The organism is Nocardia sp. CA-129566 (genome assembly GCF_050956075.1).
GTDB lineage: Bacteria > Actinomycetota > Actinomycetes > Mycobacteriales > Mycobacteriaceae > Nocardia.
This window is the reverse complement of the sequence record NZ_CP192085.1, coordinates 5222180-5279850: the sequence shown is the minus strand read 5'-3', so window position 1 is coordinate 5279850 and position 57671 is coordinate 5222180. Positions and strand designations below refer to the sequence as shown.

The 57671-nt window shown below is 66.8% G+C and carries 47 protein-coding genes and 2 pseudogenes (2 of these 49 running past the window's edge); 34 read left to right on the top strand and 15 right to left on the bottom strand.

The window, feature by feature from the left end; translation table 11 throughout:
• Together ACQP0C_RS22775 and ACQP0C_RS22770 are read right to left on the bottom strand one after the other, a co-directional pair.
• Positions 1–590 carry the 5' portion of a TIGR03557 family F420-dependent LLM class oxidoreductase gene (locus tag ACQP0C_RS22775; protein ID WP_433722873.1) on the bottom strand. It extends 403 nt beyond the left edge of the window, so 590 of the gene's 993 nt are visible here — the first part of the coding sequence; its start codon is at positions 588–590; its stop codon lies beyond the left edge, outside the window.
• Positions 591–791: 201 nt separating this feature from the next.
• Complete coding sequence (locus ACQP0C_RS22770) at positions 792–1919, bottom strand: carboxylate-amine ligase (RefSeq protein WP_433722871.1); 1128 nt, start codon at positions 1917–1919, stop codon at positions 792–794.
• 165 nt (positions 1920–2084) lie between these two features.
• Here ACQP0C_RS22770 and ACQP0C_RS22765 point away from each other — a divergent pair, with 165 nt between their 5' ends.
• The gene (locus ACQP0C_RS22765) at positions 2085–3707 is read left to right on the top strand and encodes a CHAD domain-containing protein (RefSeq protein ID WP_433722869.1); all 1623 of its coding nucleotides are present in this window, start codon (positions 2085–2087) and stop codon (positions 3705–3707) included.
• Between the two features lie 107 nt (positions 3708–3814).
• Positions 3815–4255, top strand: coding sequence for a hypothetical protein (locus ACQP0C_RS22760; RefSeq protein ID WP_433722867.1), 441 nt, complete (start codon positions 3815–3817; stop codon positions 4253–4255).
• Between the two features lie 163 nt (positions 4256–4418).
• Here ACQP0C_RS22760 and ACQP0C_RS22755 read toward each other — a convergent pair whose 3' ends face one another.
• On the bottom strand, positions 4419–4718 hold the full coding sequence (locus tag ACQP0C_RS22755; protein WP_433722865.1) for a catalase-related domain-containing protein: 300 nt from the start codon (positions 4716–4718) through the stop codon (positions 4419–4421).
• A gap of 36 nt (positions 4719–4754) precedes the next feature.
• Between ACQP0C_RS22755 and ACQP0C_RS22750 the strand changes: the two genes are divergently transcribed.
• The gene (locus ACQP0C_RS22750; protein WP_433722863.1) at positions 4755–5588 is read left to right on the top strand and encodes an RNA polymerase sigma factor SigF; all 834 of its coding nucleotides are present in this window, start codon (positions 4755–4757) and stop codon (positions 5586–5588) included.
• Positions 5589–6036: 448 nt separating this feature from the next.
• Entirely contained in the window at positions 6037–6237 is a 201-nt protein-coding gene (locus ACQP0C_RS22745) for a hypothetical protein (RefSeq protein ID WP_433722861.1), read from the top strand.
• Positions 6238–6377: 140 nt separating this feature from the next.
• On the opposite strand, the gene ACQP0C_RS22740 is transcribed toward ACQP0C_RS22745, so the two are convergent.
• Entirely contained in the window at positions 6378–6527 is a 150-nt protein-coding gene (locus tag ACQP0C_RS22740) for a hypothetical protein (protein ID WP_433722859.1), read from the bottom strand.
• Positions 6528–7517: 990 nt separating this feature from the next.
• Between ACQP0C_RS22740 and ACQP0C_RS22735 the strand changes: the two genes are divergently transcribed.
• From ACQP0C_RS22735 to ACQP0C_RS22690, 10 genes are all read left to right on the top strand, one after another.
• Positions 7518–8162 (top strand): hypothetical protein, encoded by a 645-nt coding sequence (locus ACQP0C_RS22735; RefSeq protein ID WP_433722858.1) that lies wholly within the window; start codon positions 7518–7520, stop codon positions 8160–8162.
• A 155-nt stretch (positions 8163–8317) separates the two neighbouring features.
• A complete protein-coding gene (locus ACQP0C_RS22730) occupies positions 8318–9340 on the top strand; it encodes an SRPBCC family protein (protein ID WP_433722856.1) in 1023 nt (340 codons plus the stop codon).
• A complete protein-coding gene (gene gvpJ / locus ACQP0C_RS22725; RefSeq protein ID WP_433722854.1) occupies positions 9337–9750 on the top strand; it encodes a gas vesicle protein GvpJ in 414 nt (137 codons plus the stop codon). The genes ACQP0C_RS22730 and gvpJ overlap by 4 nt, the downstream gene beginning before the upstream one ends.
• Positions 9750–10505, top strand: a complete 756-nt coding sequence (locus ACQP0C_RS22720) for a GvpL/GvpF family gas vesicle protein (protein ID WP_433722852.1) — start codon at positions 9750–9752, stop codon at positions 10503–10505. The genes gvpJ and ACQP0C_RS22720 overlap by 1 nt, the downstream gene beginning before the upstream one ends.
• A gap of 3 nt (positions 10506–10508) precedes the next feature.
• Complete coding sequence (locus ACQP0C_RS22715) at positions 10509–10766, top strand: gas vesicle protein GvpG (protein ID WP_433722850.1); 258 nt, start codon at positions 10509–10511, stop codon at positions 10764–10766.
• 5 nt (positions 10767–10771) lie between these two features.
• Positions 10772–11107, top strand: a complete 336-nt coding sequence (locus tag ACQP0C_RS22710; protein WP_433722848.1) for a gas vesicle protein — start codon at positions 10772–10774, stop codon at positions 11105–11107.
• Complete coding sequence (locus ACQP0C_RS22705; protein ID WP_406238639.1) at positions 11104–11490, top strand: gas vesicle protein; 387 nt, start codon at positions 11104–11106, stop codon at positions 11488–11490. The genes ACQP0C_RS22710 and ACQP0C_RS22705 overlap by 4 nt, the downstream gene beginning before the upstream one ends.
• Entirely contained in the window at positions 11487–12281 is a 795-nt protein-coding gene (locus tag ACQP0C_RS22700; RefSeq protein ID WP_433722846.1) for a GvpL/GvpF family gas vesicle protein, read from the top strand. Before ACQP0C_RS22705 ends, ACQP0C_RS22700 begins: the two co-directional genes overlap by 4 nt.
• A complete protein-coding gene (locus tag ACQP0C_RS22695) occupies positions 12278–12505 on the top strand; it encodes a gas vesicle protein (protein ID WP_433722844.1) in 228 nt (75 codons plus the stop codon). The genes ACQP0C_RS22700 and ACQP0C_RS22695 overlap by 4 nt, the downstream gene beginning before the upstream one ends.
• Entirely contained in the window at positions 12498–12815 is a 318-nt protein-coding gene (locus ACQP0C_RS22690) for a gas vesicle protein K (RefSeq protein WP_433722842.1), read from the top strand. The genes ACQP0C_RS22695 and ACQP0C_RS22690 overlap by 8 nt, the downstream gene beginning before the upstream one ends.
• Positions 12816–12996: 181 nt before the next feature.
• Here ACQP0C_RS22690 and ACQP0C_RS22685 read toward each other — a convergent pair whose 3' ends face one another.
• The 5 genes from ACQP0C_RS22685 to ACQP0C_RS22665 all read right to left on the bottom strand — a co-directional run bounded on the left by ACQP0C_RS22685 (position 12997) and on the right by ACQP0C_RS22665 (position 15891).
• Positions 12997–13818: a DUF1206 domain-containing protein gene (locus ACQP0C_RS22685; protein ID WP_433722840.1), complete on the bottom strand. Its 822-nt coding sequence runs from the start codon at positions 13816–13818 to the stop codon at positions 12997–12999.
• A gap of 195 nt (positions 13819–14013) precedes the next feature.
• On the bottom strand, positions 14014–14187 hold the full coding sequence (locus ACQP0C_RS22680) for a CsbD family protein (protein ID WP_433722838.1): 174 nt from the start codon (positions 14185–14187) through the stop codon (positions 14014–14016).
• A gap of 111 nt (positions 14188–14298) precedes the next feature.
• Positions 14299–14523 carry a hypothetical protein gene (locus tag ACQP0C_RS22675; protein ID WP_433722836.1) on the bottom strand — a complete coding sequence of 75 codons (225 nt, stop codon included), beginning with the start codon at positions 14521–14523 and terminating at the stop codon, positions 14299–14301.
• A 278-nt stretch (positions 14524–14801) separates the two neighbouring features.
• Positions 14802–14957 carry a DUF6131 family protein gene (locus ACQP0C_RS22670; RefSeq protein WP_433677880.1) on the bottom strand — a complete coding sequence of 52 codons (156 nt, stop codon included), beginning with the start codon at positions 14955–14957 and terminating at the stop codon, positions 14802–14804.
• A 280-nt stretch (positions 14958–15237) separates the two neighbouring features.
• Positions 15238–15891: a HemK2/MTQ2 family protein methyltransferase gene (locus ACQP0C_RS22665; RefSeq protein WP_433722834.1), complete on the bottom strand. Its 654-nt coding sequence runs from the start codon at positions 15889–15891 to the stop codon at positions 15238–15240.
• Between the two features lie 258 nt (positions 15892–16149).
• On the opposite strand from ACQP0C_RS22665, the gene ACQP0C_RS22660 reads away from it, so the two are divergent.
• Positions 16150–16404, top strand: coding sequence for a CDGSH iron-sulfur domain-containing protein (locus ACQP0C_RS22660; protein WP_433722832.1), 255 nt, complete (start codon positions 16150–16152; stop codon positions 16402–16404).
• Here the strand turns inward: ACQP0C_RS22660 and ACQP0C_RS22655 are convergent.
• On the bottom strand, positions 16374–17393 hold the full coding sequence (locus ACQP0C_RS22655) for an iron-containing redox enzyme family protein (protein ID WP_433722830.1): 1020 nt from the start codon (positions 17391–17393) through the stop codon (positions 16374–16376). The two genes, ACQP0C_RS22660 and ACQP0C_RS22655, sit on opposite strands and share 31 nt — an antisense overlap.
• Before the next feature lie 302 nt (positions 17394–17695).
• Between ACQP0C_RS22655 and ACQP0C_RS22650 the strand changes: the two genes are divergently transcribed.
• The 5 genes and pseudogenes from ACQP0C_RS22650 to ACQP0C_RS22630 all read left to right on the top strand — a co-directional run bounded on the left by ACQP0C_RS22650 (position 17696) and on the right by ACQP0C_RS22630 (position 21588).
• The gene (locus ACQP0C_RS22650; RefSeq protein WP_433722828.1) at positions 17696–18904 is read left to right on the top strand and encodes an AI-2E family transporter; all 1209 of its coding nucleotides are present in this window, start codon (positions 17696–17698) and stop codon (positions 18902–18904) included.
• 44 nt (positions 18905–18948) lie between these two features.
• Complete coding sequence (locus ACQP0C_RS22645; protein WP_433722827.1) at positions 18949–20412, top strand: aminotransferase class I/II-fold pyridoxal phosphate-dependent enzyme; 1464 nt, start codon at positions 18949–18951, stop codon at positions 20410–20412.
• Positions 20413–20450: 38 nt separating this feature from the next.
• Positions 20451–20571, top strand: a pseudogene (locus tag ACQP0C_RS22640) (SDR family oxidoreductase); the annotation flags it as partial.
• 39 nt (positions 20572–20610) lie between these two features.
• Positions 20611–20907: a thiamine pyrophosphate-binding protein gene (locus ACQP0C_RS22635; RefSeq protein ID WP_433734625.1), complete on the top strand. Its 297-nt coding sequence runs from the start codon at positions 20611–20613 to the stop codon at positions 20905–20907.
• Positions 20908–21021: 114 nt separating this feature from the next.
• Positions 21022–21588 carry a hemerythrin domain-containing protein gene (locus tag ACQP0C_RS22630; RefSeq protein ID WP_433722825.1) on the top strand — a complete coding sequence of 189 codons (567 nt, stop codon included), beginning with the start codon at positions 21022–21024 and terminating at the stop codon, positions 21586–21588.
• Positions 21589–21741: 153 nt separating this feature from the next.
• Here the strand turns inward: ACQP0C_RS22630 and ACQP0C_RS22625 are convergent, their stop codons facing one another.
• Positions 21742–22476 carry an alpha/beta hydrolase family protein gene (locus ACQP0C_RS22625; protein WP_433734624.1) on the bottom strand — a complete coding sequence of 245 codons (735 nt, stop codon included), beginning with the start codon at positions 22474–22476 and terminating at the stop codon, positions 21742–21744.
• A 13-nt stretch (positions 22477–22489) separates the two neighbouring features.
• Here ACQP0C_RS22625 and ACQP0C_RS22620 point away from each other — a divergent pair, with 13 nt between their 5' ends.
• Together ACQP0C_RS22620 and ACQP0C_RS22615 are read left to right on the top strand one after the other, a co-directional pair.
• On the top strand, positions 22490–22996 hold the full coding sequence (locus ACQP0C_RS22620; RefSeq protein WP_433722823.1) for a TetR/AcrR family transcriptional regulator: 507 nt from the start codon (positions 22490–22492) through the stop codon (positions 22994–22996).
• A 1017-nt stretch (positions 22997–24013) separates the two neighbouring features.
• Positions 24014–25984: a serine/threonine-protein kinase gene (locus tag ACQP0C_RS22615; RefSeq protein ID WP_433722821.1), complete on the top strand. Its 1971-nt coding sequence runs from the start codon at positions 24014–24016 to the stop codon at positions 25982–25984.
• An 829-nt stretch (positions 25985–26813) separates the two neighbouring features.
• Here ACQP0C_RS22615 and ACQP0C_RS22610 read toward each other — a convergent pair.
• A complete protein-coding gene (locus ACQP0C_RS22610) occupies positions 26814–27605 on the bottom strand; it encodes a GTP-binding protein (RefSeq protein WP_433722819.1) in 792 nt (263 codons plus the stop codon).
• A 130-nt stretch (positions 27606–27735) separates the two neighbouring features.
• Between ACQP0C_RS22610 and ACQP0C_RS22605 the strand changes: the two genes are divergently transcribed.
• Together ACQP0C_RS22605 and ACQP0C_RS22600 are read left to right on the top strand one after the other, a co-directional pair.
• Positions 27736–28182 carry a Zn-ribbon domain-containing OB-fold protein gene (locus tag ACQP0C_RS22605; RefSeq protein WP_433722818.1) on the top strand — a complete coding sequence of 149 codons (447 nt, stop codon included), beginning with the start codon at positions 27736–27738 and terminating at the stop codon, positions 28180–28182.
• Positions 28175–29377: a lipid-transfer protein gene (locus tag ACQP0C_RS22600; protein WP_433722816.1), complete on the top strand. Its 1203-nt coding sequence runs from the start codon at positions 28175–28177 to the stop codon at positions 29375–29377. The genes ACQP0C_RS22605 and ACQP0C_RS22600 overlap by 8 nt, the downstream gene beginning before the upstream one ends.
• A gap of 148 nt (positions 29378–29525) precedes the next feature.
• Here ACQP0C_RS22600 and ACQP0C_RS22595 read toward each other — a convergent pair.
• From ACQP0C_RS22595 to ACQP0C_RS22585, 3 genes and pseudogenes are all read right to left on the bottom strand, one after another.
• Positions 29526–30986, bottom strand: a pseudogene (locus ACQP0C_RS22595) (FAD-dependent oxidoreductase); the annotation flags it as partial.
• A 56-nt stretch (positions 30987–31042) separates the two neighbouring features.
• A complete protein-coding gene (locus tag ACQP0C_RS22590; RefSeq protein ID WP_433722814.1) occupies positions 31043–32506 on the bottom strand; it encodes a purine-cytosine permease family protein in 1464 nt (487 codons plus the stop codon).
• Between the two features lie 225 nt (positions 32507–32731).
• The gene (locus ACQP0C_RS22585) at positions 32732–33163 is read right to left on the bottom strand and encodes a MarR family winged helix-turn-helix transcriptional regulator (protein WP_433722812.1); all 432 of its coding nucleotides are present in this window, start codon (positions 33161–33163) and stop codon (positions 32732–32734) included.
• 133 nt (positions 33164–33296) lie between these two features.
• On the opposite strand from ACQP0C_RS22585, the gene ACQP0C_RS22580 reads away from it, so the two are divergent.
• The 10 genes from ACQP0C_RS22580 to ACQP0C_RS22535 all read left to right on the top strand — a co-directional run.
• A complete protein-coding gene (locus ACQP0C_RS22580; RefSeq protein ID WP_433722810.1) occupies positions 33297–34370 on the top strand; it encodes an alkene reductase in 1074 nt (357 codons plus the stop codon).
• Between the two features lie 134 nt (positions 34371–34504).
• Positions 34505–35428, top strand: a complete 924-nt coding sequence (locus ACQP0C_RS22575; protein ID WP_433722808.1) for a zinc-binding dehydrogenase — start codon at positions 34505–34507, stop codon at positions 35426–35428.
• Between the two features lie 158 nt (positions 35429–35586).
• Positions 35587–36903: an FAD-dependent oxidoreductase gene (locus ACQP0C_RS22570; RefSeq protein ID WP_433722806.1), complete on the top strand. Its 1317-nt coding sequence runs from the start codon at positions 35587–35589 to the stop codon at positions 36901–36903.
• 4 nt (positions 36904–36907) lie between these two features.
• On the top strand, positions 36908–37771 hold the full coding sequence (locus ACQP0C_RS22565) for an alpha/beta fold hydrolase (RefSeq protein ID WP_433722804.1): 864 nt from the start codon (positions 36908–36910) through the stop codon (positions 37769–37771).
• Positions 37768–39303, top strand: coding sequence for an aspartate aminotransferase family protein (locus tag ACQP0C_RS22560; protein WP_433722802.1), 1536 nt, complete (start codon positions 37768–37770; stop codon positions 39301–39303). The genes ACQP0C_RS22565 and ACQP0C_RS22560 overlap by 4 nt, the downstream gene beginning before the upstream one ends.
• Before the next feature lie 31 nt (positions 39304–39334).
• The gene (locus ACQP0C_RS22555; RefSeq protein WP_433722800.1) at positions 39335–40849 is read left to right on the top strand and encodes an FAD-binding oxidoreductase; all 1515 of its coding nucleotides are present in this window, start codon (positions 39335–39337) and stop codon (positions 40847–40849) included.
• Positions 40850–40879: 30 nt separating this feature from the next.
• On the top strand, positions 40880–41407 hold the full coding sequence (locus ACQP0C_RS22550) for an ester cyclase (RefSeq protein WP_433722798.1): 528 nt from the start codon (positions 40880–40882) through the stop codon (positions 41405–41407).
• A 24-nt stretch (positions 41408–41431) separates the two neighbouring features.
• Complete coding sequence (locus ACQP0C_RS22545) at positions 41432–42262, top strand: thioesterase II family protein (protein WP_433722796.1); 831 nt, start codon at positions 41432–41434, stop codon at positions 42260–42262.
• Positions 42263–42375: 113 nt separating this feature from the next.
• On the top strand, positions 42376–55530 hold the full coding sequence (locus tag ACQP0C_RS22540) for an SDR family NAD(P)-dependent oxidoreductase (protein ID WP_433722795.1): 13155 nt from the start codon (positions 42376–42378) through the stop codon (positions 55528–55530).
• 51 nt (positions 55531–55581) lie between these two features.
• Positions 55582–57671, top strand: partial view of an SDR family NAD(P)-dependent oxidoreductase gene (locus tag ACQP0C_RS22535; RefSeq protein ID WP_433722793.1) — the 5' end (the start) only. Its footprint extends 6919 nt past the window's final position; the window shows 2090 of its 9009 coding nt (coding positions 1–2090); its start codon is at positions 55582–55584; its stop codon lies beyond the right edge, outside the window.

Here is a 57671-nt window from a genome sequence, read left to right as displayed (position 1 = left end):
AGCTCGGCCTCGGGGGTGGTGCTGATCATCTCGTCGGCCAGCGGTGCGAATCGTCGCACCGAGCGCGGTCCGGATACCGCGACCGCGATCGGCACCGGCTGTTGCGGAAGATCCCAGATCCTGGCGGCATCGATGCGGTACCAGTGGCCCTGCCGATTGACTGTGCCGCCCGCGTGTAGGTCGCGAATGATGCCGATGGCCTCCGCGAGCCGGTCCTGTCGCTCATCCAGCCCGGGCCAGCCCGCGCCGATGACGTGTTCGTTGAGGCTCTCGCCGCTCCCGAGACCGAGAGTGAACCTTCCCTCCGAGAGGATCTGCAGGGTCGCCGCCTGCTGGGCCACGATCGCCGGGTGGTATCGCATGGTCGGGCACGTCACGTAGGTCATCAGGGGAATCCGCCGGGTCGCCTGTGCGACGGCCCCGAGCACCGTCCACGCATGCGGCGCGTGGCCCTGTTCCTCGAGCCAGGGCGAATAATGGTCGCTGCTGACCAGGAAGTCGAAGCCCGCATGCTCGGCGGCGACGGCGTAGCGAATGAGCTCGCGCGGCCCACTCTGCTCGGTCATCAGCGTGTATCCGAATCGGGTCACTGTCGCTCCTTGTTGCTCGAGTGGTGGGATATTCGGTGGCTACCCGCGCACGGCCTAGTTATGGGTGACACTCCCGACACAGTCGAACGAGATCGAAATCCGACCCCAATACCCTTGATGCGAGCCCAATGATGAGGACCGCGATTCCGATGGTCCAGAGGATCGGGATGCTGAACAATTCCGCGAACGTATTTCGGAAATTCAGCTGCTCGAGGGGAATTCGTACGCGGATGGAGAGTTCATCAACCGGAACGATCCGAGGAGTTCTTTCAGTCCGAGCCTTGCCGCTATTCGCTGTCGTGCGGCACCGGTTCCGCGCTGTTCCAGTGCGGTCAGCAATTGTTTGGCGACAGCGGTGTCGCCGGCTTCATCGAGTTCGTCGGCGATCCACTCGATCAGATTGCCCAGCATTCTCACGGCGGGCACCTGTACTTCCTCGACCGGATCGACCGCGGGTCCAGTGAGGCCATGTCGGGCCGCCGACCACACCGCGGCCGCCCCGACCTGTTCGTCGATGCGCGGGCCCTCGATTCCGGCTTCCAGTTTGCGGATGGCCGTTTGCACCAGCCCACGGGTCAGTACGGCCTGGAGGACGGCATCGTCAACCGTTGCGGCAGTGTCGGCGGCGCGAACTTCTACAGTGGGGTACACGTCCGAGGGGCGAGCCAGCCAGAACGACATGTGCCCGTCGATGAGGACGCCGGATTCGACGAGTGTCGCCACTCTGTCCTCGTAATCGTCGGCCGAACGCGCAAAGGGCGGCAGCCCCGAACCCGGGAACCGAGACAGCTCGGCGATCCGCCATGAGCTGTAGCCGGAGTCGTGACCGTCGTGGAAGGGCGAATTCGCGCCGACCGCTATCAAGGTCGGCAACCATGGGCGGAGATGATTCACCACGGCGACGGCTTGGTCGGCCCCGTCGACACCGATATGCACATGCGCGCCGCAGGCGGTATAGGTTTGCGCCATTTTTCGATATCTGCTGTGTATACGCGCATATCGGCTGTCCTCGGTGCCGCCACAATACGGAGTACCGCAGACAGGCGCGTACCCGATCGGGAGAACGAACAGTTTGCAGTCGCGCCCGGCGGTCGCGAGCATTCCGCGCGCAGCGCGCAAATCTGACCGCAAGGTTTCCATCGCCGTATGGACGAGGCTGACCGACTCGATCTGAACTCGTTGCAACTCCGGTTTGAATCTGATCGATTCATCGGGCCCCAGATTCGTGCGCATCCATGTGATGACGGCATCCACCGCCGGTACCGGCACTCCACCGACGTCGAGTAGGAGAAATTCTTCCTCGAAACCGACTGTGCGCCGCTGCCGCATCGGATCTACTTTCGTCGCCCACGCTCCTGCTCGCCAACATACCCACGAAATGTCATGGCAAACAGTCAGCAGACACAAGAGCGGTCCCCGCGAAGCCGTCGAGGGCGTCTTGGAGGATGCCAAAAGGAAAGACCAAGGAAGCCACGGGCGCCATCACCGGCGACGATGATCTGCGGGGCGGCATGTAAGGAAGCCGAAGCCGAGAAAGAACGGGGCAAAGCAGCCGCGCGCGAGGTGTACGCGCAGAACACCCGCATCGCTGACCGACGGGCCTGGGGAGCGCGGCGCGATCAACCGCAATCGGGATCGACTTCGCTGTTTAACGTGGCGTTTGCTGGGAACGCGGTAACGGTGAAGGACGTACTCGAACGGGAAAGCAAATGGGCGGTCGACCGGGACTTCACCCTGCCGAGGCTCGACGATCTTGTCACGAACAGCCGCGTCGAGGAGATGCCGGTCGAGCTGACCAGCATCTATTTCGACACCGCCGAGCGGGACCTGCTCGCTCACGACCTGACGTTGCGTCGCCGTGAGGGAGACGACGAATCCGGCTGGCAGTTGAAGATCCCCCACTCACGGGGTCGCGTGGAAGTAACCGCGGGGCTGTCGGACGAGCTGCCGCACGAACTCACCGAGATCGTCAACGGCGCTGCGCTGGGGAGGCCGTTGACTGTGGTCGCCAGGGTTCATACATTGCGCCGCCGTCACCGCATCCTCGGTTCGGGCGGCGAACTGATCGTCGAGATCGATGACGACACGGTGGACTCGACCGCGGCCGACCGGCCTGCGGAACTGCTCGCCTGGCGTGAGATCGAGATCGAACTCGGCCCACACACCGACAAGGTCCCGACGATATTGCGCGACCGGCTCGCCGAAGCGGGTGCGCGCGAGTCGAGCTATCCCTCCAAACTGTCCCATGTGTTGTCCGAGCGATTCGGACCGGCCGACGCCGGCTCCCGGGCCGAACGTGCCTTGCACGACTACCTGACCACACAGATCGACCTGATCTTCGTGGGTGATGTCGGGTTACGCCGGGGCGAGGAACCGATCCACGACACCCGCGTCGCGACGCGACGACTCCGCTCCACGTTGCGCGTGTTCGATAAGCTGATGGACCACTCCGCCATCGGCGAGATCGACAACGAGCTGAAGTGGTACGCAGCGCTTCTCGGCGACATACGCGATTGCCACGTCCAACGCCGTCGCCTCGACGATGAACTCAATGCCCTGCCGCCCGAACTCGTCCTGGGTCCTGTCGCTGCGCGGATCGACGCGACGCTGCTGGCTCGGCAGTTGCCGAGCCGCACTGCTCTCGCCGAGGCCATGAACTCGCCCCGCTACCTGCGGCTGCTCGCGACTCTGCAGACATGGAAATCCCAGCCGCCGTTCGAGCGACGGATCCGTCGGCGCCAACTGGTGAAGCGGGCCCGCAGAGCCGCGGGCAAAGCAGACCGCCGGTTGGTAACCGCGTTGCGCAACCACCGACACGAATCGATGCACCGCGCACGCAAAGCCGCCAAACGCGCACGCTACGCCGCCGAACTGTACAAGCCCGTTCGAAAGGCCGCGGGTGCAAGGTCGAACATCAAGTACTACAAGAAGATTCAGCGCCTGCTCGGCGACTACAACGACAGCGTCGTTTCGACCGAATTCCTGTGGCGAATCGCGACAGCGGCAGGCACGGCAGGCGATGAGAACGGTTTCACCTACGGCCTCTTGTACGCGAACGAGGTGCACGCCACCAAGGCCGCGGGCCAGAGTGTCGCGGCCGTTGTCGCCGGTGAATAGGTAGGACTTACGGGGGATCAGCCTGGGCCTGTGATCGGTCATTTTCCCAGTTCGGGCGTGGTCGAGTGGCGCTAGGGTAAGAGGGGGTGAGTGCGAGGAGTCGGAAGATGAGCACCACCGTTGTGATCGTGATCATTGTCATCGTCGTTCTGGTCGTTTTGCTCGCGGCTATCGCTTGGATGTTGATGCGTAAGCGGCGCGAACACTATCGGGCCGAGGCTGCGCGTATTCGTGAACGTGCGGCGGAACGGGAACTCGAGGTCGGTCAGCGGGAGGCGCGGGCGGACGAGACCGCCGCCAGGAGTCGGGCGGCGAAGGCGGAGGGCGAGGTCAAGGCGGCGCAGGCTGAGCAGCTTGCCAAGCAGGCCCACGTGCATCGCAGTGAGGCGGCGGATTCGCGAACCGAGTTGGACAAGGAGTGGGAGCGCGCGGATAAGGTCGATCCGGATAAGGTCGATCTGGATTCGAAGTCAGGTGAGACCTCAAAATCAGATGAGACACAGCGGGGGACTGATCCTGAGCAGGCGCCGCACAGCCCGAGAGGTTGATCCTGACGGTTCTCCCGCTGTTCGGGGCTCGGGAACATCGCCGCCACCGACGCGGCCCCGGCCGCTATGTTCAGTGGCCGGGTCGGCGCCAGGGGGCGTGCCTAATGTCCTTGTGGCGCTGTGATATTAGGCTCGGCGTCGGTTCATCTGGCGGCCGCGTCGGTCAGGTTTTGTGCTGCGCTGATGAGCGGACGGGGTTGTGCTGCTGAGCGGCCTTGGGGTCGTGTTCATGCTGTTCGGCTTGTACTTCGGCTTCGACGCGGTCGGCGAGAATGTTTGCGATGTTGCGCCGGTATTCGAAGGCCCGATCGAGTACCGGCGCGCTGACGCCGTTGCGGAGATGGCCGACGATGTTGTCCACCAAGCGATCTCGGGCCGCGTTGTCCAGGAGAACGAGTACCTGCGGTTCGAGCGGCTGGCGCCCTTTGGTCACGTTTCGATCACGTACGTCGGGGTAGCCCATTGACATCGAACTTCATATGAAGTGAGGGAGACCCGGATGAGCGGAACGACGGTTCGAAACGAAGGATCCCGAGACACCACCGGTGCCGGAGACAGTTACGACGACATTGAGCCATGGTTCGAGAAGTTGGCTGCCCTGGAATCGGGGGACTCCCATCGGCAGGTCGTGCGTGAGGAAATCGTGCGGCGGTGTCTACCCTTGGCCGACCACATCGCGCGTAAGTTCGCCGGCCGCGGTACGGAATTCGACGACTTACAGCAGATCGCTCGGGTAGGGCTGGTGCAGGCGGTGGACCGCTTCGACGTCACTCGCGGCTGCTCGTTCCTGTCGTTCGCGGTGCCGACCGTTATGGGCGAGGTGCGGCGCTACTTTCGCGACCACACCTGGGCGCTGCGAGTTCCGCGTCGGGTCAAGGAACTGCAGGCGCTGATTCGTCCGACCGTGGAGACGCTGGCGCAGCGGCTCGGGCGAATGCCGACCGCGAGGGAGATCGCCGCCGAACTCGACCTCGAACTCGGTGAGGTCACGCAGGCGCTGATCGCGGCCGACGCCTACCAGACCAACTCGCTCGACATCGGTGTCGGCTCCGACGACGAAGGCACTCGACGATCGGTCGTCGACACGCTCGGTGCCGTGGAGCCGTGCTACCGATTGTTGGAGGACGCGATGTCGGTGCGTCCGCTGATCGCCGCACTTCCCGAGGCCCAGCGTCGGATACTGATCATGCGTTTCTTCGAATCCAAGACCCAATCCCAGATCGCCGAGCGACTGGGCATTTCTCAGATGCAGGTCTCACGTCTTCTCACCAGAACTCTGAACAAGCTGCGGGAGCAAGTGATCGGCGCGGATAACCGCCGTGAAGTCGCGTGACAAGCCGTGCCGCCGACGGGCGCTCGGCCCTCCTCGATCTGGGGGGCTGGCCAACCCGGCTCAGGTAGCTATCGGCCGCACGGACGCGTGATCGGCCGTCTCCGAGTTGCCTCCGAAACACCGCTCGCCCAGGATCATTGGCGAATACCGCCGTCGCGCTGGGGCAGGGCACGGCTGCGATATCGCCCTGTTTCGAACAGCACTGCGTGGGAAGTCACTTATTGACCGCGCCGAAACGGCGTTGGGCACCTCTGTTCAGGTAATTAATCGGTCGATATCGGCTGTCCCGCCGATTATCCGTTGTGGCGACCTGGATGAAGGAGGAAACGGAAATGCGATTTGTGCTCGGCAATTGGATCCAGAAGAACTCGATCCGCGAGAAGCGAGTGCCGGACACCGCTCCAGCGAATCGCGGCGGCGTGCAACGAGTGTCCGGAGGAGGTGGGTGATGCGTTTAGTGTCATTGCTGGTACTCGTGTGGTTGATCATCGGGGCGATCGCGGCGGGGCAACGTGGATACTTCACCGACCGGGAGCAGAACTGCGCAAGTGTGGGAACCATCGCGGTCACGGTGATTGCCGGGCCCTTGAACTATGCGGGCGTCAACCCCAAGGTCACCAACTGCAAAGTTCCGCAACCCAGCCGGTAAGTCGAGGCGCCGACGGACATGGTTCCCGCGCCTCATTCGCCAACCCCCGGGAACTCATCCGATGAAGGAAGACACCGATCGAGGTCGAACTGAGGACCGGGCTGTCCCGAGGGTGCTGATCGCTTGATTGCCAAAGGGATTCAGGCGGTTGCGTCGAGCGCTCGGAAGCCTGTTGTGGGGCTCTCGTAGACCCAGTCGTCGAGCGACCCGTATATCGCGCCCGGTGGCAACTCGGTCACCTCACCGGCGGCTGCTGCTACTGGCAGCAGGTCCAGGGCCAGCTCGGGCAAACGTCCGCGCGGTAGAACTTCGCACTGTCACCAGGACGGTGGGGGTTTGCAACGTGAGCGTGGCAGAAGTTGGCTACTGACACAGGACCCGCGGCAAGGCTGCGATGTTCTCGTGTCCGTGCGCGGCTCTGCTATGAATCGACGGCGGCGGGTGTTGTGAAACGTTGTTGCGATAGCCGTGCATTCGCTACGATTCTGATCGTTCCGGTGACTCGGAAGGCCCACCGACGGCGCCAGCGTCAAGCCGTCGTTCGAGGACAGCGGACAGGGGGTTCCGGGCTGGAGGCCGACTCCCTGCGCCAACACCATCAGCCTGGCAAGGGAGCCAGAATGAAGCGAACCGACGCAACAACCCCCGCATTCGAACTGCTCTCGGAAGTCCACGCGGCAGGTTTCGTCTCCGTGGACCACTTCATCGCAACGCTACGAGTTGATCCCCTCGCCGATACCACACAGCTGCCGCCCCTTGCTCCGGCCCTACCTTCTCGCCCCGGACGGCATCGTAAGTAAGGCAGCCGACTGTCTCGCCGTCGTATAGTCCCGTAACCGACGCCCGCAAGCGGGCAGGCGGCCGCAGCGCGAAAAGTTGCGGCGCTTGTCGACCGCCTCGGAGTTCGCGATCGCTGAGGCGGAAGCGCCGTACCTTCTGACACGGGGGTTGTCCAACCGGTTGTTGTGACGGACGCGATCTGCTCACTGGTGGTTGCGCCGGGACGTGCTGTCCCGATGGTCGCACCTGTCCCGGTCGTCGACCTAATTCGCGAACTTTCCAAATTCATTCGGCGTCGAATGGCCCGTGACTTGTTGGTCGCTGGAAGGCGGCCCGGATACCGGACATTCACGGATGTTCGCAGGCAGAACCACCGACCAACCAAAATAACCAGGCATACGCTGTGTACGGCCATTGCAACGTGGTATACCCCGCTCATAGGGATGTCGTCACTCGATGCCGCACCAATGCTGTGGCAGTCGAGCCAGCAAGGAGTGAGCATGAAAGGTGGAGCAAGAATTGCGATAGGGATGGGCATCGGGTACCTGCTGGGCCGCACGCGCAAGATGCGCTTTGCGTTGACGCTCGCGGGTGCGGCAATGGCCAGGCGGTCCACGGGAGCCCCCGCGGAGCTGCTGGAGTTCGGGACTTCGCTACTCAAATCGTCGCCGGAGCTGACCCGGCTGACCGACACTGTTCGTGGCGAGTTGCTGGGCGCAGTCCGGTCGGCCGCGGTCACCGCTGCGAGCAGCAGCATCGACGCGCTCAACGACCGGTTGCAGCAGGGCGCGACGCTCGTGACGGATGAGGACCGAGCCGAGTCGCGGGAAACGGATTCCGACGAAGACGAGTATGACGAGGAACCGACCCGCGATGACGAGCAAGCCTCCGTCGACGAGGACGAGGATATCGAGGACGAAGCCGATTCCGGTCGAGGCCGCGGCAAGGACGCCGACGAGGAAGACACCAGGCAGCCTGCCACGCGGACGCGGGCACGCCGGTCGGGGACCGTCGGCGGGCGGAAAACCGGCTCCCGGACCGCGGTCCGTAAGTCCGGGTCCGCGGAGCGCAAGCCGCCTTCGTCCGCCCGACGCCGTAGTCGTTCCGACGCCGACGAAGCGCCCGTGCGACGCACCAGGAGGTGAGGTCGATGGCGAAGACATTGCGCGACACGACGGCCGGAGTCGGCAAGGCGGCCACCGATACTGTCGGCCGAGCCACCGAAGCCGCGACCCGGGCTGGGTCGACGGCCCGGAAAACAGCACAATCCACCGCCCCGACGGGCCTCCTGCAGGAATCTGTGCAGAATCTCATCGGAACACTGACCGAACGCGCGGCGTCCGGGCTGACGGATCGACTATCGAAGACCGCTGGCCGGTTGAACGAGTATGGCGAAGGTAGCGGCGGGAATTTGCTGGCGGCGCTGACCGGTGTGGAGAAGCTGTCCGAAGGTGCCTCGCCGTTCCGAGCGGCCCTGAGCGGAGGTTTGAGCCAGTTGCGGCACTCGGTCGGCGAGACGTTCGAGAACGTCAAGGAGTCATTGACCGGCGGCAAGGGCAAAGGCGGTGGCAAGAAGCTGAAGCTGACCAATATCGTCGAGCACATCGACGTGGGGGTTCCGGTCGATCTGGCCTACGACCAGTGGACCCAGTTCGCGGACTTTCCGAAGTTCACGAAGAAGGTCGAGCAGGTCGAGCAGGTCGCCGACGAGAAGCTCAGCTGGACCGGCAAAGTGTTCTGGTCGCGCCGGACCTGGGAATCCACGATCCTCGAGCAGGTGCCGTTCGAGCGGATCATCTGGCGTTCCAAGGGCGCCAAAGGCTACATCGACGGTGCGGTCACCTTCCACGAGATCACGCCGGGGCTCACCCGCATTCTCGTGGTGCTCGAGTATCACCCCCAGGGACTGTTCGAAAAGACCGCCAATTTGTGGCGCGCGGCAGGTCGCCGGTGCCGCCTGGAACTCAAACACTTCCAGCGGCAGGTCATGATCGAGGCTGTGCTGCACAGCGACGACATCGTGGGCTGGCACGGCGAGATCCACGACAGCGAGGTCGTCAAAGACGACGAGACCGCACGGCGCGAGGAAGAAGAGAACGAGGAAGAAGAGAACACCGAAGAAGACCGGATGGACGACGAAACCTCCGCAGACGAAGAGCAGGACGAGGCCGACGAAGACGAGGCCGACGAGGAGGAGGCCGACGAGCAAGAGGGGGACCGGCGAGACCAGGGCGAGGCAGCAGAAACAGAGCCGCCGCGCCGCCGAACCGCCGCCCGCAAGAGTCCAGTGACCCGCCGGTCGAAGCAAGGAGCAAGCAGATGACTATTGAACCCGCAGGAGGCGCAGGCGGTGGCGGAACCGGCACGTTGGCTCGGCCGAACTCGTCCAGCCTGGCTGATGTCGTAGATACCATTCTCGATAAAGGCCTGGTCATCGACGCTTTCGCCCGAGTGTCACTGGTCGGTATCGAACTGGTGACCATCGACGCGCGCGTCGTGGTGGCCAGTGTCGACACGTATCTGCGTTTCGCCGAAGCGGTCAACCGGCTCGAGATCTCGAGCAGCGAACCGAAGGGCCTGACCGATATCGTCGGCGACGTCACCGAAGGCGCGGCGAAGCACAAGACGAAAGGCGCACTCGAGGCGGCTGGCGAGAAGGTCACTGACTTCCTCGGCGACGTGCAGGAGAAACGTCAGAAAGTGCACCGGCCATCCAGGCGCGAGGAGGAGTGATGGCTCCCGAATCAACAGCCGTCTATGTCTATGGCATCGTGCCCGCCGACGTCGAGCCCGAATCACACGCCACCGGTGTCGGCGATTGTGAAGTCGCGGTGGTGCGGCACGGTGAGATCGCCGCGCTGGTCAGCCCGCTCGAGTCCGACCGGCCACTGGGCACACCGGAGGACCTCACCGCCCATGAGAAGCTGCTGGACGGGTCGGCCGCCGTCAGCCCGGTGTTACCACTGCGGTTCGGTGCGGTCATGACCGACACGGATGCGGTGGAGAACGAACTGCTTGAGGCGAACGAGGAAGAATTCCGCGCGGCTCTGGTGGAACTCGAGGGCCGGGTTCAATTCGTGATCAGAGGCCGCTACGTCGAAGACGCGATTTTGCGGGAACTGCTCGACGAGAATGCCGAAGCCGCCCGACTGAGAGACGAAATCCGCGACAAACCGGAGGACGCCACCCGCAATGAGCGAATCGCACTGGGCGAGCTGATCAATCAGGCGATCGAGGCCAAGCGCACCGAGGACACCAGCAAGGTGGTTTCCGAACTCGAGAAACTCGAAGCAATGGTCAACCAGCGCCAACCCAGCCACGAAGAGGACGCCGTCCACATCGCGGTACTGGTCGAATCGGCCCGGCAAGCCGAGCTGGAGGGCATGTTGCGCCAGCTCATCTCGGACTGGGACGGCCGGGTGGAGCTGAACCTGCTCGGACCGATGGCGGCCTACGACTTCGTCACGAAGCGAGCCCCCGAGGGGTGAGGCATGGGTCTGTTCTCATCGATATTCTCATTCCCCCTCGCGCCGGTCCGCGGCGTGATCTGGGTGGGCGAAGTGATCCAGGACCAGGTCGAACAGCAGCTCAATGATCCCGCCGCGCTGCGGCGCGAGCTCGAGGAGATCGATCGCGCCGCGGAGGCCGGTCGCTTGTCCGACGAAGAGCGGAAGCAGGCACAGCAGTCCGTCCTGGATCGTATGACCGGCTCTGTGGACAGTGCGACCGCTAACGACCGGAAGGAGTGACTCGCGTGGCCCGCAAGCCCGCTTCCGACGATTCTGAGGATGTCCACTCGGCATCGAACGAACAGCCTCCCCTGACCGCGGCGCAAGCCGCGGCAGTGGCGATCGAACACCTCATGGAACTCACTTCGAAACACATACAGGGCGTCACCTCCATGGAACCGACCGAGGATGGGTGGCTGGTGGAGATCGAGGTACTCGAGGACCACCGCATCCCATCGTCGGCGGACATCCTGGCGCTCTACGAGGCGGAGATCGATCTCGACGGAAATCTGCTGGCCTATCGCAGAATCAAGCGTTATAGCCGCGGTAGCACCGACATCGGTGGAAGGGAGCCGCGATGACGGTGGTCGGCGGCGGATCGTCGGTCCCGCAGCCCTACGGGGGCGGGCATCAGTCCACGAACCTCGCCGATATCCTGGAGCGGGTCCTCGACAAGGGCCTGGTGATCGCGGGCGACATCCAGGTGAACCTGCTCGACATCGAACTGCTCACGATCAAACTGCGGTTGGTGATCGCGTCCTTGGAGACGGCCAAGGCGGTCGGCATCGACTGGTGGGAGACCGACCCCTGGCTCAACAGCAAGGCCCGCACGCTGGAACGGCAGGATCGGGATCTGGAACTCGAAAACCGGGAACTCCGGGACCGGATTGCCCAACTGGAGGCGACGAACGAACGCCGTCAACTCATCGAGCGCGGCCGCGAGCCGAAGGAAGAACGATCGTGACCGGTGGTGTCGGGATCTGGCTGTACGCGGTGTCGTCCAGCTGCGGCGACGCGGCGGAACTGAGCGAAGTGACCGGAGTCGCGGGCGAGCCGGTGCGGATGGTGGTCTCGGCCGATCTGACGGCAGTCGTCGGCTCGGTGCCACTAGAGGTTTTCGGGGAACAACCACTACGCGGGCACTTGGAGGATCTCGACTGGTTGGAGGCGACAGCCCGCATGCACGACGCCGTTGTGTCGGCCGTGGTGCGTCGAGGTCCGGCCGTCCCGCTACGACTGGCCACGGTCTTCAGCGACGACAACCGGGTGCGCGAACTGCTCGACGAGCGGCGAGCCGACTTCGGTGCCGCCCTGGCCCTGGTGAGTGGGCGCACCGAGTGGGGCGTAAAAGGCTACGGCGATCGCGCTGCCCTGACCGCTGCCGTGGCCACGGCCCGAGCCGCGAACTCGGGCAGCGCGACGGGGGCAGGGACCGCGTATCTGGCCCGGCGGCGCGCGCAACTGTCCGCGCAGGAGAGCGTGGAACGCGACGCGGCAGAGCGCGCCGAGAAAATCCACACGCGTTTGGTTCACCACGCCGCGGCGGGACGACGTCAGGCGCTGACCGATCCAGCGGTGAGTGGTCGCCGGGACTGGATGGTGCTCAACGGGACCTACCTTGTGGACAACGATCGCACCGACGACTTCACCGCGACCGTGACGATGCTCGACGCCGAATTCCCCGGCATCCGACTCGAACTCACCGGCCCGTGGCCGCCGTATTCGTTCGCAGGCGTGGAACGAGAGCCGGGATGAGCCAGGTCGTGCGCAATGTCGACGACGAGCGCCGTGTCGCGCTGGTCGACCTGCTGGATCGGGTGCTGGCCGGCGGGGTGGTGATTTCCGGCGATATCAAACTCGCCATCGCCGACGTCGACCTGGTGCAGGTCTCGTTGCGCGCCCTCATCTCCTCGATCAGCACTCTGTCAGCGCCGAGCGGGTCCGCGCGCACTGGTCTGGAACTGCCCGGCGATGACTGAATTCGGCGGCATCCCACCGCGTATCGACACCGAACCGGAATCCGTCGAGCGCGGGCTGGTCACCCTCGTCCTCACCCTGGTGGAGCTACTGCGGCAACTGATGGAGCGGCAAGCCCTACGCCGCGTCGACGCAGGCGACCTCACCGACACCCAGATCGAACGCATCGGCACCACCCTGATGCTGCTCGAACAACGCATGGACGAATTACGCGACCACTTCGGCCTCACCCCCGAGGACCTCAACATCGACCTCGGCCCCCTCGGCACCCTTCTCCCGCGGGACTTGACCGACCGGGGACCCAGCCCGTAAGTCAGAGGCGCGAAGCCACTCCCGTTTCGCGGTTGCTCGACCGTTGCGGCTCCGTGCGCCGCGGTTGATAGCGGCTACCAGAAAGACTTCCGGCGCCGAACCGGGGTTGGTAGCGGGCCGCATATTCGCGAATGCGGGCCGTGGAGGACCGGGGGTAGATCTCGACGCAACGTTTACCCAACTACATCTTGGTGTACCGGGCCATAGCGAAGCTGTAGAGGCCGTAGGCGATGATGCCCAGGCCGGACGCTATCAGGAGGGCCGCTCCGTAAGGTTGGGCTCCCACGGTTTTGAAGGCGCCGTCGAGTCCGGCGGCTTTGTCCGGCTCGGATCGACTCACGGCGAGGATCACCAGCAACCCGACCGCGGCGATGGCCAGCCCTTTCGCGATGTATCCGACCGTGCCCAACCTTCGTACGAGATCGCTGGTCGTACCCTCGAGGTCGTCGAGGAAGTTCTGGCTCACGCCTTTGTAGACGTGGTAGCCGCCGATCGCGATAATGATCAGCCCGCCTGCGGTGAGGGCGATCGTGCCGGCGGTGGTGTGCATCATGCGTGCGGTGATCCCCATGCTCTCGCCGCTGCTGGACCGGCCGCGGCCGCGGGCGAATCCGAACGCGGAGAGGGCGAAGGCGAAATAGACCACTGCCAGCCCAGCTGCCTTGACACGATTGATCGCTTCGGATTTCTTACTGTCGGCATCGGGTCTGGACGAGCTGCCGAGTGCCGCCTCGACGAGCCGCCACAGCGCCATCAACAGGAACGCGACGATGCACCCCCAGAGGGCGACGACGCCACCCGGCTTGGCGGCCAGTTCCGTCATGGCCCCGGATTGGTCGGCGGTGTCGGCGGTGCCGCCGAGGGCGATCCGGATGGCGATGTAGCCGATGATCAGGTGCACGATGCCGCTCATGACGAAGCCCGCGCGAGCTGATCGTTCGAAGACACTGTTCTGGGCTACCCGGCCCGCGGCCGAGGCCGGGTTGTCGTACGACGCCGACATCGAGGACGGCTTGTCGGCTCGATGAGGGCGCGGACCATTCGGCATGGAGTTCATGCGGGTCGGGATCGGAGTTCAGCCGGCGCGCGCCGTAGGCGCGTTGCGGGCCGGCGTGCTGGTGGATGCGGGAGCGATTCTGCGAGCGGGTGGTCTCGCTGGACCACCCGCCCGCAGTCGACGCTGCTGACGAGCGTCGAGTCAGTCGCGAAAGGCGTCCTTGACCTTCTCGCCTGCACCCTTGAGGTTGGACTTGGTCTGGTCGGACTTGCCCTCGGTCTGTTTACCCTTGTCGCCGGTGGCCTCGCCGAACTTTTCCTTGGCCTTACCGGCGAGCTCCTCTGCCTTGTTCTTTGCCTTATCTACGGTGCCCATGATCGCGGCCCCTTTGTTCGAAGGTGCCGGCCTGCTGGCTCCAGCCGGTCTTCTGACGGATAACCCGCATTCGGACAGCTAAACAACTGCGGCCACCGACGACCGAGTAGTTCACCGATCAGCGCCAGGGGGCCGGACTTGTCTGTGGCCGCCCGGATCGCTGAGGTCGCGACCTTCGTGCGCCTTGATCCGGCGATGTTCGGCGAGCACGATCAGTGTGCCGATGGCGAGGAGTAGCGTGCTGGCGATTGCGCCGAATATTGCCCAGCCCTCGAAACCGTATCCGGTGGCGGTCAGGGTGAGCGCGACTCCGACGATCCCGAGCAATAACAGCACGAGGCCAGTAAAGTTTCGGGAGTCCTCGATCGACTCGCCCGCGTGGCTTCTGGTGGTTCTTGCAGAGTCCGGGAATTGGTGACGGGGAGTTTCCATGCTCCGGTTTTGCCCCGCGTCCGTGCAGCGAAACATGTGTAGCCGATATCGGAATCGCCTGCGTTATTCGGTCTGAAACCCGGGTAGACAACAACGAGACGCCGGGCGGGACTCGAGCAACGACACAGAAGGGTGGATGTTGTCTCGACCGATTTCTGATCGTGGCTGAGTCAGAATGCTCGTCAGTAGTAATGGCGTCGGCCGCCGACGGCGCGGCCTGTCGACCCCAACAGCAGTAATACGAGCCCGATGACGAGAACCACGATACCGATCGTCCATAGGATCGGGATACTGAATATGAACCCAACTATAAGAAGGATGACTCCGAGAACGATCATGGCCAGCTACCTGGTTTCGCTACTGTGCTCGAAGGGCCGCGAGAACCCTCCGGTGCTCTTATAGATCGATCGGGGGCGCAATGCCAGCACCGCTCAGTGCGCCTCCGACCACGGCCATGGGAAGAACAAAGCAACGATGATCAACCCGATGTCCTGCGTATTCCAGTAGACGCCTCAGGATCAGGGATGTACACCCCTGTTTATCGAGTCGCGGCTCGGCAGTGTTGCGGCATTGCGTTCGTGTTCGTATGCGACAGATAGAGATCGGTGGGCTATTCGCTCAGCAGTCGGTGTGGTCGGCGCGGATCACGAGCAGTTCTTCTTCGCATTGACCGGGAGAAATCAAGCCGCCGCGCTCGAGCCATTCGGTATGTCGCCGCAGTACCGGCCCGAATGGAATCATCTGTCTGGCGACTACGGCGGTCGTCAATCCGCTGTCGCGTAATCGATCCACGGTCATCTTCCCATTCGCCAGCGCGGAGTGGACGATCAGTGCGATCCCGCCGGGGGCCAACACATCCGGCAGCATCGAACATAGCTTGTCCAGTAGGCCGCGGCCGTCCGGCCCGCCGTTCCACGCTCGGGACCCGGCGAACCATACGGGTTCGGCGCAGGGCACGTACGGCGGATTTGCCAGCACAACATCGAACCTGCGACCAGGAAGAACCTCTGCGAAATCGCCATGAATCAGCTCGATGGGCAGGCCGCGCAGCCGACTATTGAGCCACGCTGAACATATCGCCGACCGTGATACATCAACCGCGGTCACTGCTGTTGCGCCAGCCCGAACCGCGGCGATCGCCACCGCTCCCGTTCCGGTGCATATATCGAGCACGCGCGACCATCGTGGAAGCCCCGCTTCGGCCAATGCCCGAACCAACAGCCAGGTATCGCCTTGTGGTCGGTACACACCAGGACATCGCAGCAAGGGCATTGTCGCATCGCGATCACGCGATTCTCCGCAACTCGAACCGCTAACGGTCTGACCAGCTGTGAGCTGTGGCTGCTGACCGGTCACGTTATCCGTGGTTGCCATGACAGATCCTCGGAATGGAATCATCGGCCCGGGCAGGTAGTCCGGAGTTGATTTGTTGTATTCCCGCTGTTCGATCACCAAAACCGAGAGCCGGTCATCCGCACGCCGGACCGACTCGTCGGCGAGCGCCGAGAAACGTCGAATTCGGTCATCGGGATGTGTTTCGTCGCCCTACAACGAGGTATTCGAAGGTCGATGACTCAGAATGATCCTTCTCATCGCGAGCGGCGGCGGATCACCTTTGTTCCGGGTGGCCCCGCGCTGGTGGAAGGTCCTGTCGAAATGGTGACCGAGAACGGCACGGTCGTGACGTCCGACCGGTTCGTGGTTGCGATGTGTATGTGCCGTCGCAGCAAGGCATTTCCGTTCTGCGACACCAGTCACCGCAAACACGCTCGCCCGGACTCCTGACCGGTTTCCCGTAGCGAACTGTGACCCTCTGCCCAGCAGCGTTCGATGACGTGCTCGGCGAAGCGGTCTTCCAGAAGATTAGTTGCCTGGATTCCGAATACCACCGAGGCGGTGAGGTCCGGCTGGCGGCTCAGTAGATCGCCGATGACATCGCGGCGCAGGACTTGTTCGTGCACCGCGTCGGCCTCGATATGTTCCAGGTAGAACCGCAGACAGGCCGGATCGGCCTGCAGCCGCCGCAAGGCGTCCACCATGCGTTGAGCGCCGGGCGGTGAGGCGATCTCGACCGTGGCGAAATGTCCCACCGACGCCCCACGCAACTGTCGATGCAAGCCGAACAGCGACATCATGTTCACCACGGCGAGCATCGGTGCCGGGACAAAGTCGAGGTAATGCAGGTACGCCGGGTTCAGTCCGGCCCCGGCGAGCAGATCGACGTACAACTGCGCGTGCACACGCTCGCCGCGACCGCCGCCGAACTCGTCGAACTCGACCGCGACCAGAGAAGCCTTGGCTTGACCACGCAAACGTGGAATTACCCAGGCCTGCGGGTCGGCCTCCTTGTGGTGATAGATCGACCGCTGCACGAAGTACTCCCGCATCTGCCACCATTCACCCACATCACGCAAGTAGGCGGACACACCAGTCCCTTCGACCGGCTCCACCAGCAACTGTTCCAGTTCCCCTTCGATATCGTCTCCGCCGGACACCTCACGGTGCAGTGCGTCGAGAAACGCGCTCTCCATCTCCGCGCGCAGGCGCAGCAGCCCCGGATCCCACTCCCATCCGTCGCCCACCGACTCGAAACCGTGATAGTGCAGCTCATAACACGTGTACAAGGCCAAATGCAGATCCTCCCCATACGGATCCACAGCACCGAGCCTCGGCACCGAGTCACCGGCGCCGCGCAACAAATCCACAATCGCGGCGGAAATCTCTCCACGCGGTTGCGGAAGAATCCGAGAGTCGCTACCGATCGAAGACGCCATGACATGCGGATACCCGCTCCCAGCGCTTCTATCAGTGGTTCGCTTCTCCAGCCGACCGACAGTTGCCGGGCCACGCAAGATCGGCAACGGCGACCGGCCCATTCGTGGGGGTTGCGCGGTGTGGGAACCCCAGCAGGCAGTGCCGATGTTTCGGCGGCTGGGTGCGGGTATTCGCGGCACAGGAGGTGGTGGACATGCCGAAGGCATGGTCGGACAAGCGGGAGCGGCAGTGATGACCAAGGGCCAACTTGCGCGAGCGCTGGGCCGCGACTGATCAGGTCGCAACCCCAGGGATCCACCCGATGAACGACGACACCGATCGAAGTCGAACCGAGGACCGCCACACCCCCGAAGGGGCGGAGCAGGGCCACACCGACCTGGTCGCGCAACCGCACACCCCCGACGAAGGCGGACCGATCATTTCCGCGGAAGCGGCGGCAGCGCGGGCCAGCACGACACAGAACCCGCTGGGCAAGCCCGGGCGACGATTCGATCCGCGATCGCCGTTCATGGTCGGTATGGCGGGCGCGGCCGGAGTCGCGGTGACCTACGGCGCGATCCAAGCGGTGATCGCCGCCAGTCAAGTGCTGGTCTTGATCATCGTCGCGCTGTTTCTGGCAATAGGTCTGGAACCTGTCGTGTCGTGGCTGGTTCGGCCATGGTTTCCGCGATGGACCGCCGTGACCGCGGTGTTCGTGGTCGCCATCGGCCTACTGGCCGGGTTCCTCGCGGTCGCGATACCTCCGCTGGTCACCCAGGGCAGCGCGCTGGTCCACAATGCTCCGGACTACGTCGACCATCTTGCGCAACGCTATCCGCTCATCGACACGCTCAACACTCACTTCCATCTGCAGGATCGGGCCCGGCAAGGGCTCGGGTCCGACCCGTCCAAACTGGCCGGTGGTGTCCTCGGCGCCGGCCGCCTCGTATTCAGCATCGTCAGCGGAACGGTGATCGTCGCGGTGCTGACCGGCTATTTCATGGCCAATTTCGCACAGGTTCGCGCTTCGATATACCGGCTGTTTCCGCGCTCGCGGCGACCGCGTGCGATCCTGATCGGCGATGAGATCTTCGTGAAGGTCGGCGGCTACATCCTGGGGAATTTGGCCATTTCGGTGATAACTGCGGTGTTGACCTTCATTTGGCTGCTGGCCTTCGATGTGCCCTACGCGCTGTTGCTGGCGGTCTTGGTCGGCGTCCTGGACTTGATCCCGATCGTGGGTTCCACCCTGGCCGGGATCATCGTGGCCCTGGTCGCGCTCACCGTGTCCCTGCCCGTCAGTGTGGCCACCATCATCTTCTTCATCGTCTTGCGGCTGTTCGAGGACTATCTGCTCGTGCCCAGAATCATCGGCAGAACGGTGCGGGTGCCGCCGGTCGTGACGGTGGTGGCGGTTCTGCTCGGTGGCGCGTTGCTCGGGATCGTCGGTGCGCTGCTCGCCATCCCGGTGGCTGCCGCGGTGCTGCTGATCATCAGTGAAACGGTGTTGCCGTCTCTGGACGAGCGTTAGGTATCGCGCCGTTTGCCGGTGACCGAGACGGGTAGTGCTGGTTCATGGATCATGCTCGAGCTCCGCTGTTGGAGGCGCTCGGCGAATACCATCGCCTCGACCGCTACGGCTTCACTCCGCCCGGACATCGGCAGGGCCGCGGCGTCGACGAGCGGGTGCGCGGGATCCTCGGCGCCGACGCATTTCGTTCGGATGTCGTCAGCAACAGCGGACTCGATGATCGCAAAGCAAGCGGCGGCTACTTGGCGCAGGCAGAGGAATTGATGGCGGATGCGGTCGGCGCGGACTACGCCTTCTTTTCGACCTGCGGCAGCTCGCTGTCGGTGAAGGCCGCCATGCTCGCGGTCGTGGGTGCGGGAAGTGAGGGACTGCTCGTCGGGCGCGACAGCCACAAGTCCATCGTTGCCGGCCTGATCTTCGCCGGAGTACAACCCCGGTGGATCACCCCACGCTGGGATGCCCAGCTTCACCTGTCGCATCCTCCGTCACCGGAAGCGGTTCGCGAAACCTGGGAGCGGTATCCGGACGCGGCCGCCGCGCTGGTCGTCAGTCCCAGCCCATATGGGACGTGCGCGAATATCAGCGGCATCGCCGAGGTGTGTCACGAGCGCGGTAAGCCGCTCATCATCGATGAAGCTTGGGGCGCGCATCTGCCGTTCCATGATGAATTGCCCACGTGGGCAATGGATGCCGGCGCCGACGTGTGTGTGGTGAGCGTGCACAAGATGGGAGCGGGATTCGAACAGGGCTCGGTCTTTCACCTGCGCGGCGATCTCGTCGATCGAATCCGGTTGTCCGAGTGCGCGGATCTGCTGATGACGACGAGTCCGAACGTACTTGTCTACGCGGCGCTCGATGGCTGGCGTCGGCAGATGGTCGAGCGCGGAAACGAACTGCTCACCGCGGCGCTCAGGCTGTCGGATACCTTGCGCGACACCATTGGCCGAATGCCTGGGCTGCGTGTTCTCGGGGACGAACTGCTGGGCCGAGAGGCCTCCGATGATCTGGATCGGCTGCAGATTCTCATCGATGTCTCCGAACTCGGGGTGAGTGGCTATCAATGCGCTGACTGGCTGCGTGAGCATCGCCGGGTGGATGTGGGTTTGAGCGATCACCGACGAGTTCTCGCCACGATATCGATTGCCGATGACGCAGCTACCGGCCAACGGCTGGTGGCGGCGTTGGCCGCTTTCACCAGCGCGGCGCCGGATCTGCCCAGACCGAATCCGATTCGAGTTCCGCACCCGCAAGAGCTGGAGTTGGAAACGGTGATGTCGCCGAGGGATGCCTTCTTCGGACGTGTGGAGACGGTAGCGGTCGATCGAGCGGTCGGGCGTCTTGCCGCCGAACAGATCACGCCATATCCGCCCGGGATCCCGGTTGTCGTTCCCGGGGAACGAATCAACGCAGCCATCCTCGAGTATCTGAGAACCGGCGTCGGAGCGGGCATGGTTGTTCCCGACGCCGCGGACCCGGCCATCGAGACGATTCGGGTGGTCGCCGAGTAAACGCGTGCTGTTCGACCGATGTGCCAACGGATTGCGGTGCTGCGCTCGCTCGGATGCGCGCGGGATCGCGGTGTGATCGTGCAGGTCGGTTCCGCGTTGGGAAGCAGAGCGATTCCGTTGCAGTCGGCGTATTGCGGCGCCGAGATCCGGGTACGCGGAGGTGGAAGCCCATACCACCCCACTGCGAGGAGCGGACCCATGACACAGCAGGTCGCTGACCATATCGTGCGGCGGCTGCAGGAATGGGGCGTCGAGCAGGTGTTCGGATACCCCGGTGACCGCATCAACGGGCTCGTCGCCGCATTCGGCCGCGCCGACGTCTCCTACGCCGATATCGCCCGTATTGCGGGTCTCGCCGCGATCGCCGTCGACAGCCCCACCAACTCGGCGAGGCATGCGATAGCGCATTGCGTGCCGACCGGCCGTTGCTGCTCGACGTTCGCTGTGACCCCGAGGTTCCCCCGATCCCACCGCACGCCACGTGGGAGCAGATGAAAGACACCGCCGAGGCGGTGCCGCGAGGTGATCCCGATGCCTGGCAGCTCATGGTGCAAGGCGCCAAAACCAACGCCCAGGAGTTCATTCCCGCACACCACAAGTGAGGTCATGATGGTCGAGCAAACAGAACAGGACGTCGTCGATCTGCTGACGGCGCAACACGAACAGATCACCACCCTGCTCGGACAGCTGAAATCCGGACATGACGACAAACAGGACGTGTTCAACGAACTAGTGCGGCTGCTGGCCGTGCACGAGAGCGCTGAAGAAGAGATCGTGCACCCCGTGGCCGAACGCGCCCAATTCGGCGCCGATCAGATCGTGGAACCCAGACTGGCCGAAGAAAACGAAGCCAAACACGCCCTCGCCGAACTCTACGACCTCGGTGTCGACCATCCCGATTTCGATTCCAAGCTCACCGAGTTCGCCGACGCGGTCGCCGCGCATGCCGCACATGAGGAGGCCGAGGAATTCACCTTGCTACGCAGGCAGTACTCGGTCAACCAGCTCACTCACATGGCAGGGTCGGTGCGCGCGGCCGAGGCGGTGGCGCCCACCCGTCCGCATCCGCACGCAGGCGAATCGGCACTGGCCAATCTGATAGGCGGCCCACCGCTGGCACTGTTCGATCGAACCCGCGACGCGGTGCGTGATTGGTCCCGCTCGCAAGACCGGTGAACCAGGATCTGGCGTGCTGGCGCCTCGCGGGCTGTTTGCTCACGGGCTCGAAAGCTGTTGCAGCGGAGGAATCACCGCTGGCAATCAGGACATGATCGGTCTCACCCAGTATTCGTGTTCCTGCCCGGTTTTCCAACGGGCAGGAACACGATCTCAGAGAGTGTCGAGCCAGGTGAACATGTAGTGGAGCAGGGTGGAACGGGCGCCGTAGGCGCAGTGCTCCCCGGCACCATCGGCGCTGTGGAGGGAGATCAGCGTTGCGGGGCAGGTCAATTCGCGGTGTAGGCGTTCGGGCTGGCCGGCGAAGAAGTGGTCGTTGTCCGGGGCGAAGATGAGGGTCGGTGCCGTGACCTGCTTGGCGAGGCCGTCCAGGGTGTATTCCCTTGTGCGGCGCAAATATTCGGAGATGGTGTCGGTGCCGAACGACCACGGGCCGTTGCGCAGCGCCCACCGTGTGCCGGTGTGGTGGGCCATCATCAGACGCGCCACCGGATCCGCGACGTCATCGCGGCCGGCCAGTACCCACTCGGCGGCGATGGGTGGGATGCCGGCGAAGTTCACGTCGTAGTAGCTGTAAATGCCGCCGTCGAGGATGAGTCCGGCGACGCGGTGCTCGAATGCGGCAGCCCGCGGGGTCAGGAATCCGCCGAGGCTGTAGCCGTAGAGGTAGATGCGCTCGGCGTCGACTTCGGTTCGCGCCAATGCGTAGTCCACGACCGGGGTGAGGACCGTTTCCCAGTCGGGGCGGAAGAACAATCGCTGATGCCGCAACGCGGCGCCCTGACCGGGGCCGTCGTAGGCGAGGACGTTGTAGCCGCGCGGCAGTGCCGCGGCCGCGAGGGCGAAGTATGCCTCCTCGGCCGGGGAATCGAAGCCGCTGGTGAGGATGATGGTCGGTCGATTGGCCGAGGTCGGCTATGGCCGGCTTTCGATGGAGGCGGTGGCACGGCGGGCGGGCGTCAGCAAGCCAACGGTCTACCGGCGATGGCGATCGAAGGAGGAGATGGTGGCCGCACTCGCCTCGACCCTGGCGGTCGCGGCCGCCGAGACCCCGGACACCGGCACCCTGCGCGGCGATGTGCGAGCCTATCTGGAGTCAGCGGCGGGCATGCTGTCCCATCCCTTGGCGGCCAGGGTGATTCCCGATCTGTTGGCGGAGGCGTCGCGCAATCCGATACTGGCGCAGTCGCTTCTGATCGGTGCCCGGGATACACGGCGCGAACGAGCCGCCGACATGCTGCGGCGGGCTATCACCCGCGGCGAGCTACCCGCGGAGCTGAACATCGATCTGGCGCTGGACGTCCTTGCCGGACCCCTCTATTGGCGACTGATGATCGTCGGAATCCCGATCGAGTCCGACTATATCGGCCAGCTCACCGACCTCCTCATCACAGGTTGGCAAGGCTGAGTCATACGAGCATCAACCCTCGCGTGGCAGATCCGCCATCGCCGAGCACCCCGCTAAGGCCCGATCGACCTCCGCCGCCGACAACACAAGCCCGCCTATCCCGTGACAGGCGAAGAAACACCCACTCACCCGACCCGCCGTTGCGATGACCGAGGCCGGGAGCGGAATCGCGTCGCGCAGCGGACCGGTTGTACAACCGCCGTGGAATCGGCGCCTACCAGCGGTGCTCTGCCGCCACCCAGGGCGGGGGATGTTGCCCCAGGGGTGAAAACGATATCCACCTATGGTGGCTATTCGGGACGAGCGCCGACGCCGAAGATTCTTGTCAAGGCTGCTAGCAACGAAGCGGCAGACCTCACCCATCGCGCGCCGATACCCGAACCAGCTTTCCAGGAGTTCACGAATGCCGTCCACCGTTGTCGCGGACGCTCGCGATCGAGCCGATGCCTACCGCGCTGCACCCTTCTCCGCGAGGAGGGTTGCGAACTGGCCGCGGAGGCGGTGAGCTGCCGTGCACCCGACCCCGACGCTCGGGCGGTGGCGGTCCGGCTACCGATGCGTCCGGTGGCCGATCGAGCGGTGCCGTTGCCGTATTCGCCCGGACTCGAGTTCCTGCGGGCGTTCTTCGGCTGCCCATCCGCCGGAGCGATCGCAGTTCTGGGCAGGTGCCACGCGCTGCGCGCGGCATGCGGCGAATCACATCCTCCCGGCGAGTCTGTCGAACGAGACGGAGCCGCCATTGGCAATGAGTCGCCAGCATTCGCTGGATGTGTCGGCGCGAGAGCCCGTCGATACCCGAGCAGTCGTAGTACGCCAGCCAACACCGTTGGACTGCAATGCGAGGGGGCGTAGATCGTGTGGAAGTGGGGTCGGACGTTTGCCGAAGGGGTCGAAGCCGCGTCGTCGGCCAGCTGGCCAGTCGACAATGTTCGAGCACCGATTCTCGATTCTGACCAACCTGCGCAGGTCACCCACAACGCAGGCAAGGCAGTCGTGAACAACTTACGGCCGCCACTGATGCCAGGGTCGACGTTCGGGAAGTATCGCCTGCGGCGGCTGATCGGTTCCGGTGGGATGGGCAGGGTATTCGAGGCACTCGACACCACCAAGGGGCGGGTGGTCGCGGTGAAAGTGCTGCCCGAACAGCTGGCCGACGACCCGGTCTATCGGGCCCGGTTCCGGCGCGAATCCCACATCGCCGCGCTGCTGCAGGAGCCCCACGTCATCCCGATCCACGACTACGGCGAGATCGATGGGCTGCTCTATATCGACATGCGACTCGTGCACGGCGATAGCCTTCGCACCGTGCTGAGAACGCACGGCCCGCTGCCGCCCGAGCAAGCTGTCTCGGTGATCAGCCAGATCGCAGCCGGACTCGACGCCGCACACCGCGATGGCCTGATTCATCGTGACATCAAGCCGGACAATATTCTGCTCACCCACGACCGGTTCGCCTACCTGGCCGACTTCGGCCTGGCCAACACGAACACCGACGAACGCCTGACCCAGACCGGATCGGCGATCGGCTCGTTCAACTACATGGCACCAGAACGTTTCCGAACCGGCCCGGCTACCCCGGCGGTCGACGTGTATGCCCTGGCGTGCGTGTTGCACGAATGCCTGACCGGCACCCGCGTTTACTCGACCGACGGCGGCGACGCCGCCATCATGCGGGCCCACATGATCGAACCTCCACCCCGAACGAGCAGTTGTGCACCGGGAATCCCGGTCTCGATCGACGCTGTCGTCGCGCGCGGCATGGCGAAGTCGGCCGATGAACGCTACGCCAGCGCCGGCGAACTGGCCGCCGCCGCCCACGCCGCACTGGCATCGTCGACCGGCGACGCCGAAGACGATAGTCCCCGCGCCGAATTCGGATGCGATCCCACCGCGGCGGCGTATTCCACACCCCGGGCGGCCTCCTCACCCGAGGCGAGATCCGTCGCGGCGCCGAGGCGCCGGCCACGCCGCCTCTGGATCGCGGCTACCGCTGCCGTCGTGGCTGTCGCGGCCGTCGGAGCCTGGCCGCTGCTCCACAAGCCCGCGCCGCCGACCCCGCCGGCGGCGAAATCTCAATTGACCGACGACGACGTCACCCTGCTGAAGCTTCTGCAAGACCCGTATAACCGCGCCCTCTGTCACCACGTGAACCCACAGGCGATGCTGGGAGAGAAAGCCCATCTCGTCTGCGACGAGGTTCCCGAAATCCGGGTGCCCAGCGGGGACTTCTACCTGTTTCCCAACGCCGACGCACTGGACAAGGCATATCGCGGCATGGGCATGGTGGCACAGACCAGCAACTGTCCGGGCTATCCACCCGACCCCGACGGCCCTGCGACGAGGGGCGGCAGGGAGGTCGGGCGAATGGCCTGCTTCCTGAATGCCACGACGACACCACCGACCTCGGGGATGATCCAAACCGACGACGCGGCCATGAGCATGGCGGTTTTCTCCTTCCCCGAGTCGGTGGGCGGTAGCGCCAGCTTGTACTGGGCAGTGCACGACTCCGGAGAGGGGAATTCGCAATTCCGGACTCTTCCGAAGGACCCGGACGTCTACACGCAGGCCGACCACGATCTGATCGCCAAGCTGCCCAAAGCCTACGACCGACGATACTGTCGACACGAGGCACCCGAGAGCGAGGCGATCGCCGTCGTCCGGTGCTTGGGCAACGAGTCGGGTGCGCCGACAGCAATGTTTTTCCAATTCCCCGACCAACCGATCGCGACTCAGTTCTTCGATGGTGTCATGAGGAAGTCCGGCGGGCGCGTGTGCGACGGTGCGCCGGGTCCCGAGCAACCGTGGATTCGAAATGGCGCGACCGTTGGCCGGTTGACCTGCATCAGCGATCCCCTGCCGACGCTCGTTGCGTTGGATCAGAGCAGCAACATCGCCATCCGAGCCGTAGCCGTCGGTCCTGATTCCCCCTCCAACCGTCCCAAGACCGATCAGGGATTGTTCGATTGGTTCAAAAAGAACTCGCTGTAGACGCCGATATCTCCGCCGCGTCGGCAAACCAGCGTCGACCATAGGTCGATGACTCGCGTGATGGGACTGACGCACCGGCTGAGACAGGGGCGGTAGCTCTGCTGAGACAGGGGCGGTAGTTCTGATGGATCCTTGGGCTTCGGCTTCGGTTGCTCGCTGGGGAAACGGTGTCCGGCCTCGAAGCCGCTGCGCTCGTGTCGCAGGGAGGTTGCCCAGGGTGCCGCAGCCAGTCCGCCCTTGGTCCCGGGGTTTGGTGCCGGGACGCCCCGGATAGATGTCGTAGGAGCCCCCGCGACCTGGAGAACCACGCCCTGCCGCCCGGTCGGGACGAGTTAGCAGGTCGGGAACTGAGTTAGCAGGTAGGGGACTGAGTTAGCAGTCGAAGCGAGGGCACCGAAGCACCGGCGGATGCCCGTGGCTCGGCGGGGCGAGAGCGAACGACGACGCGGAGGCCGCCGGTTGTGCCGGTAGCGGCAGCGACCCCGACATCCCCAAGACGCTGGGGCCGAACAGCATGAGTCCACCGGTAAGGGCCATCGACAACAGGATGCCGCGCCGGGCACGCGAGCACATTCGCCTGCCGGACGTCCGAGGGATCGATTCGTGGCCCGAGTCAGAGTTCTGCGGGGCGGAGGTCGGCCGCCCTGACCGCGACTCGGTCCCGGGACGAGAAGACAGAAACTGAACAGCGAGAGGCATCTGCATCACTTCCTGGGGGCAGTATCGATCACGACGTGCACAGGGCCAATCCTCGTCTGTGAACGGATCGCACAACACCCACCCCAGGGTGAAAACCCGCACCTCCCTGACCGGGCGCGAGCAGCGTGCCTCAATAGTCGAGGGCGTGTGCGGGTTGGCAGACATCCATGGGGGAGGGCAGATAGCGGGCGATGGCGTCCAGGAGCGTGGCGATGCCATCGCTCGTGGGCGTTGCGCCGCATAGGACGGGTACGACGTCACCGATGCGGGTGAGGTAGCGGATGCGGTGATGCAACTGGTCGAGCGGGATGTCACACCGGGCGGGGGAGGCGTTCGGATCCGACGGGGCTTGTTCCATGACCGTCTTCACGAGGTTGCCGTACCATCGCTCGGCGACCTCCCAATGGCTGCCGTAGAGTTCGGCGGCCAGCGGTTCGAGTGCCCACAGCGGCAGCAGGTCGATGACGCCTTCGAACGTGGGGTCGGCGCCGATGGGGATCTGCAGCGTCAGGGGGACCGCGCCGCGGGTGTCGGCGATCGTGCGGACGCAGCGGTCGAAATCGGCGGCGGGGTGGTCGAGTCCGTAGATCAGGCACAGGCGGGCGACCTGGTAGTCGTCGGCGACCCGGAACATCGTCTCGAGGCGCGGGGTGGGATTCGCGGCGGCGTTCACGACCGCGACCACACCGTCGGCTACGCGGATGGACCGCTCCAGGTCCGCGATGGGCGCGTGGCTCGTCAGCTCGGCGATACGAATCGTGTGCTCGACGCGGCCCGTCGTCCAAACGACCGTGGCCCGGGTGCCGGAGCCGGGCCGGCCGGAGCGGCGACGGAGCAGGTGGGCCACCCGGGTCGTCGCGTCGGGGTCGCCGATGATGGTGACGTTGCGGATGGTCTGTGGATCAATGGCTTTGGCGCCCATCGCGTTGTGGTACTCCAGATCGACTCGAGGTGTCGGGACGTCCTCGATCCGGACTCACCGTACCTGCGCCCGCGGATTGCCGAAGCGGAATTCGGCCCCAAAGTAGAACGTGTTCCTATACCGTCGGGCTGTGCAGAAAGAACAACGGCCCGCTGTGGCAGACTGGTTCACTGCGGACGACGGCGTGGTGCGTCTGAAGGGAAGTCGCTGCAAGGATTGCGGCACACCGTATTTCCCGCGGAACACGCTGGCCTGTCGGAATCCGCAGTGTGCGAGCCCGAAGGACGGCTCCGAGCTGGTCGAGTACCTGTTCTCCACGCGTGGCCGGATCTGGTCATACGCGGATGCTCGGTACAAGCCGCCCCCGCCCTATGTCTCGCCCGATCCGTTCGAGCCCTACGTCGTTGCGGCAGTGGAGCTCGAGGTCGAGCAGATGGTGATTCTCGGGCAGGTCGTGCGCGGCCTCACGGTGGACGACCTGGCCGTCGGCATGCCGGTCGAACTGGCCCTCGGCGTGCTGTACGAGGACGCGGACGCGGAGCACACGGTGTGGATGTGGAGGCCGGTCAATGACTGACACGAATGATCGCGACATCGCCGTCCTCGGTGCGGGCATGCACCAGTGGGGCAAGTGGGGGCGCAATTTCGTCGAATACGGACTGGTCGCCGCCCGCGCGGCGCTGGCCGATGCCGGGGTGGACCACCTCGACGTCGGCTATATCGCCGGCGCGGACACGATCCGCAATGGATACCCCGGATTCGTCTCGGGCGCGACTTTCGCTCAGGCACTGGGTTGGTCGGGTGCACGGATCTCGAGCAGCTACGCCGCCTGCGCCTCCGGTGCGCAGGCCATCGCCAACGCACGCGCCCAGATCCTGGCGGGGTTGTGTGACGTGGCGCTGGTGGTGGGCGCGGATGCCGCCCCGAAGGGCTTCTTCCAGCCGGTCGGCGGTGAGCGCCGCGATGATCCGGACTGGTTGCGTTTCCACCTGCTCGGCGCTACCAATCCCATCTATTTCGCGCTGTATGCCCGCCGTCGGATGGCGCTGCACGGTGCCACGCTCGACGATTTCGCCGCGGTCAAAGTGAAGAACGCCAGGCACGGCCTGAACAACCCGTATGCCCGCTATCGCAAGGAGGTTTCGGTCGAGGAGATCGCCGCCTCGGCGATCGTCTCGGACCCGTTGCGGCTGCTCGACATCTGCGCGACCAGCGACGGCGGGGCCGCACTGGTGTTGACGTCGATGGAGTACGCGCGTCGGCGCGGCGTCGCCGACCCGGTCCGCATCCGGGCGCTGTCGACGGTCACGCCGACGTTCCCGAAAACCGTTCTCGACCTGCCGGATTTCGCGACGGACTCCGCTGTGGCCGTCGAGGCCCCGCCCCGCGCGTTCCGTTCCGCGATCGCGTACGCCGCGTACGAGGAGGCCGGGCTCGGACCCGCCGACCTGTCCTTCGCGGAGGTCTACGACCTGTCCACCGCACTGGAGCTGGACTGGTACGAGGACATCGGGCTCTGCGAGACGGGCGGCGCGGAGCAACTGTTGCGCAGCGGCGCAACAACATTGGGCGGACGCGTGCCGGTGAACCCCAGCGGCGGTCTGGCCTGTTTCGGTGAGGCGATCCCCGCGCAGGCCATCGCCCAGATCTGCGAGCTCACGTGGCAGCTGCGTGGCCGAGCAGACGGCCGCCAGGTGGACAACGCCCGCGCGGGTATCGCGGTGAACCAGGGCCTGTTCGGCCACGGCTCGGCCATCATCGCCACCCGCTGACCTCGCGGGTCTTTCCGGGTCACACTTCGAAAACCCGGGCCATGCCTGGGGTTTCGTGGTCCAGGTCGATCGAGGGTGCCCTGGTCGATGCGTGCGTGATAGTTCGGGCGGGCATGGTGGTCCGTGACTGAGGCGTATGAAAGTTGTTCGCCTTGTCCGGCTCGGACGCCGCGAGCATGTCCTCGCGCTCGACGACCTTGACGCGCTCGCGGCCCTCGGGCTCGCCGAGGGCGCGTTCGTGGGCGTCGAGGCGGTACCAGCCCTGCCAGGTGGTGAACGGGATGCCCTTGCTCTCGAGGAATTCGGTGACGGCGTCCAGTTGCGGTTTCTCGGCGGGGGTGAAGTTCACGCTGTCGTCGAGCAGGCAGGCCACGGTCTCGTTGGCGTCGCCCTTGGTGTGGCCGATGAGCCCGACGGGTCCGCGCTTGATCCAGCCGGTGACGTAGGTGGCGGGCAGGTAGCGGCGGGCGCCGTCGGCGTCCTCGTCGGCGAGGACGCGGCCGGCCTCGTTGGGGACCACACCGGCCTGGTCGTCGAAGGGCAGGTTGGTGAGGTTCTGCGACAGGTAGCCGACCGCGCGGTAGATGGCCTGCACGTCCCAGTCGTTGAAGACGCCGGTGCCCTTGACGTTGCCGGTGCCGTCGAGTTGGGTGCGCTCGGTGCGCAGGCCGACGACCTTGCCGTCCTCACCGATGATCTCGGCGGGGGATTCGAAGAAGTGCAGGAACAGTTTGTGTGGGCGGTTGCCGACATCGCGGATGGCCCACTGCTCGAGGGTGTTGGCGATCATGTCGACCTGCTTGGAGTGTCGACGCGCGGCTTCGGAGCCCTCGTCGTAGTCGATGTCCTCGGGATCGACGATGACCTCGATGGTCGGGGAGTGGTCGAGTTCGCGCAGTTCCAGCGGGGTGAACTTGGCTTGGGCGGGGCCGCGGCGGCCGAAGACGTGCACCTCGAGCGCCTTGTTCGCCTTGAGGCCGTTATAGACGTTGGGTGGGATTTCGGTCGGTAGCAGTTCGTCGCCGGTCTTGGCGAGCACGCGCGCGACGTCGAGTGCGACATTGCCGACACCGAGGACGGCGACCTTTTCGGCGTCGAGCGGCCAGGTGCGTGGCACATCGGGATGTCCGTCGTACCAGGACACGAAGTCCGCGGCGCCGTAGCTGCCGTCCAGACCGATGCCGGGGATGTCGAGCGCGCGGTCGGCGTTGGCGCCGGTGGAGAAGATCACCGCGTCATAGAACGTGCGCAGATCGTCGAGGGTGATATCGGTGCCGTAGTCGATATTGCCCAGCAGGCGGACCTGCGGCTTGTCGAGCACCTTGTGCAGGGCGGTGATGATGCCCTTGATGCGCGGATGGTCCGGCGCGACACCGTAGCGGATCAGACCGAACGGCGCGGGCATGCGCTCGTAGAGGTCGATGCTGACTTCGGCATCGGACTTCATCAACGCGTCGGCGGCGTAGATACCGGCCGGTCCCGCGCCCACGATCGCGATGCGAAGCGGGCGAGTCCCGGCGGTGTGCGCGTCAGGCCCGGAGGCGGCAGCCTGCGTAACCACGGAGGGCCCGTGCGCACCGCTAGTCGACTCTGCACTGTGTTCGGTCATCATGGTTTCCCTTCAATGCCTTTCGCCACCATCAGGTGCCGCGACCCGTCAGCTGATTACGCGCTCGTCTCGCGATAGGACGCCGGAACTTGCGGGCGATAGACCACGCGGGTGAGCAGCACGTAGACGGCGGCGGCGACGGCCGGGCCGAGCAATGCCGACAGGTCGGCGCCACCGAGCGCGGCAGCGACCGGTCCCTCCCACGAGGCGGTATGGATGCACAGGCCCGCCGATACGCCGCCGAGAATGATCGCGGTAACTCCGGCGACATTGAAACCAGCGGTATACCACTGCGGGCTCGTCGACCGTTCGTCGTTCAGGGCGCGACCGTCATATTTGTTGCGGCGCAACACGATATCGGTGGCGTAGATGGCGACCAACGGACCCAGGACCACGACCGTGAGTTCCAGCCAGCGACTCAAGGTGGCGAGGAAGTCATCGGCGACGAACAACGCGTAATAGGTGATCGCGCCGCCGAGGACGCCGTCGATGAACACCGTCTGCGAGCGCCGCATTTTGACGCCCAGTCCCTGCAGGCACAGGCCGGACGAATAGGTGGTGAGGACGTTGGTGGTGATCGCCCCGACGACGATCACGGCGAGGAACACCGGATAGAACCACCCCGGAAGGATGTCCTTCAGCGAAGTCTGGGGATCGTTCATGTCGACGCTCGTGCCGGCGACCACGCCGATGATCCCCAGCGCGACCGCGGGCACGAAGCCGCCCAGGGCGGTCCAGCCCAGCACCGCCTTCTTCGACACCGACTCCGGCAGGTAGCGCGCGTAGTCCGCGCCGACGGTCCACGACAGCGGCGCCGACGCGATGAGCGCCACCCCGACCAGCAGCGCCGACCACAGTGATCCGCCCGAAAGTGGCTGCGCGGGAGCGTAATCGAACTGCGCATGCCCGAATACGAAGACGCCGAGCAGCACGCAGCAGACGATCAGCACGGAGGTGAAGAACGGGCTCAGCCGCACGATCGTCGCATGACCGTAGATGCTGATCGTGAAGGTCGCGACCGCGATGACGCCGACGATCAGCAGCTTCACCGGTGTCGACAATGTGATTCCCAGGTGCTGGGCCAGTGCAAAGGCCGCGAGTGAACCGAACGAGAGGTTGATGGCCTCGTAGGAGATGGCGATCAGCCAGTTGAGGCCGGCGCCGAACACTCGATTACCGCGAATGCCGAACATGGAGCGCATGATCACCACGCTCGGCGTGCCCGCCGCCGGGCCGCTGACCGCGAGCGTGCCGACGCCGAGCCAGAATGCGTTGCCCACCACGACAACCGCCAGCGCTTGCCACAACGACAGGCCGAGCAGCAGGGCTGTGCCGCCGAGCACGATGTAGATGTAGGCGACATTCGACGCCGCCCAGATGGTGAACAGCTCGCGTGGTGTCCCACGTCGCTCCTGCGGCGGGACGAAGTCGATTCCGCGGACCTCGACGTGTCCGAACGTATCGCCCGATGGTCCTGGTGCCGGATCCCTGGTTGTGATGTCCTTCTGCTGACTGGTCACCGCGCGCCTCCGAATACCCTCTGCAGCTTCCGTATTCGACGTGTCCGCGACACGTCTGCGGTGAAAATATCGCCGCGGGCGTCATCGTTCGGTCATCGTCCGGACATCAGGGGCGCATATGCGCAGGTGGCGCGCTGTTTCACGATGCGGCGCACGTTGGTTCGCGCAGCTGTGCTCGGGTAGCGTTGGGCCGCGGTGGAATCGAGGTGTCCGTCTCCGGTGCGCTCACCCGGGAGGGGTGAGGGCTTTGCGAAGCAGCTCGGCCAGTTGCTGTTGTTCGTCGGGCGTGAGGTTGGCGACCGCGCGGCGGGGGAAGTCGAAGGAATCCTCGAACGCGCCGTTGACGGCTTCGCCGTCGGGTGTGCGCTGGATCCGGCGGAAGCGCCGATCCGAGGGATCCGGCCGCCGCTGAACCAGGGAGCGGGCCTCGAGGCGGGTCACGATCTGGGTGATATTGGAAGCATCGCAGCCGAGTTCCTCGGCCAGTTCTCCCATACCGCGGGGTACGCCGACCCGGCCCAGGACGCAGGCGTGGGCCATGCTCATGCCGTGCTCATGGGCGGCGTCCTCGAAGGCGTGGTTGTAGGCGTCCACGAATTCGAACATCACGCGTTCGACGTCGGTGGATGTGCTCACGGGACCTGCCGGTACTGCCATGTCGAAAATTCTAGGCCACGTCTTGACGGAGGTACTTGATTGGCTAAAGCACTTGTGACACCATCGTGCTTGATCCAATCAAGCATTTTCGCACACAGTCCAGTGTGCGACTCGATCAAGCAAGGAGTAGATGGTGAGCACTCTGTTCGAGCCGGTCTCGATCGGTCAGTGGCAGCTGCCGAGCCGCTTGGTGATGGCGCCGATGACCCGCAACCGGGCCACCCTGGATGGGCTCGTCACCGAGCTCACCGCCGAGTACTACACACAGCGCGCGAGTGCGGGTCTGATCATCAGCGAGAGCATTCAGCCCAGCGTCATCGGCCAGGGCTACTTCCTGACCCCGGGCCTGCACAACGAGGAGCAGACCAACGCGTGGCGCGTAGTCACCGATGCCGTGCACAAGGCGGGCGGGCGAATCGTCGCGCAGCTCACCCACTGTGGCCGCATCGGCCACCCCGCGCTCTACCCGGACAAGGCGCTGCCGCTGGCCCCTTCCGCGGTCGTGTCCGGTGAGCAGCTGTTCACCCCCGACGGGATGATCGATCACCCCGAGCCCCGGGAGATGACCGCCGCGGACATCGCCACCACGATCGCCGACTTCGCCGCCGCCGCCCGCAATGCCATCGCGGCCGGCTTCGACGGTGTCGAGGTGCACGGTGCGAACGGCTACCTGCTGCACCAGTTCCTGGCCGACAACACCAACCTGCGCACCGACAACTACGGCGGGTCGATCGCCAACCGCGTCCGGTTCGTCACCGAGGTCGTGGCGGCGGTGGCCGAGGCCATCGGCGCCGACCGCACCGGTATCCGGCTCTCGCCCGGCAACCCGTTCAACCACATCGAGGAAGCCGACCCGGCGCCGCTGTACATCGAGTTGCTGACCAAGCTCGCCGACCTGGACATCGCCTACGTACACGTCGTGGAGGGCGGCGACCGCGAACTGACCACCAAGCTGCGCGCGGCCTGGTCCAACGGGCTCATCCTCAACCCGCACCGCACTCCCGACGCCTTCCCCGCGACCGTCGACGCCGCCACCGAAGCGCTGGAATCCGGTGTGGCGGACGCGATCTCGCTGGCCACCCTGTGGCTGGCCAACCCGGACCTGGACGCCCGGATCAAGGCGGGCGGGCCCTACAACACCGCCGACCAGGCGACCTTCTACGGGGGCGACCACATCGGCTACACCGACTACCCGACCTTGGGCTAGGTCACCTCGGCCTGAAATCGCCACGGCCGCCCCGATTCCCGTGCCTGTCCCCGGGCGGAATCGGGGCGGCCGTGGCGCGCCCGGACCATTTCCGTCGACGCCCGCGTCGGCCCTGCACAGGAGCACCACAGGATATGAAGGCACTCGTACACGACAGGGTCAGCCCGCACATGCTGCGCTCGGCCGAGGCTCCCGCCCCGATTCCCGGACCTTCCGAAGCGCTGATCGAGGTCGTGTCGTTCTCGTTCAACTTCGGGGAGGTCGCCTTTCGGGTACCCGGCCTGCCCGACGGGACGATCCCGGGCTGGGATGCCGCGGGCATCGTCGTCACCCCCGCGGCCGACGGTTCGGGTCCGCCCGCGGGCAGCCGCGTGGTGACCTTCGGCTGGTCCGGCGCCTGGGCCGAACAGCGCGCGGTCGACACCGCGCAACTGGCCGTCGTGCCCGACGCGCTGGATCTGGGCGCCACCGCGGCCTTGCCGGTCGCCGCGGCCACCGCGCTGCAGGCGGTGCGGCGGCTCGGGCTCATTGTCGGTCGCCGCGTGCTGGTGACCGGGGCATCCGGCGGCGTCGGCCGATACGCCGTGCAGCTCGCGCGCCTGGCCGGTGCAGAAGTCGTTGCCTCGGTGGGCAATCCGGGGCGCGGGATCGGTCTGAAGGAGTTGGGCGCCGCGGAGGTGATCATTGGTCCGCAAGCGCTGCACGGCCGGGTGTTCGGAGTGATCGACAATGTCGGCGGCCGACAACTGGCCGATGCCTACCTGCGGCTCGAATCCGGTGGCACCGTCGTGGCCGTCGGCAAGGCATCGCGGGAGGCGACCACCATCGACTTCGAGGAGGCCCGCATGCGGGTCGACCGTGGGCGGATCGAGACGTTCGTCATCGGGACTCCGCTCGGCGGCGATCTCGCGGAACTCGTCCGTTTCGCCGAGCGCGGGGACCTCGATCTGGCGATCGGATGGCGCGGCGACTGGATCGACTACAGCCGGGCCGCCGACGCCCTGGTGAACCGCGAGATCCGGGGCAAGGCGGTCCTCGACTTCCGGCGAACGGACTGAGGGCCAGCCTCGAAAAGGCGCTCCTACCAGCAGAATTCATCTCCAGTGTCTCGACGATGAGCGGTCGGTGAGAGGCCGCTGGATACGTTCACACCGTGGCTGGGCGCGTACGGGCGGAAGGCCACTGGCACGAGCTGTACGAGCAGAGGAGACAGGCCATGACCAGCCGTGGAGACAACCACGCCGTCGTATTGGGGGGTGGGCTCGCCGGTTTGTTCGCCACCCGCGTGCTCGCCGACCGGTACGAGCGGGTAACCCTTGTCGACCGAGACCACCTCACCGGCCCGAATCTGCTGCGGCGCGGCCTACCGCAGGGACACCACCTGCACGGTCTGCTGTCGCGCGGTCAGCAGATCGCCGAGGAACTCTTCCCGGGCGTGACCGACAAGATGGTCGCCGACGGTGCGGCCATCGGTGATGCCTCCAAGGATGTGCGCTGGATCATCAACGGCAAGCGCCTTGTTCAGGTCGATTCCGGGCTGGTCTGTCTCACCGCCAGCCGCCCGTTCTTCGAAGCGCACATTCGCGAGCGGGTGCTGGCCCTGCCCAATGTCGAACTCGCCGAACAGTCCGACATCAGCCGCCTCGAGGTGGTCGAGGACGGCAAGCGGATCGCCGGGGTCTGGGTTTTCCCGGAGAACTCCCACGAAACGCTATTGCCCGCCGAGCTGGTCGTGGATGCCTCGGGGCGCGGCTCCCGGTCAGCCGTGTGGCTCGACGACCTCGAGTACGGGCGCGTCGAGGAGGAGAAGCACAAGATCGGCATGGGATACGCCACGCGGTACTACCGCATACCGGACGAGGCGTTCGGCGACGACATCTCGATCAATACCGTGGCCTCGGCCGGTGTGCCGCGCGGGTGCATCTGCCAGAAGATCGACGGCAACCGCGCGATCGTGACCGCCTACGGAATCCTCGGCGATCACCCGCCGACCGATCCGGAAGGCTTCCTGGCGTTCATCAAAACCCTCGCCGCACCGGATATCTACGAGACACTGCAGCACGCTGTTCCGTTGAACGACCCGGTCGCCTACAAGTTCCCCACCAACCTGCGCCGCCACTATCAGCGCATGGCCGCCTTCCCGGCCGGGTTCCTGGTGATCGGTGACGCGGTGGCCAGCTTCAACCCCAGCTATGCCCAGGGCATGACCGTCGCCGCCATGGGTTCGACCGTGCTGCGCAAGCATGTGCAGGGCGGGGGTGAGATCGATCCGCTGGCCTACTTCCGTGATCTGGCCGCCGAGGCCATCGACGGCTGCTGGGATATGGCGATCGGCGCCGACCTCAGCTACCCCGAGGTCCAGGGCGAGCGGACGCCGGAAATCCTCGAGGCGCACGCCTTCATCGCGCAGGTCCAGGACGCGGCCAGCCGTGACGGCGAGGTGTCGCGGGCCTACCAGCGGGTCATCGGCCTGGCCGACCATCCGAGCGTGCTGCACGAGCCGCACCTCGAGGCCAAGATCCTGGCGGAGTGAGACCATGACACTGGAACGAATTCGCCTGGGCGAGTTGACCTTCGACGTCGATATCGAGGGACCCGCGAACGGCCCGGCCGTACTGCTGCTGCACGGCTTCCCGCATAGCCGCCGGTCCTGGACCGAGGTGGCGCCCATCCTGCACGAGGCCGGGCTGCGCACCGTCGCCCCGGATCAGCGCGGCTACTCCGACGGCGCCCGGCCGACGCAGGTGAGCGAGTACGCGCTGCCGAAACTGGTCGGTGACGCGCTCGGCATCCTGGACGCGCTGGGCATCGACTCCGCGCACGTGGTCGGTCACGACTGGGGCGCGGCCGTGGCGTGGTATCTGGGTGCGCGCCACGCGGATCGGGTGCGCAGTCTGGTCGCGCTGGCCATCCCGCATCTGGACGCCTATCAGCATGCGTACCAAGTCGATACGGAGCAGCAGCACAGCTCCCAGTACGTCGAGTTCCTCATGTCCGAGGACGCCGCGGCGCAGTTCCTCGCCGACGATGCCGCCCAGTTGTGGGCGTGGTTCGCCCAGGCCGGAGACGGCGTCCTGACCGCGGAGCAGGTGCGCCGCTACGTCACCAAGCACAGCGAGCCGGGTGTGCTCGACGCGGCGCTGAATTGGTATCGCGCCAACAATCTGCTCGGTGAGCCCTTCGGATTCGGCCAGGTGTCGGTTCCGACGACGTTCGTTTGGAGCGTTACCGACACCGCCGTGAGCAAGCTCGCGGTCACCGAGACCGCCGAGCACGTCACGGGACCGTATCGCCTGGTGACGCTGGAGAAGACTTCGCACTGGCAGCCGCAGCAGGCGCCGGAAACCGTTGCGGGAGAGATCTTGAACTTGGTTCGGATGGGGGAGGTCGAGAGCCGATGACCGCGGTCGGAACCGAGCAGGAATACGCCGAACCCTATCTGCGCGGAGTCCTGGCCACGGCCGGGCTCGATGTCGAGTACACCCGGGGCGAGGCGAATACCCTCTACTACAACCGTGACGGACGCGAAGTGGGCGTGCTCGACTTCGTCGGCGGATACGGCTCGACGCTGCTCGGGCACAGCCATCCCGAGCTGATCGAGTACGCCCGCGAACTGCTGGCCGGCCAGACGCCGATCCATGCCCAGTTCTCGCGCCACCCCTACGCCAATCGGGTGGCGGCCCAACTGAACCGGATCCTGCGCCGGGAGCTGGACTCCGAGGAGAACTACTACGCGATCTTCGCCAACAGCGGCGCCGAGGCCATCGAGGCCGGGATGAAGCACGCTGAGCTGGAACGCTTCTCGCGGATCGCCGGATTGCGCGCCGAGATCGAGGCCAATGTCGCCATGGCCCGCGCCGCGGTCGAGGGCGGCCGGGCGCGCGCCGAGGACATCGACGCCGTGGTGGCCGCGGTCAACGAGCACAATCAGCCGCTGTTCGACAGCACGCCGCTGTTCCTCACCCCGGTCGGGTCCTTCCACGGCAAGCTCGCGGGCAGCGTCCAGCTCACCTACAACCCGGTCTACCGGACGGTCTTCTCGGCGCTGGCGGCCCAGGCGCGCTTCGTTCCCGTACACGAACCCGGCGCGCTGGACGAGATCGTGGCCGCCGAGCGTCGCGACCTGCACGACCTGGAGATCGCCGACGATCAGGTGCGGGTGGTGTCCCGGCCGTTCCCGGTGTTCTGCGCCCTGGTGCTCGAACCGATTCTCGGGGAGGGCGGAATTCACGAACTGCCGGTGGAATTCGCCAAGGACGTGAACCGGGTCGCCACCGATCTCGGCATCCCGGTCGTCATCGACGAGATCCAGGCCGGCATGGGCCGCACCGGTGCGTTCCTGTCCAGCAGCCACCTGGGGTTGCGCGGCGACTACTACGCCATGGCGAAAAGTCTGGGCGGTGGAATCGCCAAGGCCGCAGTGCTTTTGGTGCGCGAGTCGCGCTACCAGCGGGATTTCGAGATGATGCACAGCTCGACCTTCGCCAAGGACAGCTTCTCCTGCCTGATCGCGGAGAAAGTGCTGACGATACTCGAGGCGAACGACGGCGAGGTGTATCGCACGGTGGCCCGGCGCGGCACCGAACTGCTGAACGCGCTGCATGCGCTGCAGGCCGAATTCCCCACCGTGATCGCGGAGGTACGGGGCCGGGGTCTGATGGCCGGCCTGGAGTTCGTGAACCAGGCCGAGTCCCCCTCGCGGGTGCTGCGCGAACTCGACGGCGGTGGCTTCTTCGGCTACTACGTGTCCGGCTTCCTGTTGCGCGAGTACAACATTCGCACCTTCCCCACCTCGAGTGCCGTATACACACTGCGTTTCGAGCCGTCGGTCCACCTCGACACGTCCGAAATCAACCGGCTCGTCACCGCCCTGCGCGAGGTGTGCCGTGAGATCCGGGACGCGGACGGTAGACGTCTGGCGGCGATCGCCTGAGCGGGCGAGCGGACAGAAGGAGAGACAAGCAATGATCGAAACCTTCGATGTCGAACGGGTGACGCCGGACGATTCGAGGTACGGCGTGCTCGGCGCGAGTTTCAATGGCCGGTGGGCCGGCGCGCCGGAGTATGTGCTGCTGCCCAAGACGGCCGACGAGGCCGTCGCGTCGGTGCAGCACGTGCTCGATCGCGGGGTGCGGTTCGCGCTGCACAGCAGTGGCGCCTGCTACGAGGACCTGATCGCCAACCCGGAGAACCGGGTCATCATCAGTACCTCGCAGCTGAATTCGGTGGACTACGACCCGGAGCGCAAAGCCTTCGCCGTTGGCCCCGGCATCACCACCGCCGACCTGTACCGGAAGTTGTACGAGGGCTGGCATGTCACCGTTCCGGCGGGCGTCGGTCCGCCGGTTGCCCTGGGCGGCCAGATGACCAATGCCGGTTATGGCGCGCTGTCGCGGCAGCTCGGGCATCTGGTCGACTACCTCGAGGCCGTCGAGGTAGTGATCGCCGACGCCGATGGCCGCGCGCGCAAGGTCATGGCGACCCGGCAGGCCGACGATCCGCAGCGCGAGCTGTGGTGGGCGCACACCGGTGGCGGTGGCGGCACCTACGGGCTGGTCACCAAGTTCTGGTTGCGCTCGCCCGAGGCGCAGGGCAGCGAACCCGCCGACCAGTTGCCCACCGCGCCAAGGGAACTGATCGTCTCCGAGGTCGCCTGGTCCTGGGATCAGCTGAGCGAGGAGTCGTTCGGCAAGCTGCTCGGCAACTTCACCGCCTGGCACGAGCGGCACGCGGGCGTCGATTCGCCGTACCTGAATCTGTTCAGTGCGCTGAAGCCGCGGCACATCTCGGCCGGCGAGTTCCTGATGTCCTCGCAGATCGATGCCGCGACCCCGAACGCCGAGCAACTACTCGACGATTTCCTCGCGGCCATCGTTGACGGCACCGGCCTGACCTACCGCGTCGATGTGCGTGAGCGGGTCGACTGGCTGGCCCACGTGACGGCCTGGGCGAGCCTCGGCGGCGACGGCTGGGAAGGCAAGGGGCGGTTCAAGGCCAAATCGGCGTATTTGCGCACCGCGATGCCCGCCGATCAGGTGCGGGCGATGTATCGCAATCTCACCGATCCGGAGTACGACAACCCCGCCACCCTGGTGGAGATCGCCGGATACGGCGGCCGCGTCAACACCGTGGCGTCCTCGGAAACCGCTGTACCCCAGCGTGATTCGGTGATCAAGATGCTGTACCTGGTGATGTGGGCCACCCCGGAGGAGGATGCGGCCCAGCTGGCCTGGATCCGCCGCTGGTACGGCGAGGTGTACGCCGCGACCGGCGGCGTCCCTGGCGTCGGCGGAGCCAATGACGGTGCGGTCCTGAACTACACCGACGCCGACCCGCTCGACCCGGCGCTGAACGGCTCGCCGATTCCGTGGCACGAGCTGTACTTCGGCGCGGCCTACCCGAGGCTGCAGCAGATCAAGGCGAAGTGGGACCCGGCCGACCACTTCACCCACGCCCTGGCCGTTCGCGGCCGCAACTGACCGACCACCGGATCGACCTGGAGGCATCCGATGACATCGCTCGAGAAGATCGAGTACTTCGACGACCGCTACCGCAAGGCCCGCGCCGAGCTGGGCGGGGCCCTGCCCGGCGCCGACCGGATCGGCGAGTTCATGTCCCACTGGTACACGGCGGTGAACTCCGCCGACATCGACGCCCAGCTGGCCATGTGCACCGAGGACATCCTTGTCGAGGATCCGGCCATGTTCGGCCGGTTCAGCAAGGGGCACGCGGATTTCCGCCGCTTCGCCGAGATCACCTACACCGCGTTTCCCGATATGCGGTTCGAGGCGACGGCAGCGCCGCTGATCGCGCTGGACGGCAACCGCATCGTGGTGCCCTGGCACGGGACGGGCACCTTGGTCGGCGGCATTTCGGGCTGGCCGCCCGAGGACCCGGAGCCGCCGGTCGCGGCCACCGGGCGCCGATTCGATATGGAGGGCATGGACACCTACGAGTTCCGTGACGGCCTGATCAGCTTCTGGCGCATCAGCTACGACAACTTCGAGATGTCCAAGCAGCTCGGGCTGATGTCGTGACAATTCGCGCCGGGTACCGGGTGAATGGGTCCGGTGCCCGGCGCGACACCGTTCGAGTGGAGCAAGGGAATTCGCGTGGTGGCAGACTCTCGATTCGACAACCCGGCTCAGAGCACATGGATTCGCCGATTCGGACCGGCACCCGATGCCCCGCACCGGCTGGTGTGTTTCCCCCATGCGGGCGGATCCGCGAGTTATTTCTTCCGATGGATGCAGGCGCTGGCGCCGGATATCGATGCGGTCGCCGTGCAATATCCGGGACGGCAGGAGCGCCGCACCGAATCGGTCATCGATGATATCGATCGACTGGCCGAACACATTGCGGCGGAGGTGCTTCCGTGGATCGACCGGCCCACTGCGTTCTTCGGGCACAGCATGGGCGCGATCCTCGCGTTCGAGGTGGCGCTGCGACTGGAGCGGGCCGGGACGCGAATCACCGAACTGTTCGTCTCCGGCCGACGCGGGCCCGCCACCAGCCGCGACGAGCGGACCTATCTGGCCGGTGACGCCGAGCTGCTGGCCGATGTCGTCCGCCTCGGCGCCGTCGACGCGTCCACGCTCGCCGATCCGGAGATCGCCGCGATGGTCTTGCCGGCCATTCGGGGCGACTACCGCGCCATCGAGCGTTACCGGTGGGCGGGAGGACCGCAATTGCACTGCGGGATAACGGCGTTGACCGGCGACGCCGATCCCAAGACCACCGTCGACGAGATGGCCGAATGGCGATCGCATACGCGCGGCGACTTCGGGCTGCGGCAGTATCCGGGCGGGCATTTCTTCCTGAATCAGCATGCCGACGCGGTCCACACGGTGATCCGTCAGCGCGTCATCGGCGCTGCGGTGCGGGCAAAATAAACTGATTACCAACGGATTACCGGAATGCTTTGGGTTCTTGGCTACGTTGAAATCACGCCCTCGACGGCGTCAGTTTCAAACTATATGCCGAATGGGCGAGTGGGAGAGTCGTTTTGAGTTCGATAAACGCCACCGATAATTCCGAGATCGCCATCATTGGATTCGCGTGCCGCCTGCCCGGCGCCGACAGCCCCGCCGAATTCTGGGAACTGCTGCGGTCGGGAACCAGCGCCATCTCGTCCTGGCCGGAAGGCCGCATGGAGTTCGCCGGATCGGCGGACCGCCCGCAGCGCCGCGGTGCGTTCCTGACCGATGTCGAGGGATTCGACGCGCCGTTCTTCGGAATCTCCCCGCGCGAGGCCGCCGCAATGGATCCGCGGCAGCGGCTGGTGCTCGAACTCGCATGGGAGGCACTGGAAGACGCCGGTACCCTGCCGGCGGACCTGCGGGGCAGCGACGCTGCGGTCCTGGTGGGCACGCACCGCGACGATTACGCCGCGCTGCTGGGTACGCTGCCCGACGACGCGATCACCCATCACACCCTGACCGGCGTGAGCCGGGGTGTGATCGCCAATCGGGTCTCCTACTTCCTCGGTGTGCACGGCCCGAGCCTGACGATCGATTCGGCGCAATCCTCGGCCCTGGTGGCCGTGCACCTGGCCTGCCAGAGCCTGCGCTCAGGCGAGGCGTCCACGGCCCTGGTGGCGGGCGTCAACCTGAACCTGGCCGCGGCGACCGCGGTCGCGACCGAGCGATTCGGCGGCCTGTCGCCCACCGGCACGTCCGCCGCCTTCGACGCGCGCGCCGATGGTTTCGTGCGCGGTGAGGGCGCGGTCGTGCTGCTGCTCAAGCCGCTGGTCGACGCGGTCGCGGCCGGCGACCGCATCCACGGCGTGATCCGGGGCAGCGCGGTCAACAACGACGGTGCGACCGAGGGACTGACGGTGCCGGGGCAGGCCGCCCAGGAACAGGTTCTGCGGGAGGCGTATCGGCGCGCCGGGATCCCCACCGCGCACGTCCAGTACGTCGAGACGCACGGCACCGGTACGCCGATCGGTGATCCCATCGAGGCGGCCGCACTCGGCGCGGTGCTGGGCGCGGGACGGGCGCATCCCTTGCCGATCGGATCGGTGAAGACCAATATCGGGCACCTGGAGGGCGCGGCCGGACTGGCCGGGCTGCTCAAAGTGCTGCTCTGCCTTCGGCATCGGCAACTGCCGGCCAGCCTGAACTTCTCGGCGCCGAATCCCTCGATATCGTTCGACGAGCTCAATCTCACTGTCCAGACCGAGCTTTCGGCGTGGCCGGAACCTGGAGTCCCACTTGTCGCGGGCGTGAGCTCGTTCGGCATGGGCGGTACCAACTGCCATGTCGTGGTCGGCGAGGGACCGAACACCGCGCCCGTGGTTGAGCCGCGCCGCCCGCTCGCGGCGGTGCCGTGGGTGCTCTCGGCGCGCACGCCGCAAGCGCTGGCGAGCCAGGCGAAACGGTTGGCACACCTGGCCGCGGCGCACGATCCCGTCGATGTGGGATGGTCACTGGCCCGTACCAGAACGATCTTCGACCACTGTGCCGTGGTCACCGCGGGCGACGGCTCGGCCCTGCGCCGCGCACTCGAGGCGCTCGCCACCGGGTCGCCCGCTCCGCAGCTGGCCACCGGCGCGGTCGAACCGGGCGAGCTGGCGGTGGTGTTCTCCGGCCAGGGCGGTCAGCGAACCGGGATGGGCCTGCAGCTCTACCGCGAATTCCCGGTCTTCGCGGCGGAATTCGATGCCATCGCGACGCACCTCGATTCGGTCCTGGACCGTCCACTGCGCACGATCATCGCCACCGGGGACGGGCTCGATCGAACCGGCTACGCGCAGCCCGCGCTGTTCGCGCTGCAGGTGGCGCTGTATCGGCTGGTGCAATCCTGGGGCATCGCACCGGAATTCGTCGCCGGGCATTCCATCGGTGAGATCGCCGCGGCGCATGTGGCCGGTGTGCTGTCACGCACGGACGCGGCCACGCTCGTCGCGGCGCGCGGGCGGCTCATGCAGGCGCTGCCGAGCGGCGGCGCCATGATCGCGCTGGAGGCCACCGAGGACGAGATCGCGCCCCTGCTGGCCGGGCTACCCGATCTGGGGATCGCCGCCAGCAACGGACCGCGCGCGGTGGTCATCGCCGGGCCGGAGCGCGGCGCGCTCGACATCGCCGCCCAGGTCGCCGAGTGGGGGCGAAAAGTCAAGCGGCTGAACGTCTCCCATGCCTTCCACTCGCCGCTCATGGCACCGATGCTCGACGAATTCGCCGCAGTCGCGCGTACTCTGCGCTTCGAGGAGCCGAGCCTGCGGGCGGTGTCCTCGGTGACCGGCGGTCCGGCGCAGGAGTGGGCGTCGGCGGACTACTGGGTGGAGCACATCCGGCGGCCGGTCCGGTTCCTCGACGCGGTCCGGGGGCTCGAAACACAGGGCGCCACCAAGTTTTTCGAGCTCGGACCCGACGGGGTGTGCTCGGCGATGATCGCCGATGCGACCGTCCACCCGGAGCACATGACCGCGGTACCCGCATTGCGGCCGGAGCGGGACGAACCCGGCACCGTCGTGTCGGCCGCCGCCGAGCTGTTCGTGCGCGGTATGGGGATCGATTGGTCCGCACTGTTCTCCGGTGCGGGGGCGCGGGTCGTGGACCTGCCGACGTATCCATTCCAGCGTCGCTCGTATCCGCTGATCGGCGGCACGGCCCGGAGCGACCGTGAAACCGCCGCGACGGTTCCGGCGGCGGCCGTCACTTCCGCTGCGACGGCCACCCGCCCCGCTGCGGCGGCCGACGATGTCGAATCGCTGGTCACTGGGCACATCCGGGCCGTGCTCGGCCTCGACGGCTCGGAGCGCGTCGACCCTCACGCCCGCTTCCGCGACCTCGGATTCGATTCCCTGCTCGGGGTGGAGTTGCGCAAGGCCCTCGCCCGCGCCACCGACCTGAGCCTGCCCGGCGGGCTGCTGTTCGACTACCCGACACCCGCGGCGTTGATCGAATACCTGAACGCCAAGCTCACCGGGATTGCGGACGACGGTGAGCCCGAAGCCGTCAGGGCGGCAGGCGACGATCCGATCGCCATTGTCGGCATGGCCTGCCGGTATCCTGGCGGCATCACCGGCCCGGACGAGTTGTGGCGGGTGGTCGCCGACGGCGTCGACGCCATCACGGAATTCCCCACCGACCGCGGCTGGGACGAGGCGCTGTTCGATCCGTCCCCCGACCGGCCCGGCGCCAGCTACGTCCGGAGCAGCGGCTTCCTGGAACGCGTCGATGAGTTCGACGCGGCACTGTTCGGAATCTCCCCGCGCGAGGCGCTGGCCATGGATCCGCAACAGCGGTTACTGCTCGAAACCTCTTGGGAGGCAATCGAACACGCGAGCATTGATCCGCAGTCGCTGGCCGGTACGCGTACCGGAGTATTCGTCGGCGCCACCAGCTCCGACTACGGGCCGCGCATGCACACGCCCGCCGCGGGCACCGATGGCTATGTGTTGACCGGCACCACCAACAGCGTGATGTCCGGTCGCATCGCCTACCAGCTGGGTCTGCTCGGACCGGCGTTGACGGTGGATACCGCGTGCTCGTCGTCGCTGGTCGCCATCCACCTCGCGGTGCGCTCGCTGCGCGCGGGCGAAACCACACTGGCGCTGGCCGGGGGCGCGGCCGTGATGGCCAATCCCGGTATGTTCGTGGAGTTCTCCCGGCAGCGTGGGCTCGCGCCCGACGGGCGCTGCAAACCGTTCGCCGCGGCCGCCGACGGGACGGCGTGGTCCGAGGGAGCCGGAGTGCTCCTGCTGGAACGACTTTCGGACGCGCGCCGCCACGGGCACCGGGTGCTGGCGCTGATCCGCGGCACCGCCATCAACCAGGACGGCGCGTCCAACGGCCTGACCGCGCCGAACGGCCCGGCGCAGCAACGAGTCATCGGCGCGGCCCTCGCCGATGCCGGGCTGACCGCCGAGGCGGTCGACGCGGTGGAGGCGCACGGCACCGGCACGGCGCTGGGTGACCCGATCGAGGCCGACGCCCTGCTCGCCACCTACGGCGCACACCGCGAGTCGGGCGCACCCCTGTATCTCGGGTCGCTGAAATCGAATATCGGACACACCCAGGCGGCCGCCGGTGTCGCCGGTGTGATCAAGATGGTGCAGGCCATGCGGCACGGCGTATTGCCCGGCACCCTGCATGTCGATGCGCCCACGCCGCATGTCGACTGGTCTTCGGGCACTGTCGAATTGTTGGTTCAGCAGCGCGAGTGGCCGCGGAAGGACCGTCCGCGCCGCGCTGGTGTGTCCTCGTTCGGGATCAGTGGGACCAATGCCCACCTGGTCCTCGAAGAGGCCGAAACCGTGATTACCGCAACCACATCCGCGGCGACCGATTCGGCGTGGCCGGTGGCGTGGCTGCTGTCCGGCCGTGATCGAAAGGCATTGCGTGCTCAGGCGGGCAAGCTGGGCGAGTTCGTCGCGGCCCGGCCGGATGCGCCCGTCGGCGCGCTCGCGCACGCGCTCGTGCGGACGCGGGCATTGCTGCCCGAGCGGGCCGTCGTCCTCGGCCGCACTCACGCCGACTTCCTGGCCGGTCTCGCGGCGCTGCGAGACGGGACCGACGCGCCGCAGCTGGTTTCGGGCCGGGCCACCCGCACTGCGCGCACGGCGTTCCTGTTCACCGGTCAGGGCGCCCAGCGAATCGGCATGGGGCAGCAGCTGTATGACCGTTTCCCGGTGTTCGCCGCGGCGTTCGACGAGGTGTGCGCCGCGTTCGAACCGTGGCTGGCGGTGCCGCTGAGCGAGGTAGTCCGCGGTGACGCCGAGGCACTGGAACGCACCGAGTACACCCAGCCCGCCCTGTTCGCGGTGGAGGTCGCGCTCGCCGCGCTGTGCCGCCAGGTGGGTCTGATTCCGGATGTGGTGGTGGGTCATTCGATCGGCGAACTGTCGGCGGCACACGTCGCGGGCGGTATCGGTCTGCTCGATGCCGCGAAACTGGTCGCCGCCCGCGGCCGGCTCATGCAGGCGGCCCGGGCGGGCGGGGCGATGATCGCGATCGGCGCGCCCGCCGACGATGTAGCCGCGTCCATCGCGGGCCGCGCGGTCGACATCGCGGCGGTGAACGGACCCGCCTCGGTGGTGATCTCCGGCGACACCGACGCCGCCGAGGCGGTCGCCGACCAGTGGCGGCGCGCGGGCCATCGTACGCACGCGCTGCGGGTGAGCCACGCCTTCCACTCGGCGCACATGGATGATGCCCTCGACGAATTCCGGCGCATTGCCGAATCGGTCGCGTTCACCGACCCCACGATTCCGGTCGTCTCCACACTGTCGCCCGACCGTGCCACGCTGACCTCGCCGGACCACTGGGTGCGGCAGTTGCGCGGCACCGTGCGATTCCTGGACACCGTTCGCCGGCTCGAGCGCGACGACGTCCGGGTGTTCGTGGAGATCGGACCGGACGCCGTGCTCACCGCCATGGCGAGCGAATCCTTCGAGACCTCGGCGTCGATCGCGGTTCCCCTGCTGCGCCGGGGCCGTCCCGAGGATGAGACCTTCGTGGCCGGTGTCGCCACCGCGCACGTCAACGGCTCGGCCGCGGATCTGGCCGCCCTCGTCGAATCTCCCGCGACCCCTGCCGAATTGCCGACGTACGCGTTCCAGCGCGCCAGCTACTGGCTGCGCGGCGGCGGCGAGCGGGCCGAGGCTGGACATCCGATCCTGAGCACCCGGGTGGATCGCGCCGACCGTGACGAGGTGCTGTTCAGCGGCAGGCTGACGACCGCCGAACACGGCTGGCTGCGTGACCATGTCATTGCCGGGTCCGCGATCCTGCCCGCGGCCGCGTTCGTCGATTTCGCGGTCACCGCCGCGGATCGCCTGGGAGCGGAGCAGGTTTCGGAGGTAGTGGTCGAAGCCGCGCTGCCGCTGGACGGTCCGGTGGAGGTGCAGGTGATCGTCGAGGCCGCCGATGCCACCGGACGGCGGCCCTTCACGATCCACGCCAGGATCGCCGAGGACGCGCAGTGGTCCCGGCATGCCTCCGGATTCCTCGACGCCGCGGCCCCACCCGCGCACGGCCTGGATGGTGGGTGGCCGCCGTCGGACGCCGTCGAGCAGCCGATCGATCACGCCTACGAGCAACTCGCGGGACTCGGCTATCACTACGGCGCCGCCTTCCGCTGCCTGACCCGGGTCTGGCGCAGCGACGAGGCATTGTTCGCTGAGGTTCGCCTCCCCGACGGCCGCATCGACGATGCCGGTCGTTACGGGATTCACCCCGCACTGCTCGACGCCGTCCTGCATCCGCTCGTGCTCGACCTGTCCGACGGGGCGAACCCGGGTGAGGTCCTGTTGCCATACGCGTTTTCCTCTGTGCGCGTCGGGATTTCGGGTGCCAGCGCATTGCGCGCCCGGCTGATCAGGACCGGTCGGACATCGGTCGAAATCACGGTCACCACCGACGAAGGCACACCGGTCGCCGTCGTCGGGGCGCTGGACTTCCGGCCGACCGCCACCAACGGCTTCGTCGCCCGGCCGCCGCTGTACACCGTGGCCTGGCAACCGCTGCCCGAGCCCGCGACCGCAGACACCGATGTCGTCGCCGTCGTGCTCGAACCCGGCCACGCACCCGAGCAGGTGTACGCGGCGACGGTCCGCGCGACGGAAGCGATCCAGCGCCTACTCGGCGAGGCCGGGCCCGCGGACTCGCCGCTCGTGCTGGTCACGCGGGGCGCCGTCGCCACCAGCGGCGGCGAGCGGGTCGACGACCTGGCCGGTGCCGCGGTGTGGGGACTCGGACGGGTCGCCGCGAGCGAACATCCCGGGCGGATAGTGCTGCTCGACATACCACCGCAGGAAGAGGTCGGGGACTGGCCGCGACGCGCCGCCGCGACCGGCGAAGGTCAGCTCGCCGTCCGCGGCGGCGCACTGCGCATTCCCCGGTTGGCCACGCGGACAAGCGCATTCGTGGACAACCCGATCCGGACCGACGGCACCGTGCTGATCACCGGCGGCACCGGTGGGCTCGGTGCGCTGTTCGCCCGGCACCTGGTCGCCGAGCACGGCGTGCGGCATCTGATGCTGGTCAGCCGCCGTGGACCGGCGACGCCCGGGACCGAGGACCTGGCCGCCGACTTGCGCGCGGTGGGCGCGACCGTCGAGGTGCTCGCGGCCGATATGGCCGATGCGGCGGCGGTCGCCGAGGTCCTCGCGGCAATACCGGCGCAGCAGCCGCTGCGTGTGGTGGTGCATGCCGCCGGCACGCTCGCCGACGCCATGATCGATGCGCTGACCGCGGAACAGATTCACGCCGTGCTGCGCCCGAAGGTCGACGCCGCCTGGCATCTGCACGAGGCCACGGCCGCGCTGGATCTCGACGCGTTCCTGCTGTTCTCCTCGCTGTCGGGCACTGTCGGCACGGCCGGGCAGGGCAATTACGCCGCCGCCAACGCCTATCTCGACGGCCTCGCCGCCCATCGCGCCGCGGCGGGTCTGCCCGCTCGCTCCTTGGCGTGGGGTTTGTGGGATACCTCGGTCGGCATGGGGACGGGTCTGTCCGCGGCCGATATCGAGCGCTGGAAGCGCCTCGGGGCCCCGCCGCTGACCGTCGACGAGGGCCTGGCGCTCTTCGACGCGGCCCTCGGCAGCCCGGATCCGGCCGTCATCGCGGCGACCATCGATTTCGGTGTGCCAGCCGCCCCGGCCATTCTGCGGGTCCCGGTGCGCCGGGCGGGTCGGACCACCGACGGCACGTGGGCGCAGCGCATGGACGCGATCCCGGAAGATCAGCGGGTCGCCGCGATTCTGGACTACGTGCTGGGTGCGAGTGCTGCTGTGCTCGGCCACGATTCGACCACCGACCTCGAGGCCGACACCGCGTTCCGGGAACTCGGCTTCGACTCGCTGGCCGGTCTCGAGCTGCGCAACCGGATCGGTACCGACACCGGCTTCACGCTGCCCGCTACCGTCGTCTTCGACCATCCCTCGCCGACGGCGCTGGCCGCTCACCTCGGTGATCTGCTGCGGCCGCAGCGTCCGGCCGCCAGGGTGAGAGCCACGGCGCGGGCCAGCCATGACGACCCGATCGTGATCGTCGGAATGGCCTGCCGCTATCCCGGCGAGGTGCGCAGTCCCGAACACCTGTGGCGACTGGTCGCCGACGGCGTCGACGCCATCGGCGAGTTCCCCCGCAACCGCGGCTGGAACATCGACGAGCTCTACGATCCGCGCTCGGAACGGCCGGGCACCTCCTCGACCAAGAACGGCGGGTTCCTGTACGACGCCGACCTTTTCGACGCGGACTTCTTCGGAATCTCCCCGCGCGAGGCGACCGCCACCGACCCGCAGCAGCGCCTGCTGCTCGAAACGGCCTGGGAGGCAATGGAGTACGCGGCCATCGACCCGGCCTCCCTGCGCGGCAGCCGCACCGGTGTCTTCACCGGCGCCATGTACGACGACTACGCGGTCCGGGTGCAGGGCGCGGCGGGCGAATTCGAGGGCCTGCTGCTGGCGGGCAATCTGTCCAGTGTGATCTCGGGCCGCCTGGCCTACACCTTCGGTTTCGAGGGTCCGGCGATCACGGTGGATACCGCCTGCTCGTCCTCGCTGGTGGCCATGCACCTCGCCGCACAATCCCTGCGGCGCGGCGAATGCGATCTCGCGGTGGCCGGTGGCGTGACCGTGATGTCCACCCCGAACACCTTCGTCGAATTCTCCCGGCAGCGCGGTCTGTCCGCCGACGGCCGGTGCAAGGCGTTCGCGGCCACCGCCGACGGCACCGGCTGGTCGGAGGGTGTGGGATTGCTGGTGCTGCAACGACTCTCGGACGCGCTGGCGGCGGGCCACGAGGTGCTGGCGGTGCTGCGCGGCTCGGCGGTGAACCAGGACGGCGCCTCCAATGGATTGACCGCGCCCTCGGGCCGGGCGCAGGAGCGGGTGATTCGCGCGGCGCTGGCCGATGCGGCGCTCTCCGCCGCCGAGGTGGATGTGGTGGAGGGGCACGGGACCGGGACGCGGTTGGGTGATCCGATCGAGGCGCAGGCGTTGTTGGCGACCTATGGGCAGGATCGGGCGGTGGAGCGTCCGTTGTGGTTGGGGTCGTTGAAGTCCAATATCGGGCATTCGCAGGCGGCTGCGGGTGTGGGTGGGGTGATCAAGATGATCGAGGCCATGCGGCACGGCATCCTGCCGCGCACCCTGCACGCGGAAATACCGAGTCCCCATGTGGATTGGTCGTCCGGCGCGGTGCAACTGCTGACCGAGGCGCGCCCGTGGCCGGAAACCGGGCAGCCGCGGCGGGCCGGAGTGTCGTCGTTCGGCGTCAGCGGTACCAATGCCCACGTCATCCTCGAACAGCCGGCCCCGCGTACTCCCGAAGCCGCCGCCCCGGATCGGCCGGTGCCGTGGATTCTGTCGGCCAAGGACGACACGGCCCTGCGCGAGGTCGCCGCGCGGCTGCGTGACCACCTGGCCGACACCGATTCCAGCCCGGCCGATATCGGACTCACCTTGGCGACCGGGCGGGCGCGTCACGATGTCCGTGCCGCGTTCACCGGTGAGCGCGCCGAGCTGGCCCAAGCGCTCGACGATATCGCGCGGGACCGGCCGAATACCGCGGTTGCCCGCGCCCGTCGGGGGGCGCGCGGCAAGTTGGGCCTGCTGTTCACCGGCCAGGGCAGTCAGCGGCTCGGGATGGGCCGCGAGTTGTACGAGACGTCGACGACTTTCGCCGCGGCCTTCGACGCGGTCTGCGCGCTCCTGAATACCGGTCTGGTGCGCCCGCTGCGCGAGGTGCTGTTCGCTCCGGAGGACTCCGCGGACTCGGCCCTGCTCGATCAGACGCATTTCGCGCAGGCCGCGCTGTTCGCCGTCGAGACGGCCCTGTACCGGACGGTCGAAAGTCACGGTCTGCGACCGGATTATCTGACCGGCCACTCGATCGGCGAGGTCGCCGCCGCGCACGCGGCCGGGGTGCTCGACCTGCCGGATGCCGCCACGCTGGTCGCCGCTCGCGGGCGGCTCATGCAGGCGGCCCGCTCGCACGGGCTGATGATCGCGATCGAGGCCACCGAGGCGGAGCTGGAACAGACACTGGCCGAGCACGGGTCGGCGGTGGTGATCGCCGCCGTGAACGGTCCCCGATCGACCGTGATCTCCGGTGATGCCGACGCCGCCACCGCGGTCGCCGCGGTGTGGCGCGAGCGTGGCCGCAAGGTGCGGCAACTGCCGGTCAGTCACGCCTTCCACTCACCGCACATGGATGACGTGCTCGACGAATTCCACAGCGCCATAGCGGATCTGAACTTCCTTCCGCCGGCGATTGCGCTGGTGTCGAATGTCTCCGGTGGGCTGGCGGAGGTCGCTGAGGTGACCGATCCCGGGTACTGGGTCCGCCACATTCGCCGACCGGTGCGCTTCCTCGATGGCATCCAATACCTGGAGCGGGTCGGCGTCACCGATTTCGTCGAGATCGGACCGGACGGGGTGCTCTCGGCGCTCGCGCAGCAGACGCTCACCGCCACCGACGGTTTCGCCGCGCCCGTGCTGCGCCGGGGCAGATCGGAGCGGCAGACGCTGGTCGCGGCCGTGGCGATCGCCGGCATGCGAGGTCACCGGGTGGACTGGGACAGCCTGTACTCCGGTGCGCATCGGGTAGCGGTGCCCACCTATCCCTTCCAGCACAAGCGGTACTGGCTCGAACCATCGGGCCGGACAACGAATCTTGCGGGTCTGGGACTCGGGGCCGCGGAGCACGAACTGCTGGGCGCGGCCGTCCCGATCGCGAACCGCGACGAGATCCGGTTCACCGCCCGATTGGGTGTCGAGTCGGTGCCGTGGCTGGCCGACCACGCCATCGACGGTGTCGCGGTCGTGGCGGGTACCGCGCTGGTCGATATGGTCCTGCACGCGGCGGGCCGGGTCGGCTGTGACGAGCTGGCGGAATTGACCATCGGTGCGCCGCTCGTCCTGCCGTCCGGCGGCACCACCGTCCAGGTCGGCATCGGCCTGCCCGACGAAAACGGCAGGCGCGCCGTCGAAGTCCATTCGCGCCGCACCGACGACGGCGAATGGGTAACGCACGCAACCGGATTCGTGGTCGCACGTACTACCGATCGGACCACCGGAACGGTCGGGCCGATCGACGACTCGGACATCGATCTCACCGGCGTCTACCAGCGGCTGCACGAGCTCGGCTACCAGTACGGGCCCGCGTTCCAGGGACTGCGGCGCGTGCGCCGCGCCGCCGACGCCCTGTACGTCGCGGTCGAACTCCCGCAGTCGCGCCACGGCGATCGCGTCGATCTGCACCCGGCCTTGCTCGATGCGGCGCTGCACGCGCTACTGCCCGGGGTCACGGACGAGGCCACGCGGTCGTGGCTGCCCTTCGCCTGGAGCGGCGTGCGGATCCACGCGACCGCGGCGACCGCACTGCGGGTGCGGATCGATATCGAGGACGCCGGAACCGATGCGCTGCGGGTATCCCTGCATGCCGACGATCCGGCCGGATCACCCGTGGCCACAGTCGATTCGCTGGTCCTGCGTCCGCGGTCGGTGATCACGGCCGCGACCGAGGTGGACGGGTTGTTCGTCGCGCGCCTGCGGCCCGTGCCGGCCGACCAGGACGGCGTCGGCGTGCGGATCGTCGAAGCGCCGACCGGCGCGCCGAAGGCGGTGCTGCACGCGATCCTGGAGACCGTCCGGAACTGGCTGGCCCAGTCCGAGGGCGAGCGGCTGGCCATTGTCACCGCGGCGGGCGAGCTCGGCCACGCCGGTATTCGCGGGCTCGTCCGGTCGGCGGACGCGGAGAATCCGGGACGGGTTACCGTCATCGAGATCGATGACTCGGTGCGTTCGCGCGACATCCTGGACCGGGCCGCACGATCGGGTGAACCGCACGTCGTCCTTCGCGATGGCGAGGTGGTCGCCCCACGCCTCGAGCGAGTGCGGCAGGTGACGGGGGAGGCACCGGACTGGACGCGGGGCACGGTGTTGATCACCGGTGGCACCGGCTCCTTGGGCGCGCTCCTGGCGCGCCACCTGGTCACCCGGCACGGAGCCCGGGATCTGCTCCTGATCAGCCGGCGCGGCCCGGCGGCGCCGGGTGCGCTCGAATTGAGCTCGGAGCTAGCCGAATCCGGTGCCCGGGTCGCCATTGTGGCCGCCGACGTGACCGACCGCGACGCGCTCGCGGCCGCCATCGGCGACCGCACCATCGGCGCGGTGGTGCACACCGCCGGCCTGACCGAGGACGGCGTCGTCACCGCGCTGACCCGCGAGCAACTCGATCGGGTGCTGCGGCCCAAACTCGACGCGGCCTGGCATCTGCACGAGCTCACCCTCGACCACGATCCGGCGGCCTTCGTGCTGTACTCCTCGGTGGCCGGACTGCTGGGCACCGCCGGGCAGGCGAACTACGCGGCGGCCAACGCCTATCTCGACGGTCTCGCCGAGTACCGGCACGCCCAGGGCCTGCCCGCGACCTCGCTGGCATGGGGCCTGTGGGCCGGGAGCAGTGAGCTCAGCGGTCACCTCGAGGATGTGGATCTGCGGCGACTCGCCCGCTCGGGTCTGCTGCCATTGGATCCGGCGGAGGCCTTGGATCTGTTCGATGCCGCGGTACGGACCGGGGAGCCGGTGCTCGCGGTGACCCGGCTCGATCAGGAGGCGTTGCGCGCCAACGAATCCGGTGTGCCTGCGCCGCTGCGGGAGCTGGTCCGTACCCGGGTGCGCCGCGCCGCCGCGGCGTCGGCCGAACCGGATCTGCCGGGGCGGCTCGCCGGGCTCGAACCCGACGCGCGGATCCAGGCGCTCGTCGAACTCGTCCGGGCGCGCGCCGCGGCGGCGCTCGGTCACGACGACGACGCCATGGTCACCCGGGACCGGTCGTTCCAGGAGCTCGGCTTCGACTCGCTCATGGCGGTCGAGCTGCGCAATGACCTCGGCAAGGCGCTCGCTCTCTCCCTGCCCGCGACACTGATCTTCGATCACGCCAACCCGGCGGCCCTGGCCGAACATCTGGCCGGGCGGCTCGGGTTCGACACTGGATCGCCGGAGGTGCCGGTGCTGGAACTGATCGATGCGCTGCGCCCGTCCATTTCGGCCGCTCTGACCGACACCTCGGCGGGCCCGGCCGCGGCCATCGCGGCCCGGCTGCGGGAACTACTGGGCCTGGTCACCGCCGATGCCGACTTCGAAGGCGATCTCGATTCGGCGACGGACGACGAACTCTACGCACTCGTCGACGAGCTCGACTGAATTCCCTTACCCCCCTTGCTTTTTCCGACATTCTCTGAAAGGCGATGGCCGATGTCCGACCAGTCGAAGCTGCGCGAATACCTCAAGCGGGCGATCGCGGATTCTCACCAGGCCCGCAAGCAGTTGGCGGCCGTCGAGGAATCGATGCGCGAGCCGATTGCCGTGGTGGGACTGGGATGTCGCTATCCGGGCGGGGTGGCCGATCCGGCGGGACTGTGGGACCTGGTGACCCGGGGTGTGGACGCGGTGTCGGACTTCCCGACGAATCGCGGCTGGGACCTGGGGTCGCTGTTCGATGGTGACGCCGGGCAGGCCGGGCGGTCCTATAGCCGCGGTGGCGGGTTTCTGCTGGATGCGGATCTGTTCGACGCGGGCTTCTTCGGGCTGTCCCCGCGAGAGGCGCTGGCCATGGACCCGCAGCAGCGGCTGTTGCTCGAAACCGGCTGGGAGGCCCTGGAATCGGCGGGATTGCTGCCGCGCACCCTGCGCGGGACGCAGACCGGTGTGTTCGCGGGTGTGATGTATTCCGACTACGGGATGCGTCCCGGTGTGGGTGGGGAGTTCGAAGGGTATCTGTTCGCGGGTAGCGCGGGCAGTATCGCGGTGGGTCGGCTGGCGTATCTGCTGGGGTTGGAAGGCCCCGCGATTTCGGTGGATACGGCGTGCTCGTCGTCGTTGGTGGCGTTGCATTTGGCGGCGCAGTCGTTGCGTCGTGGTGAATGTGATCTGGCGTTGGCCGGTGGTGTGACGGTGATGTCGACTCCGCAGGCGTTCGTGGAGTTTTCGCGGTTGCGTGGTTTGTCCGTCGATGGTCGGTGCCGGTCGTTCGGTGCGGGCGCGGAGGGCACCGGCTGGGCGGAGGGCGCGGGCTTGCTGGTGCTGCAACGGTTATCGGACGCGGTGGCGGCGGGACGCGATGTCCTGGCGGTGATCCGTGGCAGCGCGATCAATCAGGACGGGGCCTCCAATGGATTGACCGCGCCGTCGGGCCCGGCACAGGAGCGCGTGATCGGGGCGGCCCTTGCCGACAGCCGATTGTCGGCAAGCCAGGTCGACGCCGTGGAGGGGCACGGGACGGGCACCCGGCTGGGTGATCCGATCGAGGCACAGGCGCTGCTGGCGACCTACGGCAGCGACCGGTCCGCGCAGCAGCCATTGTTGCTGGGGTCGTTGAAGTCCAATATCGGGCATTCGCAGGCGGCTGCGGGTGTGGGTGGTGTGATCAAGATGATCGAGGCCATGCGGCATGGTGTGCTGCCGCGCACCCTGCACGCGGACGCACCGACCCCGGAAGTGGATTGGTCCTCCGGCGCGGTGGAGTTGCTGATCGAGGCGCGGCAGTGGCCCGAGACGGGGCAGCCGCGGCGGGCGGGTGTGTCGTCGTTCGGGTTCGGTGGGACGAATGCGCACGTGATCATCGAGCAGGCGCCTGAGCTGGAATCGGTTGAGTCGCAGCCGGTGTCGGTGGAGTTGCCGGTGGTGCCGTGGTTGGTTTCGGGTCGGACGCCCGCGGCGGTCGAGGCGCAGTCGGTGAGATTGCGTGAGTTCGTGGCGGGTTCGTCGGTGCGGGATCTGGATATCGCGTATTCGCTGGCCACCGCGCGCACCGCCTTCGAACACCGCACAGTCATATGGCCCGGTTCTGGCACAGCCGAATTCGAGCCGATCGTTGCGGGCGATGGCGGTCTGGGCGTGGTGTTCACCGGCCAGGGCGCACAGCGGATAGCCATGGGCGACGGACTGGCGGCCTGCTTCCCGGCCTACGCCGAGGCCTTGGATGAGGTTGCGGCACTACTGGATCCGCTGCTGGGTTGTTCGCTGCGGCAGCTGATCGCGACCGGCGAGGGTCTCGACGGCACCGGCATGGCCCAGCCCGCGCTATTCGCGGTCGAGGTCGCGCTGTGGCGGTTGCTGCGCTCGTGGGGCGTGAATGTCCGTGCGGTGGCCGGGCATTCGGTGGGTGAGTTCGCGGCGGCGCATGTGGCGGGGGTGTTGTCGTTGCCGGATGCGGCGCGTTTGGTGGCGGCGCGGGGTGCGTTGATGCAGGCGCTTGCTGTGGGTGGGGCGATGGTTGCGGTGTCGGTGTCCGAGGAGCGGGTGTTGCCGTTGCTGGGTGAGTTGGTTTCGGTTGCGGCGGTGAA

Excerpts from the sequence above, each read along its gene's own strand:
- ACQP0C_RS22770 (WP_433722871.1), bottom strand. The coding sequence starts at position 1,919 with ATGCGGCAGCGGCGCACAGTCGGTTTCGAGGAAGAATTTCTCCTACTC.
- ACQP0C_RS22765 (WP_433722869.1), top strand. The coding sequence starts at position 2,085 with ATGATCTGCGGGGCGGCATGTAAGGAAGCCGAAGCCGAGAAAGAACGG.
- ACQP0C_RS22760 (WP_433722867.1), top strand. The coding sequence starts at position 3,815 with ATGAGCACCACCGTTGTGATCGTGATCATTGTCATCGTCGTTCTGGTC.
- ACQP0C_RS22755 (WP_433722865.1), bottom strand. The coding sequence starts at position 4,718 with ATGGGCTACCCCGACGTACGTGATCGAAACGTGACCAAAGGGCGCCAG.
- ACQP0C_RS22750 (WP_433722863.1), top strand. The coding sequence starts at position 4,755 with ATGAGCGGAACGACGGTTCGAAACGAAGGATCCCGAGACACCACCGGT.
- ACQP0C_RS22745 (WP_433722861.1), top strand. The coding sequence starts at position 6,037 with ATGCGTTTAGTGTCATTGCTGGTACTCGTGTGGTTGATCATCGGGGCG.
- ACQP0C_RS22735 (WP_433722858.1), top strand. The coding sequence starts at position 7,518 with ATGAAAGGTGGAGCAAGAATTGCGATAGGGATGGGCATCGGGTACCTG.
- gvpJ (WP_433722854.1), top strand. The coding sequence starts at position 9,337 with ATGACTATTGAACCCGCAGGAGGCGCAGGCGGTGGCGGAACCGGCACG.
- ACQP0C_RS22720 (WP_433722852.1), top strand. The coding sequence starts at position 9,750 with ATGGCTCCCGAATCAACAGCCGTCTATGTCTATGGCATCGTGCCCGCC.
- ACQP0C_RS22715 (WP_433722850.1), top strand. The coding sequence starts at position 10,509 with ATGGGTCTGTTCTCATCGATATTCTCATTCCCCCTCGCGCCGGTCCGC.
- ACQP0C_RS22705 (WP_406238639.1), top strand. The coding sequence starts at position 11,104 with ATGACGGTGGTCGGCGGCGGATCGTCGGTCCCGCAGCCCTACGGGGGC.
- ACQP0C_RS22695 (WP_433722844.1), top strand. The coding sequence starts at position 12,278 with ATGAGCCAGGTCGTGCGCAATGTCGACGACGAGCGCCGTGTCGCGCTG.
- ACQP0C_RS22690 (WP_433722842.1), top strand. The coding sequence starts at position 12,498 with ATGACTGAATTCGGCGGCATCCCACCGCGTATCGACACCGAACCGGAA.
- ACQP0C_RS22685 (WP_433722840.1), bottom strand. The coding sequence starts at position 13,818 with ATGTCGGCGTCGTACGACAACCCGGCCTCGGCCGCGGGCCGGGTAGCC.
- ACQP0C_RS22680 (WP_433722838.1), bottom strand. The coding sequence starts at position 14,187 with ATGGGCACCGTAGATAAGGCAAAGAACAAGGCAGAGGAGCTCGCCGGT.
- ACQP0C_RS22670 (WP_433677880.1), bottom strand. The coding sequence starts at position 14,957 with ATGATCGTTCTCGGAGTCATCCTTCTTATAGTTGGGTTCATATTCAGT.
- ACQP0C_RS22665 (WP_433722834.1), bottom strand. The coding sequence starts at position 15,891 with ATGCCCTTGCTGCGATGTCCTGGTGTGTACCGACCACAAGGCGATACC.
- ACQP0C_RS22660 (WP_433722832.1), top strand. The coding sequence starts at position 16,150 with ATGTGTTTCGTCGCCCTACAACGAGGTATTCGAAGGTCGATGACTCAG.
- ACQP0C_RS22655 (WP_433722830.1), bottom strand. The coding sequence starts at position 17,393 with ATGGCGTCTTCGATCGGTAGCGACTCTCGGATTCTTCCGCAACCGCGT.
- ACQP0C_RS22650 (WP_433722828.1), top strand. The coding sequence starts at position 17,696 with ATGAACGACGACACCGATCGAAGTCGAACCGAGGACCGCCACACCCCC.
- ACQP0C_RS22645 (WP_433722827.1), top strand. The coding sequence starts at position 18,949 with ATGGATCATGCTCGAGCTCCGCTGTTGGAGGCGCTCGGCGAATACCAT.
- ACQP0C_RS22635 (WP_433734625.1), top strand. The coding sequence starts at position 20,611 with ATGACACAGCAGGTCGCTGACCATATCGTGCGGCGGCTGCAGGAATGG.
- ACQP0C_RS22630 (WP_433722825.1), top strand. The coding sequence starts at position 21,022 with ATGGTCGAGCAAACAGAACAGGACGTCGTCGATCTGCTGACGGCGCAA.
- ACQP0C_RS22615 (WP_433722821.1), top strand. The coding sequence starts at position 24,014 with ATGCCAGGGTCGACGTTCGGGAAGTATCGCCTGCGGCGGCTGATCGGT.
- ACQP0C_RS22610 (WP_433722819.1), bottom strand. The coding sequence starts at position 27,605 with ATGGGCGCCAAAGCCATTGATCCACAGACCATCCGCAACGTCACCATC.
- ACQP0C_RS22600 (WP_433722816.1), top strand. The coding sequence starts at position 28,175 with ATGACTGACACGAATGATCGCGACATCGCCGTCCTCGGTGCGGGCATG.
- ACQP0C_RS22585 (WP_433722812.1), bottom strand. The coding sequence starts at position 33,163 with ATGGCAGTACCGGCAGGTCCCGTGAGCACATCCACCGACGTCGAACGC.
- ACQP0C_RS22575 (WP_433722808.1), top strand. The coding sequence starts at position 34,505 with ATGAAGGCACTCGTACACGACAGGGTCAGCCCGCACATGCTGCGCTCG.
- ACQP0C_RS22570 (WP_433722806.1), top strand. The coding sequence starts at position 35,587 with ATGACCAGCCGTGGAGACAACCACGCCGTCGTATTGGGGGGTGGGCTC.
- ACQP0C_RS22565 (WP_433722804.1), top strand. The coding sequence starts at position 36,908 with ATGACACTGGAACGAATTCGCCTGGGCGAGTTGACCTTCGACGTCGAT.
- ACQP0C_RS22560 (WP_433722802.1), top strand. The coding sequence starts at position 37,768 with ATGACCGCGGTCGGAACCGAGCAGGAATACGCCGAACCCTATCTGCGC.
- ACQP0C_RS22555 (WP_433722800.1), top strand. The coding sequence starts at position 39,335 with ATGATCGAAACCTTCGATGTCGAACGGGTGACGCCGGACGATTCGAGG.
- ACQP0C_RS22550 (WP_433722798.1), top strand. The coding sequence starts at position 40,880 with ATGACATCGCTCGAGAAGATCGAGTACTTCGACGACCGCTACCGCAAG.
- ACQP0C_RS22545 (WP_433722796.1), top strand. The coding sequence starts at position 41,432 with ATGGGTCCGGTGCCCGGCGCGACACCGTTCGAGTGGAGCAAGGGAATT.